General features: G+C 42.7%; 41 protein-coding genes (2 of these 41 cut by a window edge). 28 read left to right on the top strand and 13 right to left on the bottom strand.

The features are described from left to right. The 9 genes from VB073_RS14080 to VB073_RS14040 form a co-directional block, all read left to right on the top strand. Window positions 1-1,677 carry the 3' portion of an FAD-dependent oxidoreductase gene (locus tag VB073_RS14080; RefSeq protein WP_323404827.1) on the top strand. 1,329 nt of this gene lie to the left of the window's left edge, so the window shows 1,677 of its 3,006 coding nt (coding positions 1,330-3,006); the start codon falls outside the window, past its left edge; it ends in the stop codon at window positions 1,675-1,677. 81 nt (window positions 1,678-1,758) lie between these two features. Continuing rightward, window positions 1,759-3,405 (top strand): FAD-dependent oxidoreductase, encoded by a 1,647-nt coding sequence (locus tag VB073_RS14075; RefSeq protein WP_323404826.1) that lies wholly within the window; start codon window positions 1,759-1,761, stop codon window positions 3,403-3,405. Window positions 3,406-3,775: 370 nt separating this feature from the next. Next, window positions 3,776-7,345 (top strand): glycoside hydrolase family 2 TIM barrel-domain containing protein, encoded by a 3,570-nt coding sequence (locus VB073_RS14070; RefSeq protein ID WP_323404825.1) that lies wholly within the window; start codon window positions 3,776-3,778, stop codon window positions 7,343-7,345. A 49-nt stretch (window positions 7,346-7,394) separates the two neighbouring features. Continuing rightward, window positions 7,395-8,474 (top strand): DUF4838 domain-containing protein, encoded by a 1,080-nt coding sequence (locus VB073_RS14065; RefSeq protein ID WP_323404824.1) that lies wholly within the window; start codon window positions 7,395-7,397, stop codon window positions 8,472-8,474. A gap of 99 nt (window positions 8,475-8,573) precedes the next feature. Next, window positions 8,574-10,322: a glycosyl hydrolase family 32 gene (locus VB073_RS14060; RefSeq protein WP_323404823.1), complete on the top strand. Its 1,749-nt coding sequence runs from the start codon at window positions 8,574-8,576 to the stop codon at window positions 10,320-10,322. Window positions 10,323-10,378: 56 nt separating this feature from the next. Further along, window positions 10,379-11,233: a sugar phosphate isomerase/epimerase gene (locus VB073_RS14055; RefSeq protein WP_323404822.1), complete on the top strand. Its 855-nt coding sequence runs from the start codon at window positions 10,379-10,381 to the stop codon at window positions 11,231-11,233. A gap of 8 nt (window positions 11,234-11,241) precedes the next feature. After that, entirely contained in the window at window positions 11,242-13,587 is a 2,346-nt protein-coding gene (locus VB073_RS14050; protein WP_323404821.1) for a PDZ domain-containing protein, read from the top strand. Window positions 13,588-13,738: 151 nt separating this feature from the next. Then, the gene (locus tag VB073_RS14045; RefSeq protein WP_323404820.1) at window positions 13,739-16,213 is read left to right on the top strand and encodes a beta-L-arabinofuranosidase domain-containing protein; all 2,475 of its coding nucleotides are present in this window, start codon (window positions 13,739-13,741) and stop codon (window positions 16,211-16,213) included. A gap of 4 nt (window positions 16,214-16,217) precedes the next feature. Next, complete coding sequence (locus tag VB073_RS14040; protein WP_323404819.1) at window positions 16,218-18,260, top strand: beta-L-arabinofuranosidase domain-containing protein; 2,043 nt, start codon at window positions 16,218-16,220, stop codon at window positions 18,258-18,260. A 379-nt stretch (window positions 18,261-18,639) separates the two neighbouring features. Here the strand turns inward: VB073_RS14040 and VB073_RS14035 are convergent, their stop codons facing one another. Further along, a complete protein-coding gene (locus VB073_RS14035; protein ID WP_323404818.1) occupies window positions 18,640-19,698 on the bottom strand; it encodes a class I fructose-bisphosphate aldolase in 1,059 nt (352 codons plus the stop codon). Window positions 19,699-19,822: 124 nt separating this feature from the next. On the opposite strand from VB073_RS14035, the gene VB073_RS14030 reads away from it, so the two are divergent. Then, complete coding sequence (locus VB073_RS14030; protein WP_323404817.1) at window positions 19,823-21,670, top strand: ChbG/HpnK family deacetylase; 1,848 nt, start codon at window positions 19,823-19,825, stop codon at window positions 21,668-21,670. 74 nt (window positions 21,671-21,744) lie between these two features. On the opposite strand, the gene gdhA is transcribed toward VB073_RS14030, so the two are convergent. Further along, window positions 21,745-23,082, bottom strand: a complete 1,338-nt coding sequence (gene gdhA / locus VB073_RS14025; RefSeq protein WP_323404816.1) for an NADP-specific glutamate dehydrogenase — start codon at window positions 23,080-23,082, stop codon at window positions 21,745-21,747. A 227-nt stretch (window positions 23,083-23,309) separates the two neighbouring features. Here gdhA and trmB point away from each other — a divergent pair, with 227 nt between their 5' ends. The 7 genes from trmB to VB073_RS13990 all read left to right on the top strand — a co-directional run bounded on the left by trmB (window position 23,310) and on the right by VB073_RS13990 (window position 33,592). Continuing rightward, window positions 23,310-24,047: a tRNA (guanosine(46)-N7)-methyltransferase TrmB gene (gene trmB, locus VB073_RS14020; protein ID WP_323404815.1), complete on the top strand. Its 738-nt coding sequence runs from the start codon at window positions 23,310-23,312 to the stop codon at window positions 24,045-24,047. A gap of 77 nt (window positions 24,048-24,124) precedes the next feature. Then, complete coding sequence (locus VB073_RS14015; RefSeq protein WP_323404814.1) at window positions 24,125-24,475, top strand: four helix bundle protein; 351 nt, start codon at window positions 24,125-24,127, stop codon at window positions 24,473-24,475. A 96-nt stretch (window positions 24,476-24,571) separates the two neighbouring features. After that, window positions 24,572-25,681 carry an Mrp/NBP35 family ATP-binding protein gene (locus VB073_RS14010; RefSeq protein ID WP_323404813.1) on the top strand — a complete coding sequence of 370 codons (1,110 nt, stop codon included), beginning with the start codon at window positions 24,572-24,574 and terminating at the stop codon, window positions 25,679-25,681. Between the two features lie 101 nt (window positions 25,682-25,782). Continuing rightward, on the top strand, window positions 25,783-26,301 hold the full coding sequence (locus VB073_RS14005) for an NUDIX domain-containing protein (RefSeq protein WP_323404812.1): 519 nt from the start codon (window positions 25,783-25,785) through the stop codon (window positions 26,299-26,301). Window positions 26,302-26,331: 30 nt separating this feature from the next. Continuing rightward, window positions 26,332-29,322 (top strand): tetratricopeptide repeat protein, encoded by a 2,991-nt coding sequence (locus VB073_RS14000; protein ID WP_323404811.1) that lies wholly within the window; start codon window positions 26,332-26,334, stop codon window positions 29,320-29,322. Window positions 29,323-29,350: 28 nt separating this feature from the next. Then, entirely contained in the window at window positions 29,351-31,060 is a 1,710-nt protein-coding gene (locus tag VB073_RS13995; RefSeq protein WP_323404810.1) for a hypothetical protein, read from the top strand. Window positions 31,061-31,192: 132 nt separating this feature from the next. Continuing rightward, a complete protein-coding gene (locus VB073_RS13990) occupies window positions 31,193-33,592 on the top strand; it encodes a transglycosylase domain-containing protein (RefSeq protein ID WP_416349548.1) in 2,400 nt (799 codons plus the stop codon). Here the strand turns inward: VB073_RS13990 and VB073_RS13985 are convergent. From VB073_RS13985 to VB073_RS13955, 7 genes are all read right to left on the bottom strand, one after another. Beyond that, window positions 33,585-34,907: a tetratricopeptide repeat protein gene (locus VB073_RS13985; protein ID WP_323404809.1), complete on the bottom strand. Its 1,323-nt coding sequence runs from the start codon at window positions 34,905-34,907 to the stop codon at window positions 33,585-33,587. The genes VB073_RS13990 and VB073_RS13985 overlap by 8 nt on opposite strands. 100 nt (window positions 34,908-35,007) lie before the next feature. Beyond that, entirely contained in the window at window positions 35,008-35,844 is an 837-nt protein-coding gene (locus VB073_RS13980; protein WP_323404808.1) for a TonB family protein, read from the bottom strand. 61 nt (window positions 35,845-35,905) lie between these two features. Further along, the gene (locus VB073_RS13975) at window positions 35,906-37,585 is read right to left on the bottom strand and encodes a M56 family metallopeptidase (RefSeq protein ID WP_323404807.1); all 1,680 of its coding nucleotides are present in this window, start codon (window positions 37,583-37,585) and stop codon (window positions 35,906-35,908) included. A gap of 63 nt (window positions 37,586-37,648) precedes the next feature. Then, entirely contained in the window at window positions 37,649-38,155 is a 507-nt protein-coding gene (locus VB073_RS13970; RefSeq protein WP_323404806.1) for an energy transducer TonB, read from the bottom strand. A 75-nt stretch (window positions 38,156-38,230) separates the two neighbouring features. Then, window positions 38,231-38,593: a BlaI/MecI/CopY family transcriptional regulator gene (locus tag VB073_RS13965; protein WP_323404805.1), complete on the bottom strand. Its 363-nt coding sequence runs from the start codon at window positions 38,591-38,593 to the stop codon at window positions 38,231-38,233. 143 nt (window positions 38,594-38,736) lie between these two features. Beyond that, a complete protein-coding gene (gene serC / locus VB073_RS13960; RefSeq protein WP_323404804.1) occupies window positions 38,737-39,816 on the bottom strand; it encodes a 3-phosphoserine/phosphohydroxythreonine transaminase in 1,080 nt (359 codons plus the stop codon). Between the two features lie 142 nt (window positions 39,817-39,958). After that, window positions 39,959-40,888 (bottom strand): NAD(P)-dependent oxidoreductase, encoded by a 930-nt coding sequence (locus VB073_RS13955; protein WP_323404803.1) that lies wholly within the window; start codon window positions 40,886-40,888, stop codon window positions 39,959-39,961. Between the two features lie 245 nt (window positions 40,889-41,133). Between VB073_RS13955 and recR the strand changes: the two genes are divergently transcribed. The 6 genes from recR to fmt all read left to right on the top strand — a co-directional run bounded on the left by recR (window position 41,134) and on the right by fmt (window position 46,373). Continuing rightward, complete coding sequence (gene recR / locus VB073_RS13950; protein WP_323404802.1) at window positions 41,134-41,766, top strand: recombination mediator RecR; 633 nt, start codon at window positions 41,134-41,136, stop codon at window positions 41,764-41,766. Window positions 41,767-41,780: 14 nt separating this feature from the next. After that, window positions 41,781-42,296, top strand: a complete 516-nt coding sequence (locus VB073_RS13945; protein ID WP_323404801.1) for a hypothetical protein — start codon at window positions 41,781-41,783, stop codon at window positions 42,294-42,296. Continuing rightward, a complete protein-coding gene (locus VB073_RS13940; RefSeq protein WP_323404800.1) occupies window positions 42,293-42,820 on the top strand; it encodes a GNAT family N-acetyltransferase in 528 nt (175 codons plus the stop codon). The genes VB073_RS13945 and VB073_RS13940 overlap by 4 nt, the downstream gene beginning before the upstream one ends. A 28-nt stretch (window positions 42,821-42,848) precedes the next feature. Beyond that, window positions 42,849-43,412 carry an L-threonylcarbamoyladenylate synthase gene (locus tag VB073_RS13935; RefSeq protein WP_323404799.1) on the top strand — a complete coding sequence of 188 codons (564 nt, stop codon included), beginning with the start codon at window positions 42,849-42,851 and terminating at the stop codon, window positions 43,410-43,412. A 45-nt stretch (window positions 43,413-43,457) separates the two neighbouring features. Continuing rightward, on the top strand, window positions 43,458-45,248 hold the full coding sequence (locus VB073_RS13930; protein ID WP_323404858.1) for a chloride channel protein: 1,791 nt from the start codon (window positions 43,458-43,460) through the stop codon (window positions 45,246-45,248). 144 nt (window positions 45,249-45,392) lie between these two features. Continuing rightward, window positions 45,393-46,373, top strand: a complete 981-nt coding sequence (gene fmt, locus VB073_RS13925) for a methionyl-tRNA formyltransferase (protein WP_323404798.1) — start codon at window positions 45,393-45,395, stop codon at window positions 46,371-46,373. Between the two features lie 6 nt (window positions 46,374-46,379). Here fmt and VB073_RS13920 read toward each other — a convergent pair whose 3' ends face one another. Beyond that, a complete protein-coding gene (locus tag VB073_RS13920; RefSeq protein WP_323404797.1) occupies window positions 46,380-47,945 on the bottom strand; it encodes a DUF3078 domain-containing protein in 1,566 nt (521 codons plus the stop codon). Between the two features lie 215 nt (window positions 47,946-48,160). On the opposite strand from VB073_RS13920, the gene VB073_RS13915 reads away from it, so the two are divergent. Together VB073_RS13915 and VB073_RS13910 are read left to right on the top strand one after the other, a co-directional pair. After that, window positions 48,161-49,723 carry a M28 family peptidase gene (locus VB073_RS13915; protein ID WP_323404796.1) on the top strand — a complete coding sequence of 521 codons (1,563 nt, stop codon included), beginning with the start codon at window positions 48,161-48,163 and terminating at the stop codon, window positions 49,721-49,723. Between the two features lie 18 nt (window positions 49,724-49,741). Continuing rightward, window positions 49,742-50,584, top strand: a complete 843-nt coding sequence (locus VB073_RS13910; protein WP_323404795.1) for a hypothetical protein — start codon at window positions 49,742-49,744, stop codon at window positions 50,582-50,584. A 122-nt stretch (window positions 50,585-50,706) separates the two neighbouring features. Here VB073_RS13910 and VB073_RS13905 read toward each other — a convergent pair whose 3' ends face one another. From VB073_RS13905 to VB073_RS13895, 3 genes are all read right to left on the bottom strand, one after another. Continuing rightward, window positions 50,707-52,740 carry a C2 family cysteine protease gene (locus VB073_RS13905; RefSeq protein WP_323404794.1) on the bottom strand — a complete coding sequence of 678 codons (2,034 nt, stop codon included), beginning with the start codon at window positions 52,738-52,740 and terminating at the stop codon, window positions 50,707-50,709. Window positions 52,741-52,788: 48 nt separating this feature from the next. Next, window positions 52,789-54,399 carry a LamG-like jellyroll fold domain-containing protein gene (locus tag VB073_RS13900; protein ID WP_323404793.1) on the bottom strand — a complete coding sequence of 537 codons (1,611 nt, stop codon included), beginning with the start codon at window positions 54,397-54,399 and terminating at the stop codon, window positions 52,789-52,791. A 94-nt stretch (window positions 54,400-54,493) separates the two neighbouring features. Further along, on the bottom strand, window positions 54,494-56,059 hold the full coding sequence (locus VB073_RS13895) for a glycoside hydrolase family 76 protein (protein WP_323404792.1): 1,566 nt from the start codon (window positions 56,057-56,059) through the stop codon (window positions 54,494-54,496). Between the two features lie 407 nt (window positions 56,060-56,466). Here VB073_RS13895 and VB073_RS13890 point away from each other — a divergent pair, with 407 nt between their 5' ends. The 3 genes in view from VB073_RS13890 to VB073_RS13880 are tightly spaced (at most 34 nt apart) and all read left to right on the top strand, a layout consistent with a single transcriptional unit that may run on beyond the window. Further along, window positions 56,467-57,048 (top strand): LemA family protein, encoded by a 582-nt coding sequence (locus VB073_RS13890; RefSeq protein ID WP_323404791.1) that lies wholly within the window; start codon window positions 56,467-56,469, stop codon window positions 57,046-57,048. 34 nt (window positions 57,049-57,082) lie between these two features. Beyond that, the gene (locus VB073_RS13885; RefSeq protein WP_323404790.1) at window positions 57,083-57,505 is read left to right on the top strand and encodes a TPM domain-containing protein; all 423 of its coding nucleotides are present in this window, start codon (window positions 57,083-57,085) and stop codon (window positions 57,503-57,505) included. Continuing rightward, window positions 57,483-57,671, top strand: partial view of a TPM domain-containing protein gene (locus VB073_RS13880; protein WP_323404789.1) — the beginning only. The gene runs 618 nt beyond the window's last position; 189 of the gene's 807 nt are visible here — the first part of the coding sequence; the start codon lies at window positions 57,483-57,485; its stop codon lies off the right edge, out of view. The genes VB073_RS13885 and VB073_RS13880 overlap by 23 nt, the downstream gene beginning before the upstream one ends.

Genomic DNA, 57,671 nt, shown 5'->3' with positions numbered 1-57,671 from the left:
ACCCTGGGATTAATTGGACGATATTGGGACGGATATAGGGAGGGATTTTCATCGGAGGTAGACCATGGCGTACGTGCTATGGCGCCCCTGGATCATCCACGACAGCTTAAGAACTGGAAAAATGACCACTTGTCCGATTGGAAGCAGGAATTCTTCCGTAGAGAATTAAGAAAAGCTGGTGGAGATTTATGGTTTGGTATTTTAGGATGTGGTGCTCTTGTAAAAAATAATAAGGTATCGGGAATCGTTGTCACTACCCCATATGGAAGAGGAGTTATTTTGTCAAAAATTGTCATTGACAGTACGGGTAGTGCTGATGTGGCCATAGCTGCCGGGGCTGATTATAATTATACCGGCGAGAATGTAGCCGTACAGGGAGCGGGCATGGGTTCGTGGAAGCCTGGGGATTTCTATAACAATAATGACTGGGCTTTTATAGATGATTCCGACGTTTTGGATATAAGTCGTATTTATGTACAAGCCAAGAAAAAACTTACCGGGAACTATGACATGGTAAAACTTCCCCAGACCAGGGAAAGGAGACGAATGGTCGGCGAATGCACTGTATCAGTATATGATGTAATAAGCAAACGTAGATATCCCGATACGATTTCATACCACATGAGTTCTTTTGATACTCACGGCATGATTGTAGACCCCTACTTTATACTATCTCCTCCCGAAGCAAGACATACAATTTACGATGCGGATGTACCACTACGGGCATTACTTCCAAAAGGGATGGACGGAATTATTGTGACCGGGTTAGGAGCAAGTGCCGATCGCGATGCCATGCCGGTCATCCGGATGCAGTCGTGTTTGCAAAATCAAGGATTTTCTGTAGGATACCTCGCTGCAACAGCCATAAAAGAAGAGAAGTCTCTCAGAGAAATAAACATCAAAAAAATTCAAAAGCACCTTGTAGAGATTGGTAACCTGCCCGACCGTATATTAAAAGAAAAACCATTCAAAGGATATAGTGACAATGAGTTCTCTACAGCCGCCAAAAGTATAAAAGAGAACTATAAAGGACTGGAAGTATTGCTGAGCGATCATGACAAATGTCGTCGAACCATAAAAAAAGAGATAGAATTAACCTCTTTGCAAAATGATTTGATTATATATGCCTCAGTTCTATGCATGTTGGGAGACAATTCTTATGCTCATGTGATAGCCGACGAAATAAAGAAAAACGAAAAATGGGATGTCGGATGGAATTATACGGGAATGGGACAATTCGGACCCAGTATGAGCCGTATGGATTCTTTACTATTTGCATTGGGAAAATCTAAAGATAAAGCGTCTCTTCCAGTTATTCTTGAGAAAGCAGCACTTTTAAAGCCAGAAAATACTTTTTCTCATTTTAGGGCTGTAGCTTCTGCTTTGGGTGAGATAAAAAGTAAAGATGCTGTCCCGGTCCTCTATAATCTGTTAATGCATCCGGGGATGCGTTACCACCATCTCTCATCCTATCGGGATGCCCGAAGAAAAGTGATTCCTTCGACTAACGACACGACTGTAAGAAATAGTGCCCTGAAGGAAATACACCTGGCTCACGCGCTCTTTGCCTGTGGAGATAAAGACAATTTGGGAGAGACCATTCTAAAAAGTTATGCGAATGGATTAGAAGGGCACTACGCCCAATTCTCCCATAAAATGCTAATTAAAAGTATTTGATAATTTTGATGTGCAGAAAAAGAGATGAAAAGAATCAATCACACTTTCATTAAAAAATATTAACGTTATAAATAAAACAATATGATACAAACGATTAAGTCCTTCTTTCTCCTTTTGGTTGCTTCTTTTTCCTTTTTATCCTGTGGCAAGGATAAATTCAGTGCAGATGTAATCATTTACGGCGGTACTTCCGCTGCTGTAATTTCAGCCGTAGAAATCATACAATCAGGAAAAAGTGTCATCGTTGTCTCCCCCGACAATCACCTTGGGGGACTCACATCCGGAGGATTAGGATTCACCGATACCGGTAATAAAGGGGTTATCGGCGGGTTGGCCCGTGAATTCTATCATCGTGTTTGGTTGCATTATAATGATTCCATAGCATGGAAATGGCAGAAACACTCGGAATATGGCAATAAGGGGCAAGGTACGGTAGCCATGGACGGGGAGAACAGAACCATGTGGATTTTTGAGCCTCATGTAGCTGAAAAGGTATTTGAAGACTTTATCAGGGAGAACAATATCACGGTTTACAGGGACGAGTGGCTCGACAGGGAGACTAGAGTAGAAGTCAATAACAATAAGATTGTTTCCCTTACCACTCTTTCAGGTAAGAAGTTTAAAGGGAAAATCTTTATCGATGCTACCTACGAGGGTGATCTGATGGCCTCTGCAGGTATCACTTATACCGTAGGAAGAGAACCATGTTCTCAATACAATGAAGAGTGGAACGGTGTTCAAGCAGGTATATTCCATCACGGCCACTATTTCAAGTCCCAAATTGATCCCTATGTGATTCCGGGAGATTCTACCAGTGGCCTACTCCCCTACATTTCCGTTCAACCTATACAACCCAATTGTAGTGCCGACGATAAGATCCAAGCCTATTGTTTCAGACTGTGCATGAGTAACCATCCGGAAAACAGCGTGCCATTTGAAAAACCAGAAGGGTATGACGCTTCCAATTATGAACTTCTTGCAAGGGTTTTCGAGTCAGGATGGAACGAATGGTTTGCAAAATATGATATAATTCCTAACAGGAAAACAGATACCAATAACCATGGTCCCTTCAGTACCGATTATATAGGGATGAACTACGACTATCCCGAAGCATCATATGAACGCCGGAAAGAGATTATCAAGGAACACGAAAACTATCAAAAAGGATTATTATATTTCGTATCGACCGATCAACGTGTACCTGAAGAGATAAGAAACAGAATGCAGAACTGGGGATTGGCAAAGGATGAATTCACCGACAATGGGAACTGGCCACATCAGTTGTATATCCGGGAAGCAAGAAGAATGATTGGCGCGTATGTCACTACAGAGAATGAGGTTCTCGGAAAAATTTCAGTCCCTGATCCGATAGGCATGGGGTCATACACCATGGACTCTCACAATGTACAGCGTTATGTAACAGTGGAAGGGTACGTACAAAATGAAGGAGATATAGGGGTGCATCCCAAGAAACCTTACCAAATCTCTTATGGATCAATCGTGCCCCGGAAAGGAGAATGCACCAACCTGCTCGTACCCGTGTGCCTGTCATCCTCTCATATCGCTTTCGGTTCGATCCGGATGGAACCCGTATTTATGATCCTCGGACAATCAGCCGCCGCCGCTGCCGTAATGGCGATAGAGCACAAAATCGACGTGCAGGATGTATCTTATAGCGAATTGGAAAAGGTATTACTTTCTAAAAAACAGGTTTTAGTCAATCATTGAATGACAACTTTTATTATTCAACTGAATACTAGCAATATATATATTTGCTCATATCTCTGAAGTGATGTAGCTTTGCAGTTCGAATAGCATAGACCGGATTAATGGAGAGTCGAATTTATTTCTTTTCATACCGCTCAGGAGTAGCTTTACAAAATACTTTATTAAAAGATAAACAGATTTTGGAAATTCAAATTAAGAAATAAATATCACAATCTGTTTGCCATCCTTCATAATCATGTCCAGTTTGCCAACCAGGTTTAGAATGTTATAAAGTTTTTTTATCTTTGTCGCTTGTAACATAATTTTAGACAAATGCGCGATCTGTCAGAGAGACATCTTTTATGCAAATAAAATAAATAAAAACAAGGACATGAAAAAACTAGCTCTTATCCTCCTTTTTTTCTCTTTATACTTCTTGTCGAATGCGCAGGAATTAAAAGAATCGGTTTTATATAAAATAGTCAGTCCATCGGGACTGGTATTCGATAACAGGGTGGATCCCTCTAATCATTCTCATGTTTACCTGGAAAAGGAATCCAAGGCTTCCAAGGGTCAATATTGGAGGTTTGTGAAAAATGGAGATGCCTATGTTATTTATAATCCGTTTACATCTACCAGTTTCGATATAGGCGCTTCCCGTGAACGGGAGAACAAACTTTCTGTTTGGGATTATAGCAAAAGTAATGATAATCAACATTGGATTTTGGTAAAGAAAGGAAATGGTTTCGAGATAAAATCAAGCAAGAACGGAACCAATATTGCTTTTGATAATGAAAAAGCAGGTACGGTACTGAAATTATCCGCGAGTCAGAGTTCTTTTTTTCAGTTCAAAGCTACTGATGAAAAAATGCCGCCGGAAAATATACATGGAGACCATGAATGGGAAAACGAAGCAATTTTCGGTGTCAATAAGGAAGAGGGGCATGTTACTTATATTCCTTTCTCGTCGATTGAAAGCCTGAAAAAAAGTGCTTATTTTGAAAAACCATGGGAACAACCGATAGAATCCGAGCTTTTCCTGTTATTGAATGGCAATTGGAAATTCAATTGGGTAAAACAACCCTCTGAACGTCCGCAGGATTTTTATAAAATGAATTACGATGTCTCTTCCTGGAAGGAAATTCCGGTACCTTCAAGCTGGGAGATGCACGGCTATGGAACTCCCATTTATACCAATATCACTTATCCGTTTGCCAACAAGCCATCGGTAATCCTTCCGCAAAAAGGTTATACCAATGAAAAGGAACCCAATCCCGTAGGCTCTTACCGCCGTAATTTCACCGTTCCTGAGAACTGGGACGGTAAAGAAATCTTTCTGCATTTCAACGGTGTCTACAGTGGATTCTATGTATGGATAAACGGTCAGAAAGTAGGTTACAGTGAAGGCGCCAATAACGATGCGGAATTCAATGTAACCCAATATGTAAAGCCCGGAGAAAATGTGGTTGCCGTAGAGGTATATCGCTGGACGGATGCCAGCTATATTGAAGACCAGGATATGTTCCGCCTGAGCGGTATTCATCGTGATGTATATCTATACGCGGCTCCCAAACTTCATGTGCGAGATTATCATTTATCATCGGTCTTTTCCAACGATGATTACTCAAAAGCACAGTTTAAGGCAGATGCTTTTGTAAAAAACTATGCTAAATCCGCTTCAAACGTAACTTCTATTGAAATCCAGCTGATTGATCCATCTGGAGAGAATGCCGCTACGTTATCAAAAACGATTGATAAGCTAAAAGGGGGTGTCGAACAAAAAGCCTCCCTGGAAGCCGAGGTAAAAAATCCTCAATTGTGGTCGGCCGAGAAACCGAATTTGTATAGCGTTATCGTAAGTTTGAAAGACGAAAAAGGGAAAGTAAGCGAAGTACTGGCTTCCAAATTCGGATTCAGGAATATAGAGATCAAAAACAAACGGGTCTATATCAACAACAGCCAGATATTCTTCCGCGGAGTAAACCGGCATGACGAGCATCCCCAGTTAGGGAAAGCGGTGAATGTTGAATCGATGATGCAGGATATCCTCTTGATGAAACAACACAATGTGAATACTGTACGCACCAGCCACTATCCCAATGATCCGAAAATGTATGCCATGTTCGATTATTTCGGACTGTATATCATGGATGAAGCTGATCTGGAATGTCATGGAAACCATTCAATCAGCGACAAAGAGTCATGGGCTCCCGCATTTGTTGATCGCATAACCAGAGTTATCCAACGCGACCGCAACCATCCTTCGGTTATTTTCTGGTCACTTGGCAATGAGTGCGGTTCCGGATCAAATTTCGACAAGATGTATCAAAAAGCAAAAGAACTGGAACCCACACGTCCCGTCCATTATGAAGGTAAAAACAGTACAGCCGATATCGATTCACACATGTATCCCGATATTCCGCGTATGAACCGTTTCGACCGGGAACAGACGGAAAAGCCCTACTTCTTATGTGAATACGCCCATGCCATGGGTAACGCTCCCGGTAATCTGTTCGAGTATTGGGATTATATCGAAAATGAATCGAGCCGTATGATCGGCGGATGTATATGGGAATGGGCAGATCATGGCTTGAACATGTTTGGAAAGCCGGCCAATCAATTTTACTACGGAGGTGATTTTGGTGATCGTCCCAACGACGGCAATTTCTGTGCCGACGGGTTGGTTACTCCCGACAGGCGTGTTACCGCGAAACTAATCGAGTTGAAGAAGGTATATCAATACATCAGGATACTTCCCGACGCTATAAGCGAAGGCAAAGTAAAGTTTAACAACCGGTACGATTTTACCAACCTGAATGAATTCGATATTGCCTGGGATATTGTGGAGAATGGAATCGTCGTTCAATCGGGAAAAATAGACCCGATAGATGTTGCGCCTAAAAGTGCCGGGACTGTAAAAATACCTTATTCGGTAAGATTTAATAACGACAAGGAGTATTTCCTGAATATCAGATTGACGTTGAAAGAGAAAACAAGGTGGGCAGATACCGGCCATATTGTAGCCACCGAACAATTTGCGCTCAATACCCGTCCCGGAATAAAAGCAGTATATACTGCTCCTCTGGCAAATATCGAAGTGATAGAGGTGGATCAGGAAAACAAATTACATATCTCCGGAGAAGGATTCAGCGCCCTGTTCGACATGCAAACAGGCATCTTCCACTCATTGAAGTACGCTGAAAAGGAAATGATTCACGAAAACAACGGTTTTCAGCTTAACTGGTATCGCAGTATCGATAACGACCGATATACCGATCAGGCTTATCATCCCACCTCTTACCGTCGTCCAATGGTAAGTTACAAGGTGGACGAAAGCGGGAAATATGTTACCCTATTCGTGATGAATAATGCCGATATTCAATGGAGGAATCCCGTCACGATCAATTATTCAGTCAAATATACTGTTTATTCGAACGGGGTGATCGATGTAGATGCCGACTTCACCAAACCCGATCGTGCCGATATCGTCCGTCGCCTCGGTCTGCAGATCGTGCTTCCTCAGGATTTTGAGAACATACAATATTATGGCTATGGCCCGCACGAGAATGCCGTCGACCGTATACAATCGGCCTATGTAGGATTATACAACACCACTCCGAAGGAGATGGAGGCCGAGCATTATGTCCGTACGCAAACCATGGGTAACCGCGAGGATATTCGTTGGGTGACATTGACAGATACACAAGGAACCGGATTAAGGATAACGTCAAAAGATAAATTCAGTTTCAGCGCCTTGCATTTCAGAGACAAGGAACTGGTTGAAGCGACACACGATTTCAACCTGGATAAGATCCGAAAACCGGAAATTTATCTCAATATCGATTGTATACAGCAAGGGTTAGGGAATGCAAGCTGCGGTCCGCGTCCATTGGATAAGTATATGATTCCGGTAAACAGCCCCGTTTCCTTCTCATTCCGTATTGAACCGGAGGGGAAATAACAGGGCCAATTTACCTAATTTATTCAACCTGCCAATCCTAAAAACAGTAATGATGATTGAAAGAAACAACCCCTGGCTATTTATCAGGCTACTGATTTGCTTTCTGATATTGTTTCCGGGAATTTATTCCTGTTCCAATAAGCCATCAGAAGCAAGTCATTTCCAGACCAGAGGTATTATTCTGGATGTGAATGATCTGGGCACTTATCCCTGGCCTAAAAAGGCCGGGGAAGTCGGCATAAATACTATTGCCGCGCACATTACACCTCGCCAAGTCGCATCATTTATCTTATCAGAGAGGGGAAAACAGTTCCTGAAAGAATGCAAGGAGTATGGGATAGAGGTGGAATATGAATTACATGCGATGGCTGATCTTCTACCCAGAGAACTTTTTGCCGATGATTCGACTATGTTCAGGATGAATGAAGAGGGGAAGCGCATGGCAGACTATAACCTCTGTGTGCATTCGGAAGAGGCGTTAGCAACCGTTTCCAGGAACGCAATCAACTATGCTCGCATTCTGACTCCTACTACAGGCCGTTTCTTTTACTGGATTGATGATGGTATCCCCATGTGCTCTTGTCGCCATTGTAAAGAATATTCCGACAGTGAACAAGCCCTGATATTGGAAAACAGGCTGATAAAAGAACTGCGGAAAGAGTTCGGTAAAAATGTCTCTTTGGCTCATTTAGCTTACCATAATACCATTCAGGCGCCGGTGAAAGTCAAACCGGAAGAAGGTATATTTTTGGAGTTCGCTCCGTTCCAGCGAACCTGGGAAAAACCAATCCGGGATGTTACTGCAAAACGTGGAGATAGTCACATCAGCCATGGAGATTATCTCAAATATCTGGAAGAGAATTTAAAGGTATTTCCGTCAGGGACTGCCCAAATATTGGAATATTGGCTGGATGTATCCCTATTCAGCGGATGGCAGAAGCCCGCCAGACAATTGCCATGGAATAAGGAGGTATTCCTGTCCGATATAGATACTTATGCCCGATACGGTATAAAGCATGTCACAAGCTTCGGCGTTTATATGGACAGTACCTATTTTAACCGTTACAGTGATACATCCTTTTTAGAAGAATATGGAGAAGGACTAAAAAACTATATATCAAACGAATAAAAGGATAGAAAACAAACGAGCATGATAACCGGTCTCATCCGGGAACATGATTATTGTGATAAAATAGATTCTTTGTAAAAAGTAAACCGGATGGATTATATGAAGATCCTTCTTTTTTCAATACTACAATTATCCCTTTTGAACCTGTTTTTTCTGCATGCGCAACAGAAGGATCCGGTTTATTTAAAGACCTTTGGGGAAATTGGACGGAACCAGGTTTACGAGCATAGTTCCAAAACGGAGAGAGCTACCCCACCCTTTCCCTATTCAATAGACTATTCAACCAGCAAGCAAAATGAGTTGCTGTATAACGGTATTATTCTCCCAAACGTATGGCCGCCCAAAACAGGAAATCCTTTTTCTAATGAACCCATGGATGTACCCTATTTGGATAACCCTCCTTCTGTCATACCTATCGATATTGGCAGACAACTCTTCGTTGATGATTTCCTGATTGAACAAACTAACCTTCAAAGGGTTTTTCATCAGGCTACCAAATATGAAAACAATCCTATTATCACTCAAGCTGCATTCCGACAAGGAGGGGTATTTTACGATTTTGTCAATCGTCAATTCGTAGCTGTTTACAGAAAAGAATATGCAAATGGAAATGAAAATCCGCTAACATTCGCAGTAAGCGAAAATCTTACAGATTGGCATCTGGAATTGACCGGACAAAAACCGGTGGCCCATATAAATGCATTTTGGCTCCAATATGATAGTCTTTCTCGCAGAAACGATTGGTATATCATGGGGATCGATCAGATAAAACCTAAACCAATTGATGATCCCAATGTGCCATTCATCAATGCACTTTGGGAAAATGCGATACATAAATCAACAGATGGTAAATCCTGGTCTAGAGGCATTCCGCTTGGTAAGTCGAATGATTATAGTTCATTTTTCTATAATCCTTTCCGTAAGATATGGGTGATGAGCATTAAACACAATGTTCCCCGTATAGAAAAGAGACTATATCGTTCAAGGTATTATGTGGAAAGAGATACTCTGGAAAAGTCCGGGAATTTCAATGATGCTGTTTTTTGGGTAAATGCCGATAGATTGGATCAACCCCACCCGGAGATAGGGAATGAAGCCCAATTATATAGTTTACATGGCGTTGCCTACGAGAGTCTTATTTTGGGAGCTTTCCAGATACATCTCGGTCCCTCGAATGAAATAGCAAAAAAACGGAAAATACCAAAATATAACGAAATGAAACTGGGATTCAGTCGTGATGGCTTTCACTGGTATAGGCCGGACAGGAATAGTTTCATAAAAGGCACATATCGTGATGGTGATTGGGATAGGGCATTTATCAATATTCCACAAGGAGTGTGCCTGGTAATGGGTGATAAACTCTGGTTTCCATATTGCGGCTATTCAGGTATAGCCCCCGATGGAACTCATGGAATGTATGAGGGAGGTGCCATTGGCATGGCTACCCTTCGCCGTGATGGATTTGCTTCCATGGAGACCGGGAAACAACCGGGCACCCTATTAACCCGGCCAGTAACCTTTTCCGGAAAATTCTTATTCGTCAATACCGACTGTCCCGAAGGTGAACTTTTAGTAGAAGTATTGGATGAAAATGGTATAGTTATGGATCAACTTACATCCGAACCCATCCATACCGATAAAACTTTATATAAAGTAGTATGGGAATCAGGAGCAGATCTGTCCGGACTGGCCAATAAACCGGTTCGTTTTAGATTCAATTTAACCAATGGCAAGCTCTATTCTTTTTGGGTAAGTCCGGATGAAAGTGGGGCAAGTTATGGATATGTTGGTGCCGGAGGCCCCGGGTTCAACGGTATAATAGACAATAAGGGAATAAATGCTTACTGAACAAATAAAATAGTATAAAACATCATAGAGATATTTAAATATAAAATAATTTACATATGCAAACAACAAGAATGGCAGTGATCGTATTACTCTGCATGGCAACAATTACAGGTTGCACACAAGACAGTACAAAGACAAAAGCAGAGCAACAGGGATGGCACTTATCGATGCAATCCTATACATTCCATCTTTTTACAGTGATGGAATCGTTGGACAAGACACAGGAACTGGGTATCCGGTTTATTGAGATCTATCCCGGACAACGACTTGGAGAGGGTTTTGGAGAAGCGGTATTTGGTTATCAAATGAACGATGATCAACAGAAAAGATTGAAGGAAGAAGCCGCAGCCAGAAACATAACGATCATCTCTTCCGGGGTATGGACTGCCCGGAAAGAAGAATGGGAACCTATCTTTGCATTTGCAAAAAAGATGGGAATGGAATTTATCAGTGCCGAACCGGCACGTGAAGACTGGGACGTGGTAGAAGAACTGGCTAAAAAGAATAAGATCAAAGTAGCTGTGCACAATCATCCCAGTGAGCACTCCTACTGGAGTCCGGAAATATTACTGGGCAGCATAGGGGGCAGAGACGGTCTGTTAGGTGCTTGCGTCGACGTGGGACATTATAAAAGAATGGGACTGGATCCTATCACTTCGATGCAACAACTCGACGGCAAGATTATCGCGTTACATTTCAAAGACATCACTCCGCAGGGAGAAGCACAAACTCTTGAGGATGTAATATGGGGCCAGGGTATTCTCAACGTGAAAGGGATGATGGAAGAACTGAAGAGACAAAAGTTCAAAGGATATTTCACCATCGAATACGAAGCCGATTGGGAAAACAACCTGCCGCAGATAAAAAAATCGATAGAATATTTCAATCAGGTGGCAGAACAAATCCTATAAGAAAACTGATGAAAGTACTTCCGGTATTAAGTCTGTTCCTGTTATTGCTGTTTTACTCCTGTAATAACACGATATGCTATTACGTCTCGTCTACCGGGGATGATGAAAATCCCGGTAGCCTTGAACAACCTTTTGCAACGCTGGACAAGGCAAAGGAGGCAGCCCGGCAAGAGAGAAACAGGAGAGTAACGATTTACGTACGGGAAGGGATTTATTGTCTGGATAAACCGGTTGTCTTTAGTGTAGACGATAGCCGCAAAAAAAATGCCCCGCTAACTTTACAGCCTTACAAAGGCGAGAAAGTAATCATCAGCGGGGCTCAACCATTATCGGGCTTACAATGGGAAACTTACCGAAATAATATCGTGAGAACGCCTGTTAACAAAGAATTTATTTTTGACCAGTTATTTGTAAACGGGGAGTTATGCCATATGGCACGCTATCCCAATTATGATCCGGATGCCACCTATTATAACGGGATTGCCGCTGATGCGGTGGAACCTGAAAGGGTGAAAAACTGGACTAATCCTGCCGGAGGATATATACATGCCTTACATCGGCATGAATGGGGAGGTTATCACTGGATCATAAAAGAGAAGAATGACAATAACGAATTGCAATTGGAAGGTGGATGGCAGAACAACCGCCTGATGGGGATGCATGCTGAGCGCCGCTTTGTGGAGAACATATTTGAAGAGTTGGACAGTGTGAATGAATGGTTCTACGAGAAGGAAGAAAAGATGCTCTATTTTTACCCTCCGCAGGGAATGGATATCAACAATGCCCTGTTTGAAACCCCTCAGATAGCCCACTTGTTTGAATGGAGAGGCGATGAAAATCAACCGGTGGAATATGTCCATATCGAAGGATTGGAGTTGAGGCACACTATGCGGACATTTATGGAAACCCGTGAACCGTTACTACGAAGCGACTGGTCCATTTACAGGGGAGGAGCCATGTTACTGGAAGGTGCAGACCACTGCTCCATCAAAAAATGTTACTTCAACAGAGTCGGAGGAAACGCCATATTCTTTAGCAACTATAACCGACATCATGAAGTTTCGGGTTGTCATATCGCCTTTGCAGGTGGAAACGGGATATGCTTTGTCGGTGATCCCGATGCCGTCCGTTCTCCCAGCTTTGAATATAATAAATTTATTCCGCTGGAGGAAATGGATCGGGAAGCAGGTCCCCAATCGAACAATTATCCAGCCAACTGTCTGGTGTATGATAATCTCATGTATGGATTGGGAAGAGTGGAGAAACAGATTGCCGGGGTACAGATATCAATGTCACAGAATATAACAGTCAGCCACAACACCATCTATGATCTTCCCCGTGCGGGCATCAACATAAGTGAAGGCACGTGGGGAGGGCATATCATCGAGTACAACGATGTCTTCAACACGGTGCTGGAAACCGGTGACCATGGATCGTTCAATTCATGGGGACGTGACCGTTACTGGCATCCCAATTATACGACGCTTACAGACATCACGATCAATCATCCCGAACTGATCCTGGTGGATGCCGTGAAGACGACTGTTATCCGTAACAACCGCTTCCGTTGTGACCACGGATGGGATATCGATCTCGATGACGGATCCAGCAATTATCATATCTATAATAATCTCTGCCTGAACGGTGGTCTGAAACTCCGTGAAGGATTTCATCGGATCGTGGAGAACAATATTATCATCAACAATTCTTTCCATCCCCATGTATGGTTTCCTGAAAGCGAAGATATATTTGTGCGGAATATCGTATCGACCGAATATTTCCCGATAGGGATAAACTACTGGGGAAAAGAGATCGATTATAATATTTTCCCTGATGAAGAGTCTTTGAGCAAGGCGCAGGCTAACGGAACAGATATACATTCCATAGCAGGGAAGATCGAATTTGTTGATCCTGCGAATGGCGATTTCCGTGTAAAAGAAGGTGCTTTTGCTTTCTCCGTCGGATTTAAGAATTTCGATATGGATAAATTCGGTGTGATATCGCCGGGACTGAAGGCTCTGAAAAAACCGGCACCCATACCTGAACTTATCCAGACGGCCGGCAATAATCAAAAAATTCAGGAGGTATGGGGGATGAAGGTAAAGAACATCACCACCCTGAGAGAACGTTCCGCTGCCGGCCTTAGTAATGAATCGGGAGTATGGGTCGTGGAGGTAGGAAAAGAGAGCCCGGCCCACAACCACCTTCAGCCGAATGACGTGATCCTCCGCATTAATAAAATTGCGGTAGAAAATATCCATGGAATGAAAAAGATCCTGGCCAGGGAAAAAAAGAGGCTTGCAGTTGTCATCAGCAGAAACCAGAAAGAGCAGGAAGTGGTACTCAATCTATAAACACCTCAAAACTTATAGCGTAACCAAATAAGAGACATTCAATTACAATCACCCGGTTTAACCTCTATCCGGAGAATTTTCACCAAATATGCCGCTTTATGGGCAAAAAAAGCTATATTTACACAATAAAAAAAATAAAACATATTATCTTATGAAGTGCTGCAAACTGCTAATTGTAACAATAACGACACTATCCCTCTCATTATCAAAAACGGACGGACAAGAGATACTAACCCCGATACCGTTCAATGAAGTCACGTTGGAAGATAATTTCTGGCTTCCCCGATTACAGACTCAAAAAGAGGTGTTGGTACCTTTCGCGCTTGATAAGACCAAACCGGCAGTGGAGAACCTAAAACGGACAGCTAACTTCCTGAAAGGGATACCCGATGAACTCCCTTTTACCCACCGATATATCTCTTCCGATTTATATAAAGTGATGGAGGGGGCTGCCTATCTATTGCAACTGGATCGTGATCCTGCACTGGAGAACGAGATGGACCGGATCATCGATATTATCTCAGAAGCACAACAGGAAGACGGCTATAACTACGAATCCCACATTACGGGGGTGGCTAAACATGATGTGGGTGGTATGGGCGAAAAGCCTTATTCCCATGTAGTCCACAGTCACGAGTTGTATAACATGGGACATATGTATGAAGGGGCCATCGCCTATTACCAGGCTACCGGTAAGGATAAATGGTTAAAGGTAGCGGAAGCCAATGCCCGCCATATCAACAAAGTATTTTTTGAAGGCGATCCCAACTATAACGATGGGAAGCCGGTCAACCAGGCGCCCGGACACCAGGAGATAGAACTGGCACTGGTAAAGCTTTTCAGAGTAACGGGCGACAGCCTGTACCTGCATATGGCAAAAAAGTTTATCGATATCCGAGGCGTGACCTACCGTCCGGAGGGACAGGGTACCATGTCTCCCGAATATGCCCAGCAACATCTGCCGGTAAGGGAACAGACCAAAGCGGTGGGTCATGCCGTACGCGCTACCTACCTCTATTCCGGCATGGCGGATGTAAGCGTCTATATGCATGATACGACTCTGCATCCGGCACTGGACAGTATCTGGCATAATATTGTGGATACCCGGATGCATATCACTGGAGGCCTGGGCGCCGTACATGGCATTGAAGGATTTGGTCCGGAATATGATTTACCGAACAAAGAGGCTTTCGATGAGACCTGTGCCGCAGTAGGAAATGTCTTTTTCAATCACCGGATGTTCCTGATGGAGAAAGACGGAAAGTATATGGATGTAGCTGAAGTCGCTCTGTTAAACAATGTGCTGGCAGGGGTGAATCTCGAAGGCAACCGTTTCTTCTATCTCAATCCCCTGGAAGCAGATGGTATCAAACATTTCAATCATGGGATGCTGGGACGTTCCCCCTGGTTCGGTACGGCTTGTTGTCCTTCCAACCTGGCCAGGCTGATCCCTCAGGTGCCCGGATTGATGTACGCCACCACTCCGAATGAAATCTATTGCTCATTTTATGCCGGAAGCAGCACTACTCTTGCTTTGGAAAAAGGGAATGTTCACCTGAAACAGGTAACGGAATATCCCTTCAATGAGACAATCCGATGGGAAGTCACACCCGAAAAGAAGGGACAACGTTTTACGATGCATCTGCGAATACCTACATGGACAGGCAACCAGTTTGTACCGGGAGAATTATACTCTTTTATTGATAATGCATCTTCAGGTTGGAGTGTCAAAGTAAATGGAAAAGCAACAAAGGCAAAGCTGAAAAAAGGATTTGCTGTTATTGACCGTAAATGGAAAAAGGGAGATGTGGTAGAATTGACGCTACCGATGCCACTACGTTACTCCAAATCGATCGAACAGGTGGAGGCCAACAGAGGACGCATTTGCCTCACTCGCGGACCATTGGTATATGCCGCCGAGGGAGTGGATAATAACGATCGGCTTCCCAATGTGTTCATAACAGATATCTCCGCCCCGGTTCATATTTCAACTTATACCGACAAACCAATGAATGGTATTCCCAGAATTGAAGTGACGGCATGGGAGAAAAATCCGTCGGGAAATAAAAAGATCAATCTGGTACTTTTGCCTTATTATGCGTGGAACAACCGGAATGATGGAAGTATGATGGTCTGGTTTCCTGAATCCGATAACGTACAACCCTATGTAGACCTTCACATGGCAATCCATGGTAAATATAAGGCATTAGAAGGTTCCCATACCTACCATAGCGACAATCTGGTGGCAATAGCCGACAACAAAATTCCTTCTTCTTCGTCTGACGAACAGATACCGCGCTGGACCAGTTGGGGGCAACAGGGGAAAGACCAGTGGATCACGATCACATTGGATAAGCCGACCGATATACAGAGCATTGCTGTTTATTGGTTTGATGATGCCAGGGGTACCAGGGTTCCCAGAGAGTGGTCTCTGGAGTATGAACAGGATGGACAATGGCATTCATTTCCTCTTTACCTGACAGATGCCTATAATGTTTTCAAAGACCAGTTCAATATGGTCCATCCGGGACGGCAGATTATTACAGGTAAGGTGCGATTACTCATGAAACCGCAGACAGAATACGCGGTGGGAATTCTGGAAATCAATATTGAAGCGATACAATAAAAATATGAAAAAAATCGGATTGGCATTCCTCTACTTATTTACTGTGGCGGCAATTGCCACAGCAGCAAACCCTCCAGAAAAAGATCTGAGCGGCAATTATCTTAATAACCGTGCTCCTTTGTTGACAAAGCCTTATATGGAACTACCCATTGGTAATATCAAACCTTCCGGTTGGCTGGAAGAACAACTCAATCGTATGGTAACCGGAATGACCGGCCACATGGATATAATTTACCCACAGGTGATGGGCCCGCGCAACGGCTGGCTCGGTGGAGACGGTGATGTATGGGAACGCGGCCCCTACTGGATAGACGGACTGCTTCCACTGGCTTATATTCTGGAAGATAAAACCCTGATCGACAAAGTACAGCCCTGGATCGAATGGACTCTGGCTTCACAGAAGCCTAACGGCTATTTCGGGCCGGATACCGACCGCCCACATGAACACGGACTGCAAAGAGGCAATTCGCACGACTGGTGGCCCAAGATGGTGATGCTAAAGGTAATGCAGCAATATTATTCTGCAACGGGCGATCAACGGGTCATTCCGTTTATGACCAATTACTTCAGGTATCAATTGCAGGAACTGCCTAAAACACCACTCGGACATTGGACTTTCTGGGGACAACAACGCGGGGGTGATAACCTGATGATCGTTTATTGGCTCTATAACATTACCGGTGATAAATTCCTCCTGGAACTGGGAGAGCTTATCCATCAACAAACCCTGAACTGGACCGGTATCTTTCTCCATCAGGATCATCTGAAACGCCAGCATAGCCTTCACTGCGTGAATCTGGCGCAGGGTTTTAAAGAACCGGTGATCTATTACCAGCAGAACAAAGACACTAAACAGATACAGGCCGTAAAAAAAGCCGTGAAAGACATGCGTACGACTATTGCTTTTCCTACCGGCTTATGGGCAGGTGATGAATTGCTTCGCTTCGGTAACCCGAATCTCGGGTCGGAGTTGTGCACGGCTGTCGAAATGATGTTCTCTCTGGAAAAAATGCTTGAGATCACCGGTGATGTCCAGTGGGCCGATCATCTGGAACGCATCACTTTTAATGCCTTACCCACCCAGATTACGGATGATTTCTCTGCCCGACAGTATTATCATCAGATCAATCAGATAGCTGTCAGCCGCGAATGGCGAGATTTTGTAACGCCCCACGAAGATACGGATAACCTCCACGGGATCCTGTGCGGCTACCCCTGCTGCACGTCCAACCTCCATCAGGGATGGCCGAAATTCCTGCAGAATCTATGGTATGCCACAGCCGATAACGGTATTGCAGCGCTGGTATATGCTCCTTCCGAAGTAAAGGCGAAAGTGGCGAACGGCAAGGAAGTATGTATTACCGAAGAAACAGCCTATCCATTTGAAGAAGCCATCCATTTCACTATCTCCTTTACAGAAAGGAATATGGAGAAAGCCTTTTTCCCATTTCATTTGCGCATACCGTCATGGTGTAAAGACCCGCTTGTCCGTCTCAATGGAGAGGTAATCCCGGTCGACGCTTATCAGGGAGAGATCGTACGTATTAACCGGGAATGGCACCAGGGTGATAAACTGACACTCGAACTACCGATGCACCTCGAAGCAACTTACTGGTTCGACGGCGCTGCCGTGATCGAGCACGGTCCACTGATTTATGCACTGAAAATGAAAGAAAACTGGGAGAAGAAGACAATGGATCCTGAGAAAGTGCATGAATTCGGAGAATGGTATTACGAGGTAACTTCCGACAGTCCCTGGAATTTTGCACTTAGCAGTCGTCAACTCCGCCCGGAGGCTATTAATGAACACTTCAAAGTAGAGAAAACGACTACCATTGCCAACTATCCCTGGACATTGGAAGATGCCCCGATCACGATCAAAGGGAAAGGCCGACCAATTCCTACATGGACAGAATACAGGGGCTCGGCCGGTTCCGTTCCCTATTTCACCCAACAAGGCCCCGACACCACAGAAGAGGTGGAAATCGAATTGATCCCGTTTGGCTGTACAACTCTCAGGATCACCGAGTTCCCGATCAGGAATTAAAGGCTCAAATTGACAAAACAGTAAAAACCCGAACCGAGCCATCATATCCCCTATTTCTACAATTATGCGGGTAAACCGTAGAAAACACAGGAAATCGTAAACCGTATTCTTACTACACTCTATAAGAACAATCCGGACGGTTTGCCTGGTAATGACGCACCGGTCAACTCGGTATGTTTTTGGAAGCATGGGGTTGTATCCTGTAAGACATGGCAATGAAGAATACGCCATGGAGCACCGCTCATGGATAAAATTGAATTCAAACATACATTGAACGGAAAACCTCACACGTTGACTACCGAGGCTATAAACCGGTCAGATAAGAATATTTATGTACAATCCTTATTGGTAAACAGAAACCCTATAACAATTATACCAATCAAGCCAAAGTAATTTCCTTATCCAGATAAACATCCTGAATGGTACGTATCAATTCCACTCCATCTTTCATCGGCTTCTGGAAAGCTTTGCGACCGCAGATCAGTCCTATTCCTCCGGCTCGCTTGTTCACAACGGCAGTATAAACCGCTTCCGACAGATCACTCTGACCATGGGACTCTCCTCCGGAGTTAATGAGTCCTATCCGGCCCATATAGCCGTTAATCACCTGATATCTGCAAAGATCGATCGGATGATCCGAACTCAATTGATCATACATGCCTGAATTGGTCTTTCCAAAGCCAATCGCCTTAAAACCGCCATTATTGGTCGGCAGTTTCTGTTTGATGATATCCGCCTTGATAGTTACACCGATATGGTCGGCCTGACCGGTCGTATCGGCTGCACTGTGATAATCTATTCCGTCTTTCTTGAAAGCATCATTGCGGAGATAACACCACAAAATAGTGGCCATCCCCAACTCATGTGCATATTCAAATGCTTCCGCAATTTCCACAATCTGGCGACGACTCTCTTCCGAACCGAAATAAATAGTAGCTCCCACTGCGGAAGCACCTAAATTCCAGGCTTCCTTCACAGTACCAAAAAGAACCTGGTTATATGAATTAGGATAAGTCAGCAGTTCATTATGGTTTATTTTCACCACGAAAGGAATCTTATGGGCATATTTCCTCGCAACGGATGCCAACACTCCGAAAGTAGATGCTACTGCATTACAGTCGGCTTCAAGTGCCAGCTTCACAATATTTTCAGGATCAAAATAAATAGGATTGGGCGCAAAAGAAGCACCAGCCGTATGTTCGATCCCCTGATCAACAGGCAGTATGGACAGGTAACCCGTATTGGCCAGACGTCCATGTCCAAACAAACGTTGCAGATTATTCAAAGTCGGAATATTCCGGTCCGAATCAATCCATAACCTTTCAATGACATCCGGTCCGGTGGGATGAATCATCGACGTCTCAATAGTTTTACTGACGTGGTTCAGCAGATAATCACTTTGATTACCTAATAGATGTACTATATTTGAATGTGCCATAACTTGAAGGAATTAATAATGATAAACCAATATAAATCAAACAAACGGTAGAGGGATTGGTTCGCTTTTTTACTTTTGTTATCATACTCCCTAATTTAAAAAGAACTGCTATCTTTGTAACCATATGAAAACATCATCAATAAAGAAAATATTATTTTTCTTCCTGTCGTGCGTTACCACAATCACCCTTTTTTCACAGGAGAATCCGCGATTGATTGTACGTTCCGACGATATGGGAGCATTCCACTCTGTCAATGTCGCTTGTATAGATGCATATAAAAATGGTATCCAGACTGTGGTAGAAGTGATGCCTGTCACTGCATGGTTTCCTGAAGCAGTGCGGATGCTGAATGAAAACCCCGGTATCGATGTCGGCATACACCTGGCCATTACCAGTGAATGGGAAAATATCAAGTGGCGTCCATTGACGCCTTGTCCAAGCCTGACGGATGAAAACGGCTATTTTTACCCGATGATGGGGTCTCATCAGGCTTATCCCGGTCAATCCATACAGGAAAACAAATGGGACATAGATGAGATAGAACAGGAATTCAGGGCACAAATAGAATTGACTTTAAAGAATATACCCCAGGCCAGCCACCTTTCCGGACATATGGGTGCGCTACGCTTCGATCCGAAAGTGGTTGGACTGGTTCACAAGTTGGCTGAAGAATATAATCTTACATTTGTAGAAGGCGATGGAGTAAGAGAGAAATACAATGTGACTTCCGTCTGGTATGACGGGTCCAATGCAACGGACAAAAAAGAAGAAAGCTTCCTCAGTATGCTGAATAAACTCGAAAGAGGGAAGAATTACATATTTCTTGATCATCCGGCATTGAATAACGATGAAATGGAAACCGTCGGACATATTGGTTACGAAGGGGTAGCAGAAGACCGGCAGGGCGTTACAGACTTATTGACCAGTGAAAAAGTCAAACAGACGATCAAAGAAAAAGGGATAGAACTGATCACTTATAACGACCTGACAAAGTCGCTTCCACGGAGTACTCCCGAAGCGGAAAAGATTTCTTCAAAAGGTATTTCAGACTATCTGGCAGCCGTAAAGAAAAGCGGGCAGGATCTGCACAGTATCATGATTGTCAGACATGGAAAAGTAGTTGCAGCACATTGGCTTGGAGATCATACGGCCCATAAGCCGCACATCATGAACTCGGTCAGTAAGACTTTTGCAGCTACTGCCATCGGTTTTGCTGTCTCGGAAGGCAAACTCAACGTGACTGATAAGGTAATATCATTCTTCCCCGATAAACTGCCGTCCAACGTGAGTCAGCATTTAAAAGAACTGGAAATAAAGCATCTGTTGACAATGTCAGTAGGACATGATCCCAATGCTGTCAGGGAAAAGACTCGAAGCAATAACGACTGGGTTGGCACATTCCTGGCTGAACCCATTCCAGAGAAACCGGGCACCCAATTCAATTATAACAGTTTAGCCACTTATATGCTTTCTGCCATCATACAGAAAGTGACCGGTGAAAAACTGATCGATTATCTCTATCCTCGTTTATTCCGCCCATTGGGTATAGTGGGGGCGCGATGGGAAGAATGCCCGCAAGGAATCAATATCGGAGGCTGGGGGCTTTATATAAAGACCGAAGATATGGCAAAACTGGGCCAATTCTTCCTGCAAAAGGGAGAGTGGAATGGAGTTCAATTACTTTCCGAATCATGGATCGATGAAGCCACCACTTCACACATAGCATCTCTTCCTGCAGGGGCCAAGAAAGAAGATCTGAAAATAAAACCGAAAGATAGCGACTGGCTTCAGGGATATGGTTATCAGATGTGGCGCTGCCGCAATAACGGTTATCGTGCCGATGGAGCAAATGGACAATTTATCATTGTACTACCTGAAAAAGATACAGTTATTGTCACAACAGCCCATATTGGCGATATGCAGGCTGAACTCAACCTAATATGGAAATATCTCTTACCGGCAATAAAATAGGGGCAAAATTATATGGCGGGCAATTCGATCCTGAACTGCCCGCCACATTAATTATCTCTTATCCGTAAAAAAGTTTATAGTACTCCTTGTGCCATCATAGCATCGGCTACTTTCATAAAACCGGCAATATTGGCTCCTTTTACATAGTTGATGTACTTGCCGCTTTTACCATGCACCACACATTGTTCATGTATATCACTCATGATTTGGTGCAGCCACCGGTCTACTTCTTCATTCCCCCAAGAGATATGCATGGCATTTTGTGTCATTTCCAATCCCGAACAAGCCACACCACCCGCATTCACTGCCTTACCGGGAGCAAAAAGGATCTCGTTCTCCAGGAAGAAATCGACCGCTTCGGCCGTACAACCCATGTTTGAGACTTCGGCGACAAGCAGCACTCCGTTCTCTTTCAATCGCCTGGCATCCTCCAGATTCAATTCATTCTGAATAGCACAAGGTAATGCGATATCGACTTTGAGCTCCCAGGGTTTTCTTCCGGGATAGAAAGTTGCATTCGGGAATTCCTCGGCATAAGGTGCAACTTCATCATTTCCAGAATTACGTAGTTCGAGCATATAGTCGATCTTTTCCGGCCTGTTCACTCCGTCGGGGTCATAGATATAACCATCGGGACCTGAAATAGCCACCACTTTGGCTCCCAACTCTGTAGCTTTCAAGGTTGCCCCCCATGCCACATTCCCAAAACCGGAAACTGCCACAGTCTTCCCTTTCAAATCGATACCATGCGTCTCACACATCTTTCGTACGAAATAGAGCGCTCCAAATCCGGTAGCTTCCGGACGAAGCCGGGAACCCCCAAACGACATCCCCTTCCCGGTAAAGGTACCTGTATGTTCGCGTGCCAGCTTCTTATACATGCCGAACATATATCCTACTTCACGTCCACCGACGCCGATATCTCCGGCCGGCACATCGGTATCGGGACCGATATTGCGCCATAATTCCATCACAAAAGCCTGGCAGAAGCGCATGATCTCCGCCTGCGAACGCCCTTTGGGAGAAAAATCCGATCCACCTTTGCCTCCGCCCATAGGAAGGGTCGTTAGCGCATTCTTAAAAGTCTGCTCAAATCCCAGAAACTTCAGGGAGGATAAGGTCACCGATGAATGGAAACGAATACCTCCCTTATAAGGGCCTATGGCTCCGTTGAATTGCACACGGTAGCCGATATTCACATGTACTTTACCGTTATCATCCACCCATGGGACACGGAAAGTAAACACACGATCGGGTTCCACTATCCGTTCGATAATACCCGCTTTTTCAAATTCAGGATGTTGGTTATAGACATCTTCAATCGATACCAACACTTCTCTCACCGCTTGAAGATACTCAGACTCACCCGGGTGTTTTGCCTCGAGTTGTATCATAATGTCATTCACTCTCATATTTATAAGGTTTATTTAGGAATTCAATCTGACAAAGGTATAGAATAATTTGGAATAATGATACGAACTGATGTGATAATTCGATGATGTGTGTCTTGTCACTCTTCACCTAATCACCTATCCACCTATCCTCCTTCCCACCTTAATAAGCGGCTTAATCCAAAAAAGTTTCGGATGTTAACGCTTAAATAGTTATTTTTGTGATGAATTTCTGATCTATTATTGAAATGGCAAAGAATAAACTGGCCAAATTCGCGGATATGGCCACTTACGGGAACGTGTTTCAATACAGTTTTGAAACTTTGAAAGCAGACGGTTTTCCATACAAAGGAAAATGGCAGACTTATTTTGATAATACTAATCCCGTGGTACTAGAACTGGGTTGCGGTAAAGGAGAATATACTGTCGGACTGGCGCGTAAATTCCCTGAAAAGAACTTTATCGGAATTGATATCAAAGGTGCAAGGATGTGGACAGGTGCCACCCAGGCATTGCAAGCCGGGTTGACGAATGCGGCTTTTCTCAGGACACGTATCGAACTTATCCATCACTTCTTTGCACAAAACGAGGTATCAGAGATATGGATCACTTTTCCCGATCCCCAGATGAAGAAGACCAACAAACGGCTTACATCCACCCGTTTTATGGAGCAGTACAGTAGGATGTTGAAAGAGGGCGGCATCATTCATTTAAAAACAGACAGTAATTTTCTCTACACATACACACAGGCAATGATAGCTGAAAACCGGCTGGAAGTCCTCTTTGAGACGGATGACCTCTACAACTCCGGATTGAATGAGGATATCCTCGAAATCCGCACCTTCTATGAACAACAGTGGCTCTCACGTGGTTTAAACATCAAATATATCCGGTTTATCTGTCCTAAAAACTATCAATGGTCAGAACCTGATGTAGAAATAGAAAAAGATGAATACCGCAGTTTCGGGAGAGATGCGAGAATTTAATGTGCCAATATGCTAATGTGCCAATGTGCCAATTTAGAAATATGATGAATGTTTTAATGTGTAAATACTTAAGTTAAATGAAAACAGGAAATGTTATCATAGATATGACTTTTAGTTTTGCTTTGGACATTATTGCCTTCACCGAGAAGCTAAATGCAAATAAACAATTTGTTATTGGACAACAATTATTGAAGAGTGGTACATCTATTGGAGCAAATGTAAGAGAAGCTCAGAATTGTGAAAGTAAATCAGATTTTATACATAAATTCAAGATTGCTGCCAAAGAGGCCGAAGAAACTGAATACTGGTTAATGCTCTGCAAGTACAGTAATGATTATCCATTCGACGAATCATTATTCGACAAACTAAAAGAAGTTCAAAAGATAATTAATAAAATTATACACACATCCAGACAGAATAAAACTTAGGGATATGCAAAACAATTGGCACATTGGCATATTAGCACATTGGCACATTGGCATATTGGCACATTGGCATATTAACTAATTAGTTTCATTAATATTATGGCTATATATCCACAACTGATCATCGACGCACTGAAAAACGTACGTTATCCGGGAACAGGACAAGACATTGTTTCTGCCGGGATGGTAGCAGACGACATCCGTATCGAAGGGATGAAAGTGAGTTTTTCGCTCATCACGGAGAAGGCCCACGATCCGTTTATCAAGTCAGTCGTAAAGATGGCTGAGCAAGCTATTTTGACATATGCCGATAAAGATATCGATATACAGGGGAATATTTCCGTGAAGTCGAAACAAGCACCCCGTCCGGAGCGTCCCGAACTGTTGCCGGGAGTAAAAAATATCATCGCTGTGGCATCCGGGAAAGGAGGGGTAGGAAAAAGTACCGTATGTACCAACCTTGCAGTAGCGTTGGCGCAGAAAGGATACAAGGTGGGACTGCTCGATGCGGATATCTTCGGTCCATCGGTTCCCAAAATGTTAGGAGTGGAAGATGAAGGGCCGGCATTGGAGAAAAAAGATGGGCGAGACCTTATTGTTCCTATCGAAAACTACGGAATAAAGATGCTTTCCATCGGATTTTTTGTCAGGAAGGAGGATGCCGTGGTCTGGCGGGGAGCAATGGCGGGTAACGCCCTGAAACAACTGATCGCTGATGCCGACTGGGGTGAACTTGATTATTTCCTGATCGATCTCCCACCAGGGACAAGTGATATACACCTGACATTGGTACAAACACTGCCTATTACCGGTGCAGTGATCGTCAGCACTCCCCAGGAGGTGGCACTGGCTGATGCACGCAAAGGGATCAGTATGTTCGCCGGAGATAAGGTGAACGTACCCATTCTTGGTCTGGTGGAAAATATGGCGTGGTTTACGCCGGCGGAACTCCCGGAAAACAGATACTACATCTTCGGGAAAGAGGGGTGCAAACAACTGGCGGAAGAGCAGGGCTACGCCTTGTTGGGGCAGATACCTATTGTACAAAGTATCCGTGAGGGTGGCGATGACGGTCGCCCCGTTGCATTACATCCGGAAAGTATCACAGGTATAGCTTTCTCCCAACTTGCCGATAACCTGATTACCGCTGTCGACAAACGGAACCGGGAACAACCCAGGACGCAAATCGTTGAAATAACGCGTAAGTAATGAATTACCAATTATTATTAGCTACATTAACACATTAGGCATATTAGTCATATTGGCACATTAGTCACATTGGCACATTAGTCACATTGGCACATTGAATTATGAAACATCCTCTACAGCAATTCCGTTTTTGCCCGAAATGTGGTTCAAAGCAGTTCGTGGAACACAACGAGAAGTCGAAGAAATGTACTGACTGCGGATTTGTATATTACTTCAATTCTTCGGCTGCCGTAGTGGCAGTTATCGGGAATGACAAGGGTGAAATACTGGTCGCGCGCAGGGCGAAAGAACCCGCTAAAGGGACACTGGATCTCCCCGGAGGTTTTATCGACCTGTATGAAACAGCGGAAGAGGCGGTGGCCCGGGAGATTGAGGAAGAAGCGGGCTTATTGATAAATTCATCGCAATATCTGTTCTCTATTCCGAATATTTATCTATATTCGGGGTTTGAAGTGCACACTGTGGATATCTTCTTCAAATGCAATGTAAATGATTTCCATCATTTAACTCCTCAGGATGATGTCTCGGAGTTGCTGTTCATCGCATTGGATAGACTCAATCCGGCTGATTTCGGATTAGTCTCCATACGTAAAGGCGTTGAAAAATTATTATCAAAATAAGAATCAAAGAAAGAATAAATAATCCAAGATATGAAGAAAATCATTTTACTGTTTACCCTTGCACTTATAGTACAGGTTTCCTTAGGACAAAAGACGGTATACCACACTCAGCCTGAGCAACTTTTCAATCAGGGAAAGGAGTTGTTCCTTCAAGGTAATTGGGAAGGAGCAGAACAACTATTGGAAATATTCGTTGCCGAAAGTCACGATACCTATCTGCAAGAGGAGGCAACATATATGATGGCTGTATCATCATTTCATCGTAATGATAACAATAGTGGGGCCATACTGGAAGCATTTCTCGACAAACATCCTGAAACTCTACACCGCCATCAGGTCAGTTTTCTGATAGGGTCCTACTATTTCAACAAGAAAGAATGGCAGGCTGCCGCTGAACGGTTCAATCAAACCGATCTCGATTACCTCACCCTGACGGAACAGGAAGATTATAGTTTCCGTACGGCCTACACCCAATTGCAATTGGGAAATAAAGAGGGTGCTACCCGCCTATTCGGCCTGCTTTCGCAAAACAGCAATAAATACCGGGATGCGGCCTCTTTCTATCTTGGATATATCGACTACTCAAACGGGAATTATGGAGAGGCATTACGTCGTTTTGAACAACTGCAAAATCATCCCGAATATAGTGAGGAGGTTGCTTTCTATACAGCGCAAGCCACTTTCTTTGACGGTAAGATAGAACAAGCCGTCAGATTATCGGAAGCTTTCATCCAAAGGTATCCGGTAAGTAAACACCTTGCTGAGAGCTACAGGATTCTCGGGAATGGTTACTACAGGCTGGGGCAACCCTCGAGGGCTGTATCCTTTTATGAGAATTATCTTGCCGGTGTGGATAAACCGCTCAGAGGCGATGCCTATTTCATGGGATTATCCTATTTCGAAACAAATAGTTTCAGCAATGCAGTACAGATGTTCCAGCAAGCGGTGGGTGAATCAGATGAACTCTCACAAAATGCACAACTCCAACTCGGACAGACCTATTTGCGGCTAAATCAGAAGCAATCGGCCCAAATGGCTTTTGAAGCGGCAACGCGTACCAATTTCAACCCCCAGGTACGTGAAACCGCCATGTTTAACTACGCCCTGTTGGCCCACGAAACCAATTTCTCCGTCTTCAGCGAATCCATTACCCTGTTCGAGAATTTCCTCCGGGAGTTCCCAAACTCTCCTTACAAAGACCAGGTCAACGATATTTTAGCTGAGACATTTCTTACTACCAAAGATTACACTGCAGCCCTGAATGCAATCAACCGAATCAATAACCCCGGACGACGGATACTGGAAGCCAAACAGATGGTGCTTTTCCAGTTGGGTGCACAAGCTTTCATCAATTCCAATATGAACGAGGCAATACAATATTTCAACAACAGCATCAGCTTAGGTAATCAGGATGCCAAGGCCCGTAACAATGCCTATTTCTGGCGAGGTGAGACATACTACCGGATGGGGAATTACAATAACGCCGCCAACGATTTCCGGCAGTTTGCTCAAAGTGCCACCTCCGCCGATGAAAATTATTCTCTCGGATGGTATAATCTGGGTTATGCCCTCTTCAAGCAGCAACAATACAATCAGGCAGTCAATGCCTTTCAGCAATATGTTTCTGCAGAGAAGATAAAGAATAGACCAGAATATGCGGATGCGCTGAATCGCATTGGAGACAGCTACTATTTTAACCGTAATTTTAATGAGGCGGAACGCTATTATGCGCAGGCAGCCGACATCAACCCCTCCTCTGCCGATTATGCAGCTTATCAACGTGCCTTTGTGATGGGTTTACAGCATAACTACCAGGGTAAGATTACCGCACTGGATAACATGATGCGTAGCTATCCCAACTCTCAATATTTTGACGATGCCCTTTACGAGAAAAGCCGTGCACTCTCCATGCTCAATAGGGAGAACGAGGCCATCGCAGTACTGCAACGACTGGTCAATGACTTCCCGAAAAGTCCTCTGGCCAGCCAGGGTGGTGTACAACTGGGTCAGTTGTATTACAATACAGGAAATCATCAACAAAGTATCGCGGCATATAAAAATGTGATTACCAATTTCCCCGGTTCAGATGACGCCCGCAATGCATTGATCTCCCTGGAGACGGTCTACCGCGATATGAACGATATTGACAACTACGTAAAATATGCCAACTCACTTCCGGGAGGTACGCGCATCACCACATCAAGACAGGACTCACTCACTTACCTGGCTGCCGAAAGTGTCTATATGCGTGGTAACCGTACGGATGCCGAAGCGGCCATGACAAAATATATTCAATCCTATCCTAATGGTGCATACAGCAGTGATGCGAACTATTATCTGGGTATGATCGCAGACGAAAGAAAGAATCAGGATCTGGCATTAACTTACTTCCGAAAAGTGATTGATGCAGGTAATCCAAAATTCCTCGACAATGCACTTATCTATAGTGCACAGGCAGAATATAACAACGGTAACTTCCGGCAGGCGCTTGCCGATTATTCCAGACTGGCAAATTCTGCCCGGAACGCGACCAATAAACAGATCGGACAAATGGGGATTGTGCGTACCCAATCGCAACTGGGCAGTTATCAAGAAGCAGCCCGTGCTGCCACCGATCTCCTTTCTAACAGCAACCTTTCACCCGAAACGGTAATAGAAGTAAGGTACCTGCGTGGAAAAGCATACCTGCAGACCAATGAAACAGACAATGCCATTGCCGATTTCCAGTTCGTGGCCGATGATACACGTAGCACTTATGGTGCTGAAGCGCAGTTCATTCTTGCCGACAGTTATTACCGGTGGAAATCATATGATCGTGCCGAAGCGCAAGTCAAGGAGTTCATGAAAAAGGGAACACCTCATCAATACTGGCTGGCAAGGGCTCTTATCATCCTTTCGGACACCTATCTTGCTAAAGGTGATGAATTCCAGGCACGTCAATATCTGGAGAGCCTGAAATCAAATTACAAGGGAAATGAAGCCGACATCCAACAAATGATCAATGAGAGACTTTCAAACTAAAAATGAAAAGTGAAAAATTAATATTCATATGAAGAAAATATATATCGTAATAGCAGCCTTGGCATTATCTGCCGGCAGTTTCGCCCAAACCTCGGATTCTCTGTTAAGACGCCAGATGGAATTGGAACGCGATTTTAATCCCACCTTATTGGATGCCGACAAGATCAATTCACTCCCAGCATTGAGAGAACCTTCCGTTCAGAAAGCCAACACCAATTATTCCACCTGGGCAGGCCGTACAATTCCACCGTTAGAGATAGCATTGCCTCGGCCCGGAACTATTATGACGGAGATTCCTTACAGCCGGAAAAAGGGATACCTTTCCTTCCATGCGGGTAATTATGCCAATCTGGATGGTGCATTCGGTTACCGTCTGGTGGAGAATGAAAAGAATAATCTCTCTTTTTCCTTCCTGCATAACTCTACAAATGGTGATATAAAATATATACAAGATGTTGAACCGTCGAGTAACAAAGCATATTTTATGGACAATAAGGGAGGTCTTAACTACCTCCATCGGGCAGACGCACTTACTCTCGATATGGAGTTTTCCTATCTTCACTCTCTCTTCAACTACTACGGCAACAGGTTCGGGAATGCTCCTTTGTATGACGATGAGAACCAGCGGCTGGGAGTGTTGAGCGCCAAAGTCGGAGTCGTATCACATGAAACGGATTTGTTGAATTACAAAGGATATATCAGTCTCCGTAACTTTTCCACAGATTTCGGCGAATTACTCAACGCAGAAGGGATAAAAGGTAATGAGGTGAATGCCTTGGTGGGACTTGAAAAGCCTTTCGGCGACACATCAAGTAAAATTGGTATTGAGGGAAAGATTTTCTCTACTTTCTATAACGGTGATCTAAGCGATTATTTCATGATAAATGCCGCTCCGTACATTACTTTCGGGAGTCAGGGATTCAATGCCAAATTGGGTGCAGATATACTTTTTCAACTTTCAGGCAACACAAGAGCACGCGTAGCTCCTAACGTAAATCTACAATTATCCGTAACTGAAAATTCTTCCCTTTATGCAAATATCCACGGGGGATTCAGGAATAACACTTTCCTGGAAATGATAGAGGAATCCCGTTACATTCGCCCCTTCGGCAATGTAAAATCCTCCTTCTCCATTATCGATCTCGTCGCTGGTGCGAAGATCGGTGAAATAAGTGGATTTCGTTTTGATATTTTCGGGGGATTCAGAAAGACTGATGATGAGCATTTTCTGGTGCTGAATGGAGAGGAAAAGATAGATGATGTCACTATAAGACCTCATAGTGAAATGCTCAGGCCCGTATATGGTGATTTATCGCACACCCATTTCGGAGGAATGGTTCAAACCAATATCTGGGCACCTCTCGATATTTCATTGCGTCTAAAGAAGAATTTCTACGGTCTGAATCATATTAATGTGAATGAGAGTCAAATCGATGATCCTAAAGCCTACAATAAACCCGGCTTTGAAGCTGATCTCCGTACCGCATTCGAATTGACCGACAATCTGAAACTTACAGCCAACTACTATTTTGGGGGAGACAGATGGTCCTATTATGACGGAGAAAACCGTAAAATGGATAATATCAACGATTTCAATGCAGGTGCACTCTACCTGATCAATGAAGCCTTTTCGGTTAATCTGAGGGCAAACAACCTGCTGGCTCAGAAATATGACATCTGGTACGGGTACCCGACACAGGGACTCAATATCTCCGGAGGATTCTCTTTCCGCTTCTGACAAAAGGATGACGTAGTACCGAAAAACTATTGAAACTATTTTTAATAGTTCTTCCTTCTTGTTTACAATGGTTTTTCGTACTTTTGCCGCACTCTTTCAGTGTCTTTAAATTATTGGAGAATAAGATAAAATATGAGCAAGCAAATAAAGGGAAAGAAGAAACACCCTACGGTAATAAATAAATTTCTGAAGATCGGCATCATCAAAATCATGTGGGGTGCGTTTGGACTTCTGGTAGCCGGGGTTGGCATTTTTTTCCTATTGATCTCAGTTGGAGTCATAGGCTATCTACCCAATATTGACCAACTGGAGAATCCTATCGATAAATATGCCTCCCAGGTAATATCTGCCGATAAAAAAATACTTTTCACTTATTCTGTGGATAAAAACAATCGTACATTCGTCGATTATTCCGATCTATCCCCACACCTTATCAATGCATTGGTATCCACTGAAGATGCACGCTATTATTCCCATTCGGGGTTAGATATTATCGGCCTGGGAAGGGCTGTGTTTAAAACAGCATTACTCAGACAGGAAGGGGGAGGTGGTAGTACCATTTCACAGCAGTTGGCAAAGCAACTCTATTCACCTAAAGCCAATAATAAATTAGAACGTATTTCCCAAAAACCGGTCGAATGGGTGATTGCAGCCAAACTCGAGCGCCATTATTCGAAAGACGAAATTATCAACCTCTATCTGAACAAAATAGATCTCAATTATAATGCAGTTGGCATTGAATCTGCAGCCCGCACCTATTTCAATAAGACCCCGAAAGAGTTGAATATTGAAGAGGCGGCTACGCTGGTCGGGATGCTGAAGAATCCTACGGTCTACAATCCCAGGCGTCGTCCAGAAATGGCCAAAGAACGCAGGAATGTAGTTATCAATCAGATGCGCAAAGCGGGGCACCTCACAAGACAGGAGGCAGACTCGTTGAAACAACTTCCGATCGAACTCGACTTCAAACGTTCCGACCATGTTGATATTGTAGCACCCTATTATCGTCAGCATCTGGCCGGGATCATGATGGCCAAAAAACCGGAAAGAAAAAACTACGCGTCGTGGGAAGGGCAACAGTTCAGGGAAGATTCAATTGCCTGGATAGAAGATACTCTTTTTGGTTGGTGTAACAAAAATAAAAAACCGGACGGAACCTATTATAACATATACACCGACGGGTTGAAAATTTACTCTACCCTCGACTCCCGTATGCAGCGTTATGCGGAAGCAGCCGTAAAAGAACACTTGGGGGGTTATCTGCAGAACCAGTTTTTCAGGGAGAAGAAAGGAAGGAGTTATGCACCCTATTCGAGTGATTTCAAGGATCAGGTGGATAGGCTGATGAAGACCGCCATGAGACAAAGCGAGCGCTATCAAGTTCTCAAAAAAGGGGGATTGAATGAAGAGGAGATCCTTAAAAATTTCAAGGAAAAGCCGGTCGAAATGAAGGTCTTTTCATGGGAAAACCGGGAAATTGACACGCTCATGACGCCGTGGGACTCTATCCGTTATTACAAATACTATCTTCGTGCCGGTTTTATGTCGATGGATCCTTTCACAGGACATGTAAAAGCTTACGTGGGTGGTCCCGATTTCAAATTCTTCAAATACGATATGGTTTCTACCGGTAAACGTCAGATAGGTTCAACTATCAAGCCCTACCTCTACACTATGGCAATGGAAGAAGGGATGAGTCCTTGCGATGGCATGATCCACGGACCGGTGACCCTGATACCCGAAGTGGGAGAACCATGGACACCAAAAAATGGGCACAAGGCCACCGGAGAATTTGTAACCATAAAATGGGGGTTGCAAAACTCCGACAACTGGGTTACGGCATGGCTGATGAATCAATTCTCTCCTTACGCATTTGCCCGGATGCTCCAATCGTTCGGGTTAAAGACCCCTGCAGATCCGGTGGTTTCACTCTCGTTGGGTATTAACGATGCTTCCATATACGAGATGGTGGGTGCTTATTCTGCTTTTATCAACCGGGGTATCCGGGTGGAACCGGTCTTGGTCACCCGTATTGAAGATGCCAACGGAACGGAGGTCTACGCCAATACCCCACGGATGAAAGAGATTTTCAGCGAAACGACCTCTTATAAGATGCTTGATATGCTGAAAGGAGTGATAGACGGAGGGACCGGTAACCGCTTACGCCGGCTTTATAATCTGAAAGGACAAATGGGAGGTAAAACCGGGACAACCGATAACAACGCGGATGGATGGTTTATGTCATTCACCCCCACTCTGGTATCTGGTTGTTGGGTAGGAGGAGACGAGCCTACCATTCATTTCGACCAGATGCATTACGGACAGGGAGCCAGTATGGCATTGCCTATTCATGGGTTGTTCTATCAAAAAATATATGCCGATAAAGAATTGAATTACAGTGATGACGGCACCTTTACAATACCACCCGGCTTCAATCCGTGCCAGGGTACTACGCAACAATATCCTCCCGATTTTTATCAAAATAACGGTCCGATCATAGAAAGCGAAGGTATCGACGATATATTCAATTGAGATTTTTCTCGCCTTCTGCCTGAAAAACTAATTCTTCCTTAAGAACTTTAGCTCTTTGGGTAGCGATCTGGTATAAAGTTTCTGCAGTGTTGATTTCGACTGAATCATTCACATTGATTAAATAATCTTCTCTTACCCAACTTTGAGGGGCAGTCTTCAGAAAACGATTGTAATAAGTGATTGCATTGTTATTATCGCTCATTAACTCATAACATCGTGCAATATCGTACAATAACGAATGAGCATCGGGTTTTCGCCGGTATGCAGACTGTAAATATTCGATAGCCTTGGGGTAATTTATTAACCGCTTGTAAACATCAGCAAAAGAACGGTCAAAATCAAACAGCATAGCGTTCATTTCTTCGATTTTAGCCACTCCTTCCGACAGGATTTCGATTCCTTTCTTACGGTCGTATAACTTGGAAAGCGCTGTTCCGTAATGATAGAGCAGATAAACATCACTGTTATTTTTCATATATGCTCTTTCCAGCCAAGGTATGGCTTCATAATAGGACTTCAATCCATACAAGCTCACTCCCAGATAATAGCAGGTAGTATAGGAACTATCACCTAACGCCACAGTCTCATTCAAGCGTTGTGCAGCCTCTGCATAATTACCTGCAGAAAAGTGTGCTATTCCGTTCAACTGACTGATTATTGGTTCAGATGGATTGATATTCTCAAGATAAGATTGCGTCAGATCGATGGCAGCATCGTAGAATTTTGCTCCGAGATAGATCTTCCCCAGTTTACTCACAGCAAGACGATCAGCCGGATTTTTCTCAAGAGTTTTGTAATAATACCAAATGGCAGAATCACCTTTGGAACTATGCAAATAGGCATCACCTACCATACGAAGTAATAAAGGCACAGAGTCTACCTTAAAAACCGTCTTAGCCTCTTCAATAGCTTCTTTCCAATTATCATTTTGATAGAATGCCATTGATTTTTTAGTCTGGATATAGTGATTACCGGGTGACAAACTATCTGCCATTATCCAGTAGCGCAATGATTGCTGCTTATCTCCTATTTGAGATGCACATTCCGCCATTGTGATAATAAGGTTCGCATCGTCGGGATAATCACCTAACAGCTGTTTATAAACATTCATTGCTGCCGGGTAGTTATATGTTTTTTCTAAACAATGTGCCTTGAGCAATAAACCTTCGCGGGAGGGCAACTCATTTTCCAACAAGGTCAATACCTGACCATATTGATTGTTTCGTAGCGCATCCTCCACTTCTTTAGAATGCTGAGAAAACAAGTAGCCTGTAGAGAGGAATAATAGACTAAAAAGTAATAATTTAAATATCAATCTGATTTTTTACGGTCAAGCATTCCAGAAGGTTTTTTATCCGTCCAAAAATCGTGCTGAAATACCTGACTTTCAATTTTGTTTCTTAAAAGGAAGAATATTAGTTAGGTAGTAAGAAGTCAACCGATACCATCTGTCGTACTCTCACCGTATCACCCTTATGTATACCCGGTTTCCATTTGGGCATTGCCTTCATCACCCGGAGAGCCTCCCGATCAAGAGGGGGACTCACTCCCCGAAGGATTTCGATATTACTCAGGCTGCCATCTTTTTCCACGATACAAGTTACTTTTACCCTGCCCATTTCCATGTTCACATGCATCATTCCTTTGGGATATGCTATCTTGGATTGAATCCATTTAAACCGCTCCCTTTCACCTCCGGGAAATTCCGGAGGTGAATCCACCTCCTCCAAAACCTCCTCAGCATTACTTTTAACCGGTATAGAATCAATAAGTAATTTTTGAGGTGCTTCCATCACTGTTTCATAATAAACCGGTGTAATATAAAGAACTCTCACTGTATCACCCTTATGCACGCCCGGATTCCATCGGGGCATAGCTTCCACCACCTTGACCGCAACCTTATCAAACGAAGGGTCCAGGGGGCGGACAATCTGAATATCAGTCAAACTACCATCTTTCTCGACTATAAAGCTGATAACCGTTCTTCCAGGCATTCCGGAACCACCAATGACCGGAGGCATGTGGTCTAAGAACCATTTCCTTAGTGCGTCATGGCCGCCGGGAAATTCCGGTTTTTCATCAACTTCTGCAACCTTTATAACATCATCAAGATCAACTTTTGTCTTCTCCGGTGGAGGAGTATGCTGAGCAGCAAAAAGGTTATTCAACAATATAAATGACAAAAGAGGAATTATTCCCAGAAAGTATTTCCTCTGTCGTAATACCCTTCTTTCCGTTTTGTTATTTTGCATTCTTGTAGTTTTAGAGTTGACTCACGAAACCCACCTTTATATCTCCACGACAAAATATTGATCAGTTTTTAAGCTGGAATGCGACAGGCATAGTATAATATACCCTTACAGCCTTCCCCTTTTGGATCCCGGGTTTCCATTTGGGCATCAATCCCACTACCCTCATTGCTTCTTTATCAAGAGATGCATCCACACTACGAAGAACCTGGGCATTAGTCACACTACCATCCTTCTCGATAACAAACCTCATTATTACTTTACCTTGTATTCCATTCTCCTGTGCTACTACAGGATATATAAGATTTTCCCTCAACCACTTATTCAATCCATCTATCCCTCCGGGAAACTCCGGACTTTGCTGCACTATTTCGAAAGGTGTATCAGAAGCAACTTCATTAGTCGAAGCCGAAGTCTTTTTGCCGTCATTTTGCTTTAATTGGAAAGCGACGGGCAGTGTAAATCGTGCTCTCACTATCTCTCCTTTATTCTTCCCGGGAATCCATCTCGGCATACGTTTCACTACTCTGACGGCTTCTTCGTCCAATAGAGGATCAATACCCCGCAAGACCCTAATATCACTCAAACTCCCATCTTTCTCAACTACAAAATTTAAAATCACCTTTCCTTGTATCCCCTTTTCTTGCGCTTCGATGGAATAATGGAGATTGTTGACCAAAAACGTTCGCAATGCATCCATTCCTCCTGGAAATGAGGCCTGATCCTCTACCACTTCAAAGATATCACTATCCTGTCCTCCTACTCCCTCTATTTCCCCAAGCACAATAATTTGAGAAGTATCTGCCGGACTAGGTTCTACGCTCCCGGTTTCCACACCTTTATCACTCTTCCTTTCCTGGTTTATACAACTATTGGCAAAAATCAACAATAATGCCAAAGGAAGTATCAACAGGTATTTCGCCACTTTCAATGCAGGCGATTTTGCTTTGTTCATCATCATAATTCGTTGTTTTAATTGTGACACATTAAAGTTATTTACTATCTGAACTGCAGTTTCATGATAAGTCAATCGTAACAGATTGTATTGATACTCCCGGCTATCAACGCCCTCCCGCAACACACCGTTGTCTGCGAGGTACTCCAGATTCATAGTTATTTCCCGTTTCATCAACCAGATAAACGGGTTCCACCATGAAAACAGGAACAACTGTTCAATAAGCATGATATCAATAGAGTGCCACTGACGCATATGCGTCTGTTCGTGCAATAAAATCTGCGAGAGCTCGGGGTCAGAATGATTCTCACTATGGATAAAAATCCATTTAAAAAATGAAAAAGGAGTTATATCATTCTTTAGTGTATATACGGATACACCTGCAATGGTAGATCTTTGGCTTCTCATTTTTATACGAAAGATAGACAGGAGTTGCACCACAAACCGTAAAAGAAACAGAGCTGTAACGATACAATACACAAAAAAGATAATCTTTATCCAAGGAATCATAAACACTATATTATCACCTTCCTCGGCCAGGACCGTCATTTCCGGCTCCTCCACAAATACATGCAAGTCCGAACCAGGTAAAATGAAGAAGAAACTCCACAGATCACCCTGCAACGGAATAGTCCAAAAAGGATAAAGGAGTGAAAAAACAATCGACGACAGGAAAAACAATCGACGTAACCATAAAAAGGTATCTTTCTTCAGCACTATTGCGTACAACAGATAAAATAAAGCAAGTGCAATATTTATTTGTATCAGGTATGTAAAGAATGGTGACATGATGTATCAATTTAGCATAAGACACAAAGTAATCATTTAAAGCATGTTAGTCAGCAGCTACAACTATTCTTTTTCAGCCTCCCCCTTATTCAATATGAAGACTACAGGAATAGAGGTATACCCATTTACAGCTTTTCCGTCCAACTTGGCAGGTGTAAAATTTGGCATCAGCCTCAACACTCTTATAGCCTCGTTGTCCAACAACGGATCAACTCCACGCATTATTTCAAAACCACTCAAACTACCATCTTTTGCTACCACGAAACGACATATGACCCGTCCTTGAATACCTTTATCGCATGCCTCCACCGGATATCTGATATTGTCTGATAAAAACTTACCCAAAGCACTATATCCTCCCGGAAATTGAGGTGGTTCATCATATCTATCATAGATCTCTCCCTCAATTTCAGACGTAGAACTTTGCACAACTTCACTATTCTCTGTTACGGCATTTTTGTCGCTCTTCTTCCGTAGGGTTCCACAACTACTCGCCACAATCAATAAGAATGCCAAAGCAATGAACAAGTATTTTCCATATTTCGAGGCAGGAGATTGCATCGTGTTCATTATCATAATTCGTGTTTTAATCGTAATACATTAAAAAATTGAAAACAAATCGCATATAACGCGGAAGGAAGGAATTTACTTCCGATTCTTTTCAATCAGCCGGATAATTTCCTCCAATTCTTCTGTGGTAATTTTCTGTTCCTTTGCAAAAAAAGAAACCAACTCTTTGTAGGAGTTATCAAAATAACTCTGCACTACTCCCGATAAAAAATACCTTTTGTAGGCCGACTCCGATATAATGGGTTTGAATACTTTCACATTCCCGAATCTCCTCTTTGACAGATATCCCTTATTCTCAAGATTATTGAAGATAGAAGCTACCGTAGTGTAGGGTGGTTTCGGATCTTCCATCTTTTCCACAACATCCTTTATTGCACATTCTTGAAGTTGCCATACATACAACATTACATTTTCTTCCTGATGAGTTAATCTTTCCATATTCTTTTATATTTATATAGATAATGCAAATCTACGTATTTATCGTAAAATACAATTATTTTCGCAATTATTTTAATGTTAAATAATCATAAAAAAGCCACCTCTATGCAGAGATGGCTTCCAATAGCTTATTAAGATATTTATCAGATCTGTTTTTCAAAATCCTGCATACAGAGGATCAGTGCTTCTACTGCCTCTTTCGGACAGGCATTGTAGATCGAAGCGCGAAATCCGCCCACGGAACGATGACCTTTAATGCCAACCATACCTCTCTCTTTGGCAAACTCAAGAAAAGTAGCTTCTTTATCTTTATACTCTTCGTTCATTACAAAGCAGACGTTCATGATGGAACGGTCTTCTTTAGCCGCAGTTCCCACGAAAAGTTTATTACGGTCTATCTCTTCATAGAGAAGAGCAGCTTTCTCCTTATTAAGTTTGTACATCACTTCCAGACCTCCCAGTTCCTTTACCCATTTCAATGTTTCATGCATCACAAAGATGGGAAATACCGGAGGAGTATTGAACATGGAACGATTTTTATCCGAATCACTGATATGTGTACGGTAATCCACCATAGTCTGTAACTGCCGGTCGATCTGGCCAAGGATATCTTCACGAACGATCACAAAAGCGACCCCTGCCGGTCCTACGTTTTTCTGTGCTCCTCCATAAATAAGACCATATTTGGAAATATCTACAGGACGGCTCATAATATCTGACGACATATCAGCCACCAACGGAACCGGACTATCGATATCTTCATGCAATTCAGTACCGTAAATAGTGTTATTGGAAGTTACATGAAAATAATCGGCATCGGCCGGAATAGTATACTCTTTGGGGATATAAGAATAGTTCTTGTCATCTGAAGAAGCCACCACTTCCACCTCACCGTAGAATTTCGCTTCTTTAATGGCTTTTTTAGCCCATACGCCAGTCTGCAGATAGGCCGCTTTTCTCTTCATCAGATTAGCGGGAACCATAAAAAACTGCGTACTGGCTCCACCTCCCAGCAAAAGTACACGGTAATTATCGGGAATATTAAGCAGTTCCTTCCATAGATCTGCTGTTTCTTTCATGATTCGCTCCCATCCGGGAGTACGATGCGATATTTCAAGAATACCTATCCCGGTATTATCGAAATCACGTATTGCTTCAATGGCTGACTCCACCGCCGGACGGGGTAGTACACACGGACCGGCATTAAAATTATACTTTTGCATACGGTTATATTTTAAATTTGATTAGTTGATTTAAAGATGTGGTGACTAGTAGATTATAATTACCAATCTAATCGCCAATCAGGAGATTATTAAATTATTAAATCAGCACATTCACACATCAGTATATCAGCACATCGACTGATCACCGATTCACCCTGAAACGTTCATCTCCATTCTGGAAGTATGCCACAATTTGATTAGCGGCAGCCAATCCGGCATTCTTATTGGCATCAGTAGTCTGGGCTCCCAATTTTTTAGGAGTAGAAAAATAACGTTTCGGGAATTTCTGTAGAAATTCCTCATGTTTATCCGGCTTAACATCTGTGACATATTGAAAAGCAGGGCGCTCTTCCATGATACGGATCAGATCGTCTTCCATCACCAGTTCCTTACGGGCAGTATTGATGAGAAGCCCATCTTGCGGCATTAACGATAAAAGGGAGTAATCCACGCAGTATCGGGTCTCTTCCAGCAAAGGCATGTGCAGGGAAACAAAATCGCAACTCTGGAACAACTCCTTATTTGTATAGGCAGTGATCACTCCGTATTCTCCTTCTTTTCGTAAGTCATCATGTGTAAGTGTGGGCGAAAAAGCATACACTGGCATATCGAAACCTCTGGCTATTTTTGCCACCATCTTGGCAACATTTCCGAAAGCATATAAACCCAGTCGCCTACGGCTCAATTCACGTCCGACCGAACCATCGAAATGATTACGTTGCGCATAAATCATCATGCCGAGCACAAGTTCAGCTACTGCGTTGGCATTTTGTCCGGGGGTATTCATTACACACACACCACAATCAGTAGCCGCTTCAAGATCGACATTGTCATAACCGGCCCCGGCCCTGACAACTATTTTCAGATTGGGAGCAGCTTCCATTACCTCCCTGCTGACAATATCACTCCGTATGATCAAAGCATCGACATCCTTTACAGCATCAAGCAACTGGTTTTCTTCTTCATACCTCTCTAACTTCAGGAATTGATGACCTGCGGACTCAATAATATGTTGAATCCCCTGCACGGCAGGTAACGCAAATGGCTTACTCGTCGCCAAAAGTACTTTCATATTCATTCTTTTGTTATAAAAATCACCGGATAGTCGGCCGATCCCCACAAACAGGACTTTTTATACTTTTTTTAAAAAATATCACTTTGTAATATAGAATTGCAAATTTACAAACTTATATCTAACAAAAGAGGAAATTGAAATAAAAAATCTATGATATTTTCATTTTATACTATTAAAAAAGTTATTTGCCCGATAAATTGAATCATACTATCTTTGCATCACTACTTGAAAATGTGATATAAATGAACAGTCCTTATCCATCCGCCTTACTCGAAAATGCAGTCAACGAATTTGCCAATCTTCCTGGGATTGGTAGAAAATCGGCGTTGCGGTTGGTGCTTCATCTGTTACGTCAGGATGAGCAGAGAGTGGCCAATTTTGCCGGCACCATGTTGAGACTGAAGCATGACATCAAATATTGTGCTGTCTGTCATAACATTTCCGACACCGAAATATGTAATATCTGCGCAGACAGATCACGCGATAGCTCATTGATCTGTGTCGTAGAAAATGTGAAAGAAGTGATGGCTATCGAGAAGACAGTACAATTTGGAGGGCTCTATCACGTTTTGGGAGGTATTATCTCTCCCATCGATGGTATCGGACCATCGGATCTGGAAATTGCAAGCCTGGAAGAAAGGGTGAGATCGGGGGAGGTCCGGGAGGTAATACTTGCTCTGAGTGCCACGATGGAAGGGGACACTACCAATTTTTACATTTATCGCAAACTTCAACCTTACGGAGTAAAAGTGAGTATCATCGCCAGAGGGGTATCCATTGGCGATGAGATTGAATATGCAGACGAGGTAACATTGGGTCGCTCCATTTTAAACCGGACTCCGTTCGATGAATCTTATAAACTCGTATCGAAATGAAAACCAGAAGTACAATGGATAAGACTGTAGGACTGTTAAAAATACACTATTTCGGAAATATCATCCTGCTGGCTGTTGTTTTCCTGCTTGTAGTTTTTAGCATCATTCCTCTTTTTATAGATAGAGAGATCGTCAATGTAACGGCCGAGAGATACGCAATTATGATTACCATCATAGCCATTCCTGTCTCACTAAAATTTTTCGCATCCCGGTTAAAGAAAATAGGCCGTCCACAGGAAATCACGGCTGCCTCGAAAAAATATAAAAGTGCTTTTTTCCTGCGTCTATACGCGATCAGCGTAGTGACTTTAATAAATATCCTCCTTTTTGGTATTTCCAGAAATATGAATTTTTTCTGGTTTACGGTGGTATTGTTCATCGTCTTCCTGTTTTGTAAACCGTCGTATAACGAGTTGGAAAGTCTCACTGAAGTAGCGGATGAACAGAGTATTGCAGTAGTACCAGAAGAACAAAGCATCATCGAAGCGCCAGAGGGACAAAGCCAACCAGAAGAGATAGAAGAACAATGAATAGGTTATTGGAAAATAATACTCTCCGCCTGCGAGCACCCGAGCCGGAAGATCTGGATCTGCTTTACACTTGGGAAAACGACACCTCCGTTTGGGAGGAAGGTGCTTCCATTGTACCCTTTTCGCGCTATTCTATCAAACAATATCTTATAGATTATAAATACGATATCTATGTCGACAAGCAATTACGACTGATGGTGACACTTAAGGAGACAGGGCAATCTATCGGTACGGTCGACATCTATGATTTTGATCCATTTCATAGGAGAGCCGGCGTGGGTATATTGATAGACCATTCGCAGAGGCGTAGAGGTTATGGGCTACAAACACTTAATATTCTGGAAAAATACGCATTCAGCTTTCTCAACATGAAACAACTCTATGCAATCATTCCTGAAAATAACGATAATAGTATCGGTCTTTTCACAAAAGCGGGTTACCGGCAGACAGGATTGTTGGAAGAATGGCTTTCCTCGGAAGATTCATTCCATCATGCAGTGATAATGCAAAAACTCAAACCATAAAGTTCCGTAATATTTTTTTGAAAAAACGATGCAAGAAGATATAAGAAAAGCGTGTGATATTTTAAAGAAAGGAGGGATCATCCTCTACCCCACCGATACTGTCTGGGGTATCGGGTGTGACGCGACCGACGAAGAAGCGGTAAAACGCATTTACGAGTTGAAGCAGCGCGACGACACCAAATCGATGTTGGTACTCTTGGATAACCCCTCCAAGTTGCAGGCATACGTAAAAGATGTTCCCGATATAGCATGGGATTTGATAGAATTGGCTGATAAGCCCCTGACTATCATCTACGACGGGGCAAAAAATCTGGCATCCAACCTGGTTGCACCTGACGGATCAATCGGCATTCGTATTACCGCCGAGACTTTCTCCATGGAGTTGTGCCGACAATTTCGCAGGCCCATCGTATCCACATCTGCCAACATAAGCGGAGATCCTTCGCCGTCCACTTTTTCACAAATCGGACAAGCCATCAAAGACGGAGTGGATTATATCGTCACATACAGGCAAAAGGAACAAGCCAAATCTCAGCCGTCCAGCATTATCAAACTGGAAAGAGACGCCTCTATCAAAATTATACGTAAGTAAAAAGTTTGATTATCTTTGCACATAGGTTATTTACCCCATTTCCCGATGCAACTGACAGACAGATACAATAAATTTTTTCTTTGGCGTGACAGGCATATAAAGGAGCGCCATTTTCTACTGTTCGTCTGCTTCTTAGTGGGGATTCTCACTGCTTTGGCTGCTTTTTTTCTGAAAACAGCTATCCATTTCTTCCAGATATTTCTCACTGAAAATTTTAGTCGTCCTAACCTGAACTTCTCCTATCTTCTCTACCCTATCGTGGGAATCCTGATTGCGGGTCTATATGTCAAATACGTGGTAAAAGACGATATCAGCCACGGTGTCACCAAGATCCTTTTTGCCATCTCCCAGCGTAAGAGCAGGATCAAGCCACACAACATGTACTCTTCGTTAGTGGCCAGTTCCATCACTATCGGATTCGGTGGATCAGTAGGGGCGGAAGCGCCAATCGTACTTACAGGTTCTGCCATCGGCTCTAATCTGGGTAGATTTTTCAAACTGGAACAACGCAGCCTGATGATTCTTGTAGGATGTGGCGCTGCCGGTGCTATCGCAGGTATCTTCAAAGCGCCGATCGCGGGAATCCTTTTCGTAATAGAGGTGTTACTGCTCGATCTCACTATGGCATCTATCCTGCCTCTACTGGTAACAGCCGTCACAGCCACTACCGTCTCCTATATCCTTACCGGCATGGATGCCATGTTTGCCTTTACGCTGATCGAGCCTTTCACACTCAACCGTATTCCCTATGTAATCCTGCTGGGGATACTCTGTGGATTCCTGTCGTTGTATGTAATCCGTATCATGAGCCGATTAGAAGAACTCTTTCACCGACTCTCGTATTGGAATAAGTTTCTACTTGGAGGAATCATGCTCAGCCTTCTTATTTTCTTTTTTCCACCCCTCTATGGTGAAGGGTACAGCACTATTAATATCCTGTTGGCCGGAGGTGACCTATTTGGATCTCTCACCAAGGAGAGCTTTTTCCACCAATTGGAAAGTAGATGGACTATTGTTGTATTTCTGGTATTGGTTATTCTCTGTAAGGTTTTTGCTACCAGCGTTACCAACGGTGGAGGCGGTACGGGAGGAGTATTTGCACCCACCCTTTTCTTAGGTTGTATTCTCGGGTTCGTCTACTCTTACACACTCAATGAATTGGGATATTCCGTATATCTGCCACAGGAAAATTTCGCACTGATGGGCATGGCCGGGGTAATGGCCGGGGTAATGCATGCACCACTTACCGGCGCTTTCCTTATCGCAGAATTGACCGGGGGATACGACCTTTTTTTACCTCTTATGATCGTCTCCCTACTCTCTTATGGGACTATCATGATTTTCGAGAAGCACAGTATCTACGCCATACGTCTTGCCAAAAGAGGGGAGTTGATCACCCATCATAAAGATAAAGCCGTCCTTACTTTTTTGAAAGTCAAAGATTTGTTGGAAAAAGATATTCCAACCGTAACTCCGGATATGACGTTAGGCGATGTGGTAAAAGTAATTTCAACCAGTAACCGTAATATTTTCCCGGTAGTAGATAAAAAGGGAATTCTTTTGGGGGTTGTATTGATGAACGATATACGGAATATTATGTTCCGTCCCGAATTATACGACCGATTCACCGTAAAAAAATTCATGGTGGGATCACCAGCCACAATTGAAGTACATAGCAGTATGGAAGAAGCAATGGCAAAGTTTGAAAACACCAAAGCCTGGAATATACCGGTGGTAGATCAAAAAGGTGTTTATCTGGGTCTTCTTTCTCAGTCGTCGGTATTCAACTCCTATAGAGAGGTACTAGTGGAGAATTATTCCGAAACCGATGAGTAAATCGACTAATGTGCCAATGTGGATAGTGGATAGGTGGGAAAGTGGGATAAGACAGAAAAGAAACTGAATTAAACAATATTAGGGAACTGATTAACAGGGATTTGGCAATTATTAATTGGTAATTAATTTATAATCAACTACTTGATGGACAAAAAATCATTACGTATCCTCTTCATGGGTACTCCCGAGTTTGCGGTAGAATCATTGAAAGTGTTGGTAGAAAACAACTATAACGTGGTGGGGGTTGTTACCATGCCTGATAAACCGGCAGGTAGGGGGTATAGATTGCAACCGTCGCCGGTAAAGCAATATGCCCTGGAAAAGGGACTGAGAGTGCTTCAACCGGAAAAACTGAAAGACGAGGGATTCCTGAATGAATTAAGACAACTGGAAGCGGATCTGCAAATCGTAGTGGCTTTCCGGATGCTGCCTGAGGTAGTATGGAACATGCCTTCAAAAGGTACCTTTAATCTCCATTCATCTCTCCTACCACAGTATCGGGGGGCTGCCCCCATCAACTGGGCCATTATCAACGGGGAGAAAGAGACCGGTGTGACCACTTTTTTTCTTTCACACGAAATTGATACCGGTAAGATCATCTTTCAGGAGAAGACAATAATCGACGATACTGACAATGCCGGAAGTTTGCACGACAGGTTAATGGCAATGGGGGCGCAATTAGTGCTGAAAACGACTAATGCAATATTAGATGGTGATATACAACCCATACCACAGAACCAACTGTTCAGAGATCCTTCGGAACTGAAAAATGCTCCCAAAATCTTCAAGGAAGATTGCCGGATCGACTGGAAAAAGCCGGCACGAGAGATATTCAATTTTATCCGGGGCCTGTCACCCTATCCTGCGGCATGGACTGAGTTATCCTCCAGCGCTGATCATGAGGAAGTACGCTTCAAATTGTTCGCGGGAGAAATTGTTGGAACTGAAAAGTCCACGTGCAAATCACCCGGCACCATTACTACCGACAACAGGAGCTATCTGGATGTAGCAACAAGAGAGGGAGTCATAAGAATTACAGAATTACAACTGACAGGAAAAAGACGAATGAGTACCATCGATTTCCTAAACGGGTACCATTTCAACGAGAATAATCGTTTCTGTTGATTATCATCACCACTTATAACTCAACCCAAAGGTAAGGGTATGGGTTATCTGAAAATATTTGAGTTTTGGATCGGGAGGCACCCCGTCGTCAAATCTCATATTCACATATATATTGGTAGAAAAAGCATTACTCAATGCCAAATCAAGCTTATTCTCAAATCCAACTACAACTTTCTCAAAACTGGTAAAGTAGGTCAGATCTGAATCCCAGACAATATAGTTTGTGATCTTATATTTCATGATTGCCCTTACGTTACTACCAATATCTAACAGTCCTTTCTTATCCTCCGGAATACCATATCTTTTCACATCAACAGAGTCATTCCAGACGTATGTGTAATTAAGAGAAATAGGATCGAGAAAAAGTTGTAAGTTTAAGTTGCGACCACGAACCTTTGTCGAAGGCTTGTTGAGAGTGTATTTCAACCCCACCCCCAACTTAGCATACAATGGAGAAAGGAATGAAGAACGAATATCTTTTGAATTGGCCGGATAGGCATTTAACATCTGGGACCGTCCTTCCAGGTTGGTAGAGTAAGTCCACCCTTTTGCGAAGGCATCTATTCCGAAGTCCCCGTAGTATCGGAGAAAGTCATTACCTATACGATATTTTCTGATTGTATCGTCCGGGGCATTAAAAAGGGATAAACGCCACTCCAACATATTATTGAATTTCACCTTATTTTTCTTGTAATTGGCTCTGAATATGTGATAAGTCTGGAAATTAAGGTTATTGGTTCCTCCCTTATGCCAGTTATCAGAGAATCTATTCTGTATAAACTGGAATGTATGTTCACCGGAACGTACCCAATATCTCCTGCCAATAGTAGCACCTTCAACTCCGGGAGTCTCCAGCGAATAGGTTGTTTCAGCCTTGAGCAGTTCCTTAAGGGGATTGAATGTTTCCTTTACAACGTGGTCATCAGTCTTCAGGCGTGCGATTGTATCGAAACTGGCCACGGAGTACCTGATCCTGTCGGGATACTTCAGATAGTAATCACGCCGCACGCTTCTTACAAAATCGATATGATCGAGCTTGGGTGCAAAGGTTTTGTCACGTGGAACAAGTTTACCACTTTCCTTATCTTTATCTAACGTATAAAAAGAGAGTTCACGGGGAAGGATCTCTCCCGTAAATATCATCGGCAGGAAAAGAGGATTGTAAAAAAGAGTATCCTTGAAGGAGAGTCCGTGCATAGATTCAAAACTATTATTATCCATAGGAATGAATAACGTGCCATTTTCCTTCCTGAAGTAAATAGAATCAAGCCGATTTCTGAACCAACGGATCGTATCAACCGAAACAGTTTCCCTGATTCTGTGAACCGGAGGGATGATAACACTATCGGTAATATTCCCTGACGGCTGAAGTATGTCGGAAGGCTGCTGAGAAGACTGCGTCGTACGCCGTTCAATCTGTCTACTGATATCAGTAATGTCCCTGAACAGATCAAGGCTATCCGATACCAATAAGGAGTCGGGTCTCTGAGCTATCCTGTGTTCAACCTCGAAAGCTGCTGTTCCGAAAGAACAGACAAATATGATTAAAAAGGGGAGAATAATTCGCTTCATACGATTATTTTATCTTTTTTATTTCGGTATATTAAACAATTTCAGACAAAATTGTTCAATTGCCCATACATTCTTCCAACGGGCAAAGATATAAAAAAAGTTTTATTTTATTTGTCCATTATCATAAAACTCCCTACTTTTGGAGAATAATGAAATAAACTAAAAAAAATAGAGACTCACTTTTACCAGATAATCACTATTCTAAAATTTTCCGCATGAATCGATTTTTCCCCATTTTCATATTATTGCTCCCTTGTTTATTTTTCAATTGCTCTCGTTCAAAAGAATTACCGTCAAAGGGATTAGAACAAATTTCAGAACCTCTGATAAAAGAGTTTATTGATTTTCTGGCTTCAGACGAAATGGGAGGACGCCCTGCTCCTAGTGAAGAAGCAGATAGAGCTGCCGAATATATCGCCATGAAGCTGGAAGAATTCGGCATAAAATCCGTGGATGGTTCTTATCTTCAAACTGTACCATTCTGTGCGGCCGATTTAAATATTGAGAACTGCCAGTTTTCATTAACTAAATCTGGAATAGATAAGGAATTCACCTTAAAAGAAAATTTCACACCTCTACTCAATACAGGAAGTGATCGGGTGAAAGGAGAGCTGGTGTTTGCCGGGTACGGTATTACTGCGCCAGAGTATAATTATGACGATTATAAAAATATCAATGTAAAAGGGAAGATTGTGTTGGTGATGAAAGAGGAACCGCGTAAAAACGATACTATAGCCACTGTTTTTGAAGGAAATAAAGATACAGGATATTCCGATATCACCTATAAAATCCGGAATGCAGTAGAGCATGGTGCAACAGGCCTCCTATTAGTAACAGCCCCCCTTCATAATATAGCTATTACCGCACAAGGACACCTGTGGACCAGTCTCTATTTGAAAAGGAATACCAAACGGTTATATAATGTTTGCGAAGGAGGAACTCTCATTCCCGCAGTACAGGTAAACAAGGATGTGATCAATGAAATATTCGGCAGTGTGGATTCGTTGAGAACATTACAGCGAAATATCGATAAAAATCTGCACCCTATATCATTTCCCCTGCCGGAAGTTCTGGTCGACTTTACCGTTTCAGTCGATAAAAATGAATTTCCTTCCAGCAACGTCATCGGATGGATAGAAGGTTCCGATCCTCAATTAAAGAATGAATTCATTGTCATAGGAGCCCACTACGATCACATCGGGATATCGCCACGCCCCAACCATCTCAACGATTCTATTATGAACGGTGCCGACGATAATGCATCGGGAACAGCAGCCGTGATGGCCGTAGCCAAAGCTTTTGCTACTTCACGCAAGAAACCGGCAAGAAGTATTCTGTTCATGCTCTTTACTGCAGAAGAAAAGGGCCTTATCGGATCCGATTATTACACAAAAAATCCTTTGTTCCCTCTGGAAAAAACAGTAGCAATGATCAATATGGATATGGTAGGCAGAAATGGTAATGATACTGTGTATGTGATCGGACAACAATATAACCCCGATCTGGCAGTACTGGTAAATGCTACCATTCAGGATACAGGATTAAAAAAAGAGGAAATGACAATGGATCTATACCAGTCGAGTGATTATTATCCATTTTACAAGAAAGGGATATCGGCGATTGGACTAACATCGGGACTGCACGACGACTACCATCGTGTAGGAGACAACCCCGAGAAAATCAACCATCAAAAAGTAAGAAAAATAGCGCAACTCACCTATAAGGTAGCATGGCAAATTGCAAATACAAATGATTACTACAATATAATTGAGAAATAACGGCTAAATTAAAAAAAAATGAACTTAAAAAAATTACTCCTTCTTTCTTTCCTATTTATAGTATTTGGAATGTCCGCACAAGAGGTGGACTTAACGGTAAAACCAGTTGCAAAAAAGAAATACGATTTAAAACTAAGCTCTCAAACAGCTGTTACCCAAAGCGTCGCAGAAACGGAAATAAAAGTGAATGTGACTTATTCCGCAAAAGCTTTGATGGAGATTGAAGAAATTAACTCAAACGGAGAGTTTACGACCATAACGACCTGGAATGATGTTGAAGTATCCACATCAGCAATGGGGATAGATACCACTTTTCAGGCCAAGGATATGAATATTGTAATGAAAACCCTGTATGACAAATCGGGAAAAATTATTAAAAATGAGCGGATGGATGAGGTAAGTTCAGATGTACCGGCACTCAAAATAATCCAACAAATAGCCAATAACGTGAAATTTCCTCTACTACCTGCTAAAACAGTGAAAAAAGGAGATGTATGGAGATTCGAAACCAGCGATACCATCAAGACAATGGAATTCCCGTTGGCTATGGTTATAGACACAAAAGATGAATATTCATTCGCCGGAACTGTTACGGAAAACGGTGGAGAATATTACAGGATCAACAAATCAAGTCCCATCGATATATCCGGTGAAGGAGCACAGGGAGGAATGGATATTCATGCCGAAGGAACGGGCATGAGCGAAAGTTACTCACTGCTCGACAAAACGACTCTCTTTCCTGTAAAAATTGAAGATAAATCGGGCATGGATATGAATATCATAATATCCGGTCCTCAACCGATGGCTATCCCGGCAACACAAAATGTAACGACAATATTTGAATTCACGGAAATAAAATAACCTTTACACATCCTAATGTATTGTACCTCCCAACCTATACGAAAAATATATGGAAGGGAGGTACAATTATATTGGTCTTATTACAATAAGTAACAAATATTTACGGGAAGTCAATTATCAATTTATCGACCTCCAAATGAAACTGGACTGAGCAGATGCGATGCTACACGCATTTGCATTTCATTGGATTTCATCGTGGGCGGAATATACGGTTTAGTGATACCATTACCAAAGTTGGATGCGATACCTGGGTCCACAATTCGAAGATCGATAGTGGGAGGGATCGTACTGTTATTGGGTATGTTCAGCACACCGTCGGCTCGGCCATCCACATCGGGATTACCACCCCATGGATTACGCATTGCAAAGAGTGCATTTTTATCGGAAGAGTGCATTAGCGTATAAGCGTGATAGGTTACAGTCTTACTACCATCGACGGGGAGATCCCCCCTGTTGAACCCACCGATAATGAGTTTGCCCTGAGTAAGGCATGTCTTTACAGCACGAGCCAGTTGTTTACTATTTAGCTTTCCGGGAGAAAAAGCAAAACTATTACCATCACCGGTGAAGAGAGGAACAACATGTTCACTTCCAATGCCACCGATATCGGGATTAACTTTATAAATAGAGTTATACTTCATGATAGCTTTTTCCAACACCGTAGACCAGGTCGCCTTGTTATTCTTTCCGGAAACGGCATCAATATTGTGCCCGTTACCGGATAAAAAACGGTTGGACACGGTAACGGCTACCGGTTTGCCTTGGGGATCAAACATAGAAACGGTATAACTCTTATCTCCGTTATCTTTGATAAGTGACATGATAAAATCGGGATATACATAAGCCATCGACGCCAGTGCTGCCAAACCGCCGCAGTCTCCAATCGCATGTTGATTCACATCGGCCGGTAGGGGTTTACCATAAGGGTATAGCATTACCGAAAATTCAACCAGATAGAGATGCGACGCTGATCCGGGCGCCGGAGGCTCATTAGTGGGGTCAAGTAACCAACGACGATCCTCATCGGTGGTAACATGTCTGTTCTCATAATGGCTACCCATCGGAGTATGATCCGAGTGACTAAAACCTGAAGCAAGTGACATTAAATCATCAATGTCGGTATAGAGTTCCTGCATTGTTAACTCTGCGATCTGAGTAATAGTACCGCCTCTGTTTTCTTCAATCGCGAGCTTATAGTATTTATAGTTTTTCTTATTTTCAATCTGATATGTTTTCACCTCTCCTCTTGCAGAGAACTGTTGATCCTTCTGTGTATCAAGTGTAGTCCATATCTTTTTATTATCGGAACCAGAAAGTACCCACGATTTGGGGTCATTTTCAGGTGAATCGGCAGCTGAAGTGAGAGAGTAATGATTTACCAGGGTAGTCTTATTACCTTTCCATAAAAGATAAAACGACTGATAAGGAGTAGCGTATTTCGTTTCAGGATCAGTGTCGAAAAGATTATCCACACCACATCCCTCCTTAAACGAAGAATATTGGGGAGTGATTATGCCTCCACCCTCGGGCATTTCCGAAACATTCGTTTCAACTGTTGTAAAATAAGCCCCCATCCCCCATTCGGCGATTTGAGTGGTAGCAGCCCCTCCATTACTAATCACATCAAGTTTATAGTGAATATACTCCTCCCCATTGGGGATCAGGTACATCTTCTTCTCATCCCTTTCGGTAAATTGTTGGTTATTCTGCTTATCAAGGGAGACCCACTCCTTGTTATCATTGGAACCGTAAAGCACCCACGATTTAGGATCGCTCGTGGACGAACCTTCGGCAGATGTGAGATAATAATAATTCACCAGGGAACTTTCATTACAACTCCAAATCACATAAAAAGACTTATAAGGAGCGGTATATTTGGTTTTTACATTTTTATCTACCATCCATAAAAGATTACCTGCGGTAGTAGGATCAGTACCCAGGGATGAAATCACTCCTCCTCCGGAAGGCATATCCGATGCACCATCCCTGACCCTTAATGATAATGTGACCGTTAATTGCTCCTCCTCTTCCTCTTCTTGCTCGTTAACTACCGGATTATCGTCGGAACAAGCGTAAAATAATGCCAAAAAGATAAATAATACCGGTATTAGCCGCCACTTAAACATTATAAGATTCATCATCTTTTCCTTAATCATAACTAATTGTTTATTAAATATTAATGGTTATTTATCACTATTTTACAGTTAATCCACTGGTACATATACATTTTCTGGCACAACTACAGGACGATAGTGTTTGTCATCATGTTTTACTTCAGACAAAGTCATATTGATTTCACATCCACTATAACCGGTATCCTGTATATAATCGGTAGCCACTCCTGCAGAAAAATCCCAACGCGCAAACAAACCCTGAATTTCTTCTTTCTTCAGTCTTCTCATATTATCGTTGATTTGCTGCATCGTACGTGCCGTCTTCCACACACGTACCTCAGAAACAGTTCCGAGCATCCGACACCAGTACTGATTAGTGGCCCATCCTACAACAAATTTATTGTCGTCACTGCTTGATGCAAGATTTACTTCGGTATGTTGTCGGGATATATTCTTAAAAGTCAGATTTTCATCTTTCACGCCATTGATATATAGCTGGTATTTCTCTTTGGCTTCCGGTTTATTACAATCAACGACCAATGCAATATGCATCCATTCATGTAGCTTGAAACTGATAGAACTTTCTATTTCCAAATCATCACCTACAATAGCTATGGGATGTGTTGGCCTGTAATCATCATTAGGTCCCCTCAACAACAGGTTATTACCAAGTCCCATAAAAGTCTGGCCTCCTCGGTAACCAGTCATATAACAGCGCATTTCAAAAGTAATCTGTTTGCTCCTGGTTAAGGAAGAATTTATCCGTTCAATATCCTTGAAGTTGGCATATCCATAATATTGTTCGTCCAATTTCATTGCATATTGCGGACCTTCTACCTGAACGAAAAAAGGTTCAGATTTCAAACCCTTCCGGTCTTCAATGTAAGCTGAGGTGTGACCATTTTTCTTACCCACAATAGCGATCATCCCACCTTCTGTCACATAAGCCGTTTTTGCGATGGCAGGATCATCAAACACTACTTTATATCCTCCATTTCCATTTGACACTGTCAATACCTCTTTCCCCTGCACCGCATTAATTACCATTGATGTTGTACTTAATATCAACGATGGTGCTTTTAAAACCGTTACATGCAGGATAGATTCTTTTCTTTTTTTATCAGTCACCTTTATCCTCCCCTCACCTACTGCTATCCCCTTAACGACAAACTTACCGGCTGTTTCAAGATTCTTGTCATCGATCTCTACGTACCGGTCTAAACCATTAAGTAACTCAAGATGATATCCAAAATTACCTGTCTCAATAACGACAGTCGCTTCTTCCTCTCCTTTTACTCCCTCCCTAAGAGTTATTTCATCAATACTCAACGTCATCCCGAACTCATTCGCCACATCCACATCCACAGATGCCCTTTTATACATCTGATCAACTACAACTACTACAACATTTGCCTTGTCAGATACAGCTCCGGCAGTTAAGGTGAGCAGACCTCCCGAAACAGAAGCGTTTACAATCTTATTATCTGAAGAGTACACCTTATAATTATCATTGCCGCTGATTATCTTTATCGATATTGATTCGTCAGGTATCAGTGAAACTTTCTCCCTTTCCAGTTTTAAGGCTACTACTTCTTTTGGTTTCTCGTCCGTTAATTCATTTGCCTTTTCGTCATCACCACAGCCGGTGATAAACAGAGTAACCACTAAAAATAATATAAATGAGTATATTTTTTCTCTCATACGATAATTCCTTAATTTTATTCAGGTCATGCTCAAATCTTTGGGAACTGAATTTATATAATCTAAAATGAAAATAAAGTTGTTAAGGCGATGATTAAATATTGTCTCGCTCCAAAGATGCCAGACGGGCTAACATCTCAACGCAGGCGCCCTGGAACAAAATATCCCAACTGGCCTGGGAAGATACACCAGAAAAATCATCATTCAGAAGATTAGTAGATTGTCTGCAAGGAGAAAGCCACGCATGTGACAACGACTTCTCATAGGCCGTTATATAGGTTCGATCAGCCTTACCATATAATTCAATTTCGGCTTTGTAGAGTTCTATAAAACCTCTGAAAAGAATTGTATTAAACCAGGTATGTCCGGAAATCAGCCGGATACTCTCTTTCAGCGGAGGGGAATAATACTCCCTACACCATCTTCTATAAGCATTCCGTGCGATATCCTGTGCATCTTTCAGATAAGAGTGATCATCTGTAATCTTAAAGAGAAGAACCGCCGCCTGCATAGGCTGACCGGCATTATAAGAATATTTATTCTTCTCAATGATAATGTTGCCATTTTCTTCACGGGCATTATCCCAATAGAGAAAATCAGCCGGATCCTGTAGTGTATTTTTGAGCCAATCGTAAAGTTCAATAGCATTTTGTAAATATTTCTCTTCCCCAGTTGCCATATAGAGTTTCGCTGCCAACACAGCTCCCGGTGCAGTAGAACAGGTGTGCTTGGAACTTGTGGGGGGAATCTCTCTCCAATGAATACCCCCTCCAGCTATATTATCAGTTCCTTTTCTCAAATACTCCCAAACCAATACTGCTTTCTCCAGATATTGTGATTTCATTTTATTGCTAAGCAGATACAGATCAATCATATCCAGACCAATCCAGGCATTATCATCATAAAAACGCTGATTTCCATTGGCTGGGTATATCGCATAGGCTGAAATTGATGCTTCATTGGTGATAAATTGATTGATACTTTTCAGCATCCGGTTATCCATCGAAGCGTATTTAGTTTCCAGTTCCGTACCAACAGTTGCCTCTCTGATTGCGGTATACCCGGAGAAACCTCCCCCCTGTCCCCACACAACGGCATCCCCATCCCAGTATGGGCCGGTTGCTTTCGGATAACTCGAATTCCACACATCACGAGGACCGCCCAGATAGAGATTGACAACTGACGTCATCAGGGTATCAGCTCTCCCTAAAAATACCGCCATTGAAGCAACTAATTCATCCGGCTTTAACGGAGCAATATCAACTGATCTTTTGATGGAACGTATTCCTGCTTTATTGATAGCAGCTACACTTACTTTGTAGGTTCTATAATCCGGAACTGCCAGCAGGTATGTTTCATCCTTTCCCTGCACCGCATCTATTAGTGTTGGATTGGCTGATGCTCTCACCACAGACCCTTTCGCTTCATAGGTGATTTCCACCTTAAAGAGGTCTTTATCGGATGGATTTTTCCAACTCAACCTAATTTCATTTTCCAGTGAGGTTGCTTCTGCTTTGAAATCCTGTACAGGGGAGATTGTTGTTCCTACTTCATCTTCCACAATCAAATCGTTATTATCATCGTCTACTGTTTCATCACTACACGCAACAAAAGAAAAAATGAATAATAGAATAAAGGTTTTTATTGATATCTGTTTCATAAAAAATAAAAATAAATATTCACGCTAGTATCAGATGATTCAAAAATTGACTTACATCTATGCTCTCACCCTACAAAGTTATCATTTTTTTTGTTTTTAAACCCATTTTTACACAAAATATAGTGAAACCCGGGAGAAAAAGCTTGCTTGAATTATTCCATTAAGAGAGAGCAAAACGAGTAAATTCGTCTCACTGAACGCAGGAAATAATCTAACTCGTTGAAATTTTCCGAGGCGTATCCTATATTATGAAAATATAAAAAATAAAATGAAACTTTTCGACCGGCTTATCTGTTATTTATATTTGTCAAGACCTCTTTAATAGAACGGCTTCAAGGAAAAAACATTTTACCTTTGCCAGTCTACACGAGCAGCGTCTTTTCTTTATATGCTAAATGAATAATCGTATGAAAAAAATTTCTTTCGTTTTACTGATAGTAATAGGGGCACTGGGTCTCACCGGATGCCAGGGATACAACCGGATGGTAGAAAAACAGGAAGCGGTAACTTCACAATGGGGGAACGTACAAAATGCTTATCAACGTCGTGCCGATCTTATTCCCAATTTAGTGAATACGGTAAAAGGATATGCACAACATGAACAGGAAACCTTTACCCAGGTAACCGAAGCGAGGGCTAAAGCCACACAAACGAATATCAATCCGGAGAATCTCACCGAAGAAAGCCTGAAAGAGTATCAGAAGGCTCAGGATCAATTGAGTCAGGCATTGGGACGATTGCTGTTAATACAGGAGAATTATCCCGAACTGAAAGCCAATGAGAATTTTCTGGCATTGCAGGATCAACTGGAGGGTACAGAAAACCGGATCTCGGTAGAACGGAATCGCTTCAACCAACTGGCACAGGACTATAATTCCTACATCCGCAAATTTCCTCAGGTAATCTACGCGAAATGGTTCAAGTTCGATACGAAGGCCTATTTTGAAGCATCGTCCGAAGCACAGACAGCACCCAAAGTGCAATTCTAGACAGATTTAACGGAAAAGATCTACCGTTTGAGATATGTTGAATAAAAAAGAGATACAACAAATTACGGAATCGATCCAACGCGCAGAGAGTCATACCTCCGGAGAGATACGTGTGTGTGTAACCAGAAAATGTAAAGGTGACCCACTGGAAGCTGCTTTCAGAAAATTCCATCAACTCAAGATGGATGCTACCCAACTCCGGAATGGTGTACTCATCTATGTATCTCCATCTCACCATAAAGCGGCCATCTTCGGTGATCGGGGAATTCACGATGCCATAAATGGCGGCTTCTGGGATGAAGCGCTGGAGAAGATGGTTTTTCACTTCAAAAAAGGAGATATTGCAGAAGGAATTTGCAAAGGAGTGGGAAAAGTAGGAGAACTGATCAAATCCCGTTATCCGATATCGGAAAATGATATAAACGAATTGGGCGATGAAGTTATTCTTGAAGATTAAATTTTTTCTCATAATTATATTCCTTTTCTCATTAAAGGTATTAGCGCAGGATATCCCTGACCCGATGATACCCTATCGTTTGGTGAACGACTTTGCCGATATCTTTTCATCCACCCAGGAACAGGCTCTCGAACAAAAACTACGTACCTACAACGACTCTACTTCC

Source organism: Proteiniphilum sp., from assembly GCF_034927365.1.
Taxonomy (GTDB): Bacteria; Bacteroidota; Bacteroidia; order Bacteroidales; family Dysgonomonadaceae; genus Proteiniphilum.
The sequence above is the reverse complement of the archived record's forward strand: the minus strand, read 5'-3'. Positions and strand labels throughout refer to the sequence as shown.

What these genes read in the sequence shown, in the direction of transcription:
- VB073_RS14075 (WP_323404826.1), top strand. Translation starts at nt 1,759, where the DNA reads ATGATACAAACGATTAAGTCCTTCTTTCTCCTTTTGGTTGCTTCTTTT.
- VB073_RS14070 (WP_323404825.1), top strand. Translation starts at nt 3,776, where the DNA reads ATGAAAAAACTAGCTCTTATCCTCCTTTTTTTCTCTTTATACTTCTTG.
- VB073_RS14065 (WP_323404824.1), top strand. Translation starts at nt 7,395, where the DNA reads ATGATGATTGAAAGAAACAACCCCTGGCTATTTATCAGGCTACTGATT.
- VB073_RS14060 (WP_323404823.1), top strand. Translation starts at nt 8,574, where the DNA reads ATGAAGATCCTTCTTTTTTCAATACTACAATTATCCCTTTTGAACCTG.
- VB073_RS14055 (WP_323404822.1), top strand. Translation starts at nt 10,379, where the DNA reads ATGCAAACAACAAGAATGGCAGTGATCGTATTACTCTGCATGGCAACA.
- VB073_RS14050 (WP_323404821.1), top strand. Translation starts at nt 11,242, where the DNA reads ATGAAAGTACTTCCGGTATTAAGTCTGTTCCTGTTATTGCTGTTTTAC.
- VB073_RS14045 (WP_323404820.1), top strand. Translation starts at nt 13,739, where the DNA reads ATGAAGTGCTGCAAACTGCTAATTGTAACAATAACGACACTATCCCTC.
- VB073_RS14040 (WP_323404819.1), top strand. Translation starts at nt 16,218, where the DNA reads ATGAAAAAAATCGGATTGGCATTCCTCTACTTATTTACTGTGGCGGCA.
- VB073_RS14035 (WP_323404818.1), bottom strand. Translation starts at nt 19,698, where the DNA reads ATGGCACATTCAAATATAGTACATCTATTAGGTAATCAAAGTGATTAT.
- VB073_RS14030 (WP_323404817.1), top strand. Translation starts at nt 19,823, where the DNA reads ATGAAAACATCATCAATAAAGAAAATATTATTTTTCTTCCTGTCGTGC.
- gdhA (WP_323404816.1), bottom strand. Translation starts at nt 23,082, where the DNA reads ATGAGAGTGAATGACATTATGATACAACTCGAGGCAAAACACCCGGGT.
- trmB (WP_323404815.1), top strand. Translation starts at nt 23,310, where the DNA reads ATGGCAAAGAATAAACTGGCCAAATTCGCGGATATGGCCACTTACGGG.
- VB073_RS14015 (WP_323404814.1), top strand. Translation starts at nt 24,125, where the DNA reads ATGAAAACAGGAAATGTTATCATAGATATGACTTTTAGTTTTGCTTTG.
- VB073_RS14010 (WP_323404813.1), top strand. Translation starts at nt 24,572, where the DNA reads ATGGCTATATATCCACAACTGATCATCGACGCACTGAAAAACGTACGT.
- VB073_RS14005 (WP_323404812.1), top strand. Translation starts at nt 25,783, where the DNA reads ATGAAACATCCTCTACAGCAATTCCGTTTTTGCCCGAAATGTGGTTCA.
- VB073_RS14000 (WP_323404811.1), top strand. Translation starts at nt 26,332, where the DNA reads ATGAAGAAAATCATTTTACTGTTTACCCTTGCACTTATAGTACAGGTT.
- VB073_RS13995 (WP_323404810.1), top strand. Translation starts at nt 29,351, where the DNA reads ATGAAGAAAATATATATCGTAATAGCAGCCTTGGCATTATCTGCCGGC.
- VB073_RS13990 (WP_416349548.1), top strand. Translation starts at nt 31,193, where the DNA reads ATGAGCAAGCAAATAAAGGGAAAGAAGAAACACCCTACGGTAATAAAT.
- VB073_RS13980 (WP_323404808.1), bottom strand. Translation starts at nt 35,844, where the DNA reads ATGCAAAATAACAAAACGGAAAGAAGGGTATTACGACAGAGGAAATAC.
- VB073_RS13975 (WP_323404807.1), bottom strand. Translation starts at nt 37,585, where the DNA reads ATGTCACCATTCTTTACATACCTGATACAAATAAATATTGCACTTGCT.
- VB073_RS13970 (WP_323404806.1), bottom strand. Translation starts at nt 38,155, where the DNA reads ATGAACACGATGCAATCTCCTGCCTCGAAATATGGAAAATACTTGTTC.
- VB073_RS13965 (WP_323404805.1), bottom strand. Translation starts at nt 38,593, where the DNA reads ATGGAAAGATTAACTCATCAGGAAGAAAATGTAATGTTGTATGTATGG.
- serC (WP_323404804.1), bottom strand. Translation starts at nt 39,816, where the DNA reads ATGCAAAAGTATAATTTTAATGCCGGTCCGTGTGTACTACCCCGTCCG.
- VB073_RS13955 (WP_323404803.1), bottom strand. Translation starts at nt 40,888, where the DNA reads ATGAAAGTACTTTTGGCGACGAGTAAGCCATTTGCGTTACCTGCCGTG.
- recR (WP_323404802.1), top strand. Translation starts at nt 41,134, where the DNA reads ATGAACAGTCCTTATCCATCCGCCTTACTCGAAAATGCAGTCAACGAA.
- VB073_RS13945 (WP_323404801.1), top strand. Translation starts at nt 41,781, where the DNA reads ATGGATAAGACTGTAGGACTGTTAAAAATACACTATTTCGGAAATATC.
- VB073_RS13940 (WP_323404800.1), top strand. Translation starts at nt 42,293, where the DNA reads ATGAATAGGTTATTGGAAAATAATACTCTCCGCCTGCGAGCACCCGAG.
- VB073_RS13935 (WP_323404799.1), top strand. Translation starts at nt 42,849, where the DNA reads ATGCAAGAAGATATAAGAAAAGCGTGTGATATTTTAAAGAAAGGAGGG.
- VB073_RS13930 (WP_323404858.1), top strand. Translation starts at nt 43,458, where the DNA reads ATGCAACTGACAGACAGATACAATAAATTTTTTCTTTGGCGTGACAGG.
- fmt (WP_323404798.1), top strand. Translation starts at nt 45,393, where the DNA reads ATGGACAAAAAATCATTACGTATCCTCTTCATGGGTACTCCCGAGTTT.
- VB073_RS13920 (WP_323404797.1), bottom strand. Translation starts at nt 47,945, where the DNA reads ATGAAGCGAATTATTCTCCCCTTTTTAATCATATTTGTCTGTTCTTTC.
- VB073_RS13915 (WP_323404796.1), top strand. Translation starts at nt 48,161, where the DNA reads ATGAATCGATTTTTCCCCATTTTCATATTATTGCTCCCTTGTTTATTT.
- VB073_RS13910 (WP_323404795.1), top strand. Translation starts at nt 49,742, where the DNA reads ATGAACTTAAAAAAATTACTCCTTCTTTCTTTCCTATTTATAGTATTT.
- VB073_RS13905 (WP_323404794.1), bottom strand. Translation starts at nt 52,740, where the DNA reads ATGATTAAGGAAAAGATGATGAATCTTATAATGTTTAAGTGGCGGCTA.
- VB073_RS13900 (WP_323404793.1), bottom strand. Translation starts at nt 54,399, where the DNA reads ATGAGAGAAAAAATATACTCATTTATATTATTTTTAGTGGTTACTCTG.
- VB073_RS13895 (WP_323404792.1), bottom strand. Translation starts at nt 56,059, where the DNA reads ATGAAACAGATATCAATAAAAACCTTTATTCTATTATTCATTTTTTCT.
- VB073_RS13890 (WP_323404791.1), top strand. Translation starts at nt 56,467, where the DNA reads ATGAAAAAAATTTCTTTCGTTTTACTGATAGTAATAGGGGCACTGGGT.
- VB073_RS13885 (WP_323404790.1), top strand. Translation starts at nt 57,083, where the DNA reads ATGTTGAATAAAAAAGAGATACAACAAATTACGGAATCGATCCAACGC.